This is a genomic window from uncultured Pseudoalteromonas sp. (assembly GCF_963922945.1).
GTDB lineage: Bacteria > Pseudomonadota > Gammaproteobacteria > Enterobacterales > Alteromonadaceae > Pseudoalteromonas.
Genome location: NZ_CAWUKC010000004.1, coordinates 1 through 57,671 on the forward strand (window position 1 = coordinate 1; position 57,671 = coordinate 57,671).

At 41.5% G+C, this 57,671-nt stretch carries 53 protein-coding genes and 1 riboswitch; of the genes, 30 read left to right on the forward strand and 23 right to left on the reverse strand.

The features are described from left to right. A partial coding sequence (locus AABI99_RS01440) for a TIGR00366 family protein (protein ID WP_338362816.1) occupies positions 1-1,256 on the reverse strand: 1,256 nt, incomplete at its 3' end. Between the two features lie 225 nt (positions 1,257-1,481). Here AABI99_RS01440 and AABI99_RS01445 point away from each other — a divergent pair. Together AABI99_RS01445 and AABI99_RS01450 are read left to right on the forward strand one after the other, a co-directional pair. After that, positions 1,482-2,549: a potassium channel family protein gene (locus AABI99_RS01445; RefSeq protein WP_338362817.1), complete on the forward strand. Its 1,068-nt coding sequence runs from the start codon at positions 1,482-1,484 to the stop codon at positions 2,547-2,549. A 19-nt stretch (positions 2,550-2,568) separates the two neighbouring features. After that, a complete protein-coding gene (locus AABI99_RS01450) occupies positions 2,569-2,766 on the forward strand; it encodes a hypothetical protein (protein ID WP_286245813.1) in 198 nt (65 codons plus the stop codon). Position 2,767: 1 nt separating this feature from the next. Here AABI99_RS01450 and AABI99_RS01455 read toward each other — a convergent pair whose 3' ends face one another. Both AABI99_RS01455 and AABI99_RS01460 read right to left on the reverse strand, forming a co-directional pair. Beyond that, entirely contained in the window at positions 2,768-3,799 is a 1,032-nt protein-coding gene (locus AABI99_RS01455; RefSeq protein WP_338362819.1) for a cytosolic protein, read from the reverse strand. Between the two features lie 122 nt (positions 3,800-3,921). Then, positions 3,922-4,380, reverse strand: a complete 459-nt coding sequence (locus AABI99_RS01460; RefSeq protein ID WP_338362820.1) for an EVE domain-containing protein — start codon at positions 4,378-4,380, stop codon at positions 3,922-3,924. 79 nt (positions 4,381-4,459) lie between these two features. On the opposite strand from AABI99_RS01460, the gene tesB reads away from it, so the two are divergent. Beyond that, positions 4,460-5,317, forward strand: coding sequence for an acyl-CoA thioesterase II (gene tesB, locus AABI99_RS01465; RefSeq protein WP_338362821.1), 858 nt, complete (start codon positions 4,460-4,462; stop codon positions 5,315-5,317). 141 nt (positions 5,318-5,458) lie between these two features. On the opposite strand, the gene plsB is transcribed toward tesB, so the two are convergent. Further along, on the reverse strand, positions 5,459-7,897 hold the full coding sequence (gene plsB / locus AABI99_RS01470) for a glycerol-3-phosphate 1-O-acyltransferase PlsB (protein ID WP_338362822.1): 2,439 nt from the start codon (positions 7,895-7,897) through the stop codon (positions 5,459-5,461). 412 nt (positions 7,898-8,309) lie between these two features. Between plsB and rpsJ the strand changes: the two genes are divergently transcribed. From rpsJ to rpsQ, 11 genes are read left to right on the forward strand one after another with little or no spacing between them, the layout of a single operon-like run. Beyond that, entirely contained in the window at positions 8,310-8,621 is a 312-nt protein-coding gene (gene rpsJ, locus AABI99_RS01475) for a 30S ribosomal protein S10 (protein WP_002957900.1), read from the forward strand. Between the two features lie 27 nt (positions 8,622-8,648). Next, positions 8,649-9,284: a 50S ribosomal protein L3 gene (gene rplC, locus AABI99_RS01480; RefSeq protein WP_004588685.1), complete on the forward strand. Its 636-nt coding sequence runs from the start codon at positions 8,649-8,651 to the stop codon at positions 9,282-9,284. 17 nt (positions 9,285-9,301) lie between these two features. Continuing rightward, entirely contained in the window at positions 9,302-9,907 is a 606-nt protein-coding gene (gene rplD / locus AABI99_RS01485) for a 50S ribosomal protein L4 (RefSeq protein ID WP_004588686.1), read from the forward strand. Then, positions 9,904-10,206, forward strand: a complete 303-nt coding sequence (gene rplW, locus AABI99_RS01490; protein ID WP_004588687.1) for a 50S ribosomal protein L23 — start codon at positions 9,904-9,906, stop codon at positions 10,204-10,206. The genes rplD and rplW overlap by 4 nt, the downstream gene beginning before the upstream one ends. A 17-nt stretch (positions 10,207-10,223) precedes the next feature. Next, positions 10,224-11,048, forward strand: a complete 825-nt coding sequence (gene rplB, locus AABI99_RS01495) for a 50S ribosomal protein L2 (RefSeq protein WP_338362843.1) — start codon at positions 10,224-10,226, stop codon at positions 11,046-11,048. 16 nt (positions 11,049-11,064) lie between these two features. After that, the gene (rpsS, locus tag AABI99_RS01500; RefSeq protein ID WP_010376377.1) at positions 11,065-11,343 is read left to right on the forward strand and encodes a 30S ribosomal protein S19; all 279 of its coding nucleotides are present in this window, start codon (positions 11,065-11,067) and stop codon (positions 11,341-11,343) included. A 14-nt stretch (positions 11,344-11,357) separates the two neighbouring features. Further along, on the forward strand, positions 11,358-11,690 hold the full coding sequence (rplV, locus tag AABI99_RS01505) for a 50S ribosomal protein L22 (protein ID WP_055016519.1): 333 nt from the start codon (positions 11,358-11,360) through the stop codon (positions 11,688-11,690). 11 nt (positions 11,691-11,701) lie between these two features. Next, positions 11,702-12,403, forward strand: a complete 702-nt coding sequence (rpsC, locus tag AABI99_RS01510) for a 30S ribosomal protein S3 (protein ID WP_338362861.1) — start codon at positions 11,702-11,704, stop codon at positions 12,401-12,403. Between the two features lie 12 nt (positions 12,404-12,415). Next, on the forward strand, positions 12,416-12,829 hold the full coding sequence (gene rplP, locus AABI99_RS01515) for a 50S ribosomal protein L16 (protein WP_002957890.1): 414 nt from the start codon (positions 12,416-12,418) through the stop codon (positions 12,827-12,829). Beyond that, positions 12,829-13,020 carry a 50S ribosomal protein L29 gene (rpmC, locus tag AABI99_RS01520; protein WP_004588692.1) on the forward strand — a complete coding sequence of 64 codons (192 nt, stop codon included), beginning with the start codon at positions 12,829-12,831 and terminating at the stop codon, positions 13,018-13,020. Before rplP ends, rpmC begins: the two co-directional genes overlap by 1 nt. Continuing rightward, complete coding sequence (rpsQ, locus tag AABI99_RS01525) at positions 13,020-13,277, forward strand: 30S ribosomal protein S17 (protein ID WP_338362865.1); 258 nt, start codon at positions 13,020-13,022, stop codon at positions 13,275-13,277. Before rpmC ends, rpsQ begins: the two co-directional genes overlap by 1 nt. Before the next feature lie 257 nt (positions 13,278-13,534). Here the strand turns inward: rpsQ and AABI99_RS01530 are convergent, their stop codons facing one another. Then, on the reverse strand, positions 13,535-14,080 hold the full coding sequence (locus tag AABI99_RS01530) for a helix-turn-helix transcriptional regulator (protein ID WP_338362867.1): 546 nt from the start codon (positions 14,078-14,080) through the stop codon (positions 13,535-13,537). Positions 14,081-14,261: 181 nt separating this feature from the next. Here AABI99_RS01530 and AABI99_RS01535 point away from each other — a divergent pair, with 181 nt between their 5' ends. Continuing rightward, positions 14,262-14,726, forward strand: a complete 465-nt coding sequence (locus AABI99_RS01535) for a hypothetical protein (protein ID WP_338362869.1) — start codon at positions 14,262-14,264, stop codon at positions 14,724-14,726. A 30-nt stretch (positions 14,727-14,756) separates the two neighbouring features. Here AABI99_RS01535 and AABI99_RS01540 read toward each other — a convergent pair whose 3' ends face one another. Further along, complete coding sequence (locus AABI99_RS01540) at positions 14,757-16,388, reverse strand: endonuclease (RefSeq protein WP_338362871.1); 1,632 nt, start codon at positions 16,386-16,388, stop codon at positions 14,757-14,759. 306 nt (positions 16,389-16,694) lie between these two features. On the opposite strand from AABI99_RS01540, the gene AABI99_RS01545 reads away from it, so the two are divergent. From AABI99_RS01545 to AABI99_RS01560, 4 genes are all read left to right on the forward strand, one after another. Continuing rightward, positions 16,695-18,506: an assimilatory sulfite reductase (NADPH) flavoprotein subunit gene (locus tag AABI99_RS01545; RefSeq protein ID WP_338362872.1), complete on the forward strand. Its 1,812-nt coding sequence runs from the start codon at positions 16,695-16,697 to the stop codon at positions 18,504-18,506. A gap of 60 nt (positions 18,507-18,566) precedes the next feature. Next, positions 18,567-20,264, forward strand: a complete 1,698-nt coding sequence (cysI, locus tag AABI99_RS01550; RefSeq protein ID WP_338362874.1) for an assimilatory sulfite reductase (NADPH) hemoprotein subunit — start codon at positions 18,567-18,569, stop codon at positions 20,262-20,264. A gap of 42 nt (positions 20,265-20,306) precedes the next feature. Next, entirely contained in the window at positions 20,307-21,047 is a 741-nt protein-coding gene (locus AABI99_RS01555) for a phosphoadenylyl-sulfate reductase (RefSeq protein ID WP_338362876.1), read from the forward strand. A 125-nt stretch (positions 21,048-21,172) separates the two neighbouring features. Next, positions 21,173-21,715 carry a DUF4124 domain-containing protein gene (locus AABI99_RS01560; protein WP_338362877.1) on the forward strand — a complete coding sequence of 181 codons (543 nt, stop codon included), beginning with the start codon at positions 21,173-21,175 and terminating at the stop codon, positions 21,713-21,715. 59 nt (positions 21,716-21,774) lie between these two features. Here the strand turns inward: AABI99_RS01560 and acnA are convergent, their stop codons facing one another. From acnA to AABI99_RS01575, 3 genes are all read right to left on the reverse strand, one after another. Then, on the reverse strand, positions 21,775-24,516 hold the full coding sequence (gene acnA, locus AABI99_RS01565) for an aconitate hydratase AcnA (protein WP_338362878.1): 2,742 nt from the start codon (positions 24,514-24,516) through the stop codon (positions 21,775-21,777). A gap of 215 nt (positions 24,517-24,731) precedes the next feature. Then, a complete protein-coding gene (locus tag AABI99_RS01570) occupies positions 24,732-25,160 on the reverse strand; it encodes a hypothetical protein (protein ID WP_338362880.1) in 429 nt (142 codons plus the stop codon). 106 nt (positions 25,161-25,266) lie between these two features. Beyond that, complete coding sequence (locus AABI99_RS01575; RefSeq protein ID WP_338362962.1) at positions 25,267-25,650, reverse strand: RNA-binding S4 domain-containing protein; 384 nt, start codon at positions 25,648-25,650, stop codon at positions 25,267-25,269. Between the two features lie 268 nt (positions 25,651-25,918). Here AABI99_RS01575 and AABI99_RS01580 point away from each other — a divergent pair, with 268 nt between their 5' ends. After that, a complete protein-coding gene (locus AABI99_RS01580) occupies positions 25,919-26,206 on the forward strand; it encodes a hypothetical protein (protein ID WP_338362881.1) in 288 nt (95 codons plus the stop codon). A 55-nt stretch (positions 26,207-26,261) separates the two neighbouring features. Beyond that, entirely contained in the window at positions 26,262-26,927 is a 666-nt protein-coding gene (locus AABI99_RS01585) for a hypothetical protein (protein ID WP_338362883.1), read from the forward strand. A 9-nt stretch (positions 26,928-26,936) separates the two neighbouring features. On the opposite strand, the gene AABI99_RS01590 is transcribed toward AABI99_RS01585, so the two are convergent. From AABI99_RS01590 to glnA, 5 genes are all read right to left on the reverse strand, one after another. Continuing rightward, positions 26,937-27,395 carry a cyclic nucleotide-binding domain-containing protein gene (locus AABI99_RS01590; RefSeq protein ID WP_338362885.1) on the reverse strand — a complete coding sequence of 153 codons (459 nt, stop codon included), beginning with the start codon at positions 27,393-27,395 and terminating at the stop codon, positions 26,937-26,939. Between the two features lie 28 nt (positions 27,396-27,423). After that, entirely contained in the window at positions 27,424-28,809 is a 1,386-nt protein-coding gene (gene ntrC / locus AABI99_RS01595; RefSeq protein WP_338362886.1) for a nitrogen regulation protein NR(I), read from the reverse strand. 15 nt (positions 28,810-28,824) lie between these two features. Continuing rightward, positions 28,825-29,895, reverse strand: a complete 1,071-nt coding sequence (gene glnL, locus AABI99_RS01600) for a nitrogen regulation protein NR(II) (RefSeq protein ID WP_338362887.1) — start codon at positions 29,893-29,895, stop codon at positions 28,825-28,827. An 87-nt stretch (positions 29,896-29,982) separates the two neighbouring features. Then, entirely contained in the window at positions 29,983-30,495 is a 513-nt protein-coding gene (locus AABI99_RS01605; RefSeq protein ID WP_338362889.1) for a DUF4124 domain-containing protein, read from the reverse strand. Between the two features lie 132 nt (positions 30,496-30,627). Further along, positions 30,628-32,034 (reverse strand): glutamate--ammonia ligase, encoded by a 1,407-nt coding sequence (glnA, locus tag AABI99_RS01610; protein WP_338362891.1) that lies wholly within the window; start codon positions 32,032-32,034, stop codon positions 30,628-30,630. 505 nt (positions 32,035-32,539) lie between these two features. On the opposite strand from glnA, the gene typA reads away from it, so the two are divergent. Next, on the forward strand, positions 32,540-34,363 hold the full coding sequence (gene typA / locus AABI99_RS01615; protein ID WP_338362892.1) for a translational GTPase TypA: 1,824 nt from the start codon (positions 32,540-32,542) through the stop codon (positions 34,361-34,363). A 578-nt stretch (positions 34,364-34,941) separates the two neighbouring features. Here the strand turns inward: typA and AABI99_RS01620 are convergent. From AABI99_RS01620 to AABI99_RS01630, 3 genes are all read right to left on the reverse strand, one after another. After that, positions 34,942-35,673 carry a CBM9 family sugar-binding protein gene (locus AABI99_RS01620; protein WP_338362893.1) on the reverse strand — a complete coding sequence of 244 codons (732 nt, stop codon included), beginning with the start codon at positions 35,671-35,673 and terminating at the stop codon, positions 34,942-34,944. Between the two features lie 57 nt (positions 35,674-35,730). Further along, entirely contained in the window at positions 35,731-36,822 is a 1,092-nt protein-coding gene (locus AABI99_RS01625; RefSeq protein WP_338362894.1) for an MBL fold metallo-hydrolase, read from the reverse strand. A gap of 129 nt (positions 36,823-36,951) precedes the next feature. Beyond that, positions 36,952-37,608: a DUF2959 domain-containing protein gene (locus AABI99_RS01630; RefSeq protein ID WP_338362895.1), complete on the reverse strand. Its 657-nt coding sequence runs from the start codon at positions 37,606-37,608 to the stop codon at positions 36,952-36,954. 85 nt (positions 37,609-37,693) lie between these two features. Here AABI99_RS01630 and AABI99_RS01635 point away from each other — a divergent pair, with 85 nt between their 5' ends. Next, positions 37,694-38,596: a virulence factor BrkB family protein gene (locus AABI99_RS01635; protein WP_338362896.1), complete on the forward strand. Its 903-nt coding sequence runs from the start codon at positions 37,694-37,696 to the stop codon at positions 38,594-38,596. Then, positions 38,597-39,034, forward strand: a complete 438-nt coding sequence (dtd, locus tag AABI99_RS01640; protein ID WP_338362897.1) for a D-aminoacyl-tRNA deacylase — start codon at positions 38,597-38,599, stop codon at positions 39,032-39,034. It begins immediately after the preceding gene. Here the strand turns inward: dtd and AABI99_RS01645 are convergent. Then, positions 39,031-39,744 (reverse strand): fused MFS/spermidine synthase, encoded by a 714-nt coding sequence (locus tag AABI99_RS01645; RefSeq protein ID WP_338362899.1) that lies wholly within the window; start codon positions 39,742-39,744, stop codon positions 39,031-39,033. The genes dtd and AABI99_RS01645 overlap by 4 nt on opposite strands. Before the next feature lie 166 nt (positions 39,745-39,910). Here AABI99_RS01645 and AABI99_RS01650 point away from each other — a divergent pair, with 166 nt between their 5' ends. After that, complete coding sequence (locus tag AABI99_RS01650) at positions 39,911-40,804, forward strand: bifunctional GNAT family N-acetyltransferase/hotdog fold thioesterase (protein WP_338362901.1); 894 nt, start codon at positions 39,911-39,913, stop codon at positions 40,802-40,804. A gap of 62 nt (positions 40,805-40,866) precedes the next feature. On the opposite strand, the gene AABI99_RS01655 is transcribed toward AABI99_RS01650, so the two are convergent. From AABI99_RS01655 to dapA, 5 genes are all read right to left on the reverse strand, one after another. Continuing rightward, positions 40,867-41,901: a phospholipase A gene (locus tag AABI99_RS01655; protein WP_338362902.1), complete on the reverse strand. Its 1,035-nt coding sequence runs from the start codon at positions 41,899-41,901 to the stop codon at positions 40,867-40,869. 209 nt (positions 41,902-42,110) lie between these two features. Continuing rightward, on the reverse strand, positions 42,111-43,232 hold the full coding sequence (locus tag AABI99_RS01660; protein ID WP_338362903.1) for a succinylglutamate desuccinylase/aspartoacylase family protein: 1,122 nt from the start codon (positions 43,230-43,232) through the stop codon (positions 42,111-42,113). Between the two features lie 5 nt (positions 43,233-43,237). Beyond that, positions 43,238-44,443: a PLP-dependent decarboxylase gene (locus tag AABI99_RS01665; RefSeq protein WP_338362905.1), complete on the reverse strand. Its 1,206-nt coding sequence runs from the start codon at positions 44,441-44,443 to the stop codon at positions 43,238-43,240. After that, a complete protein-coding gene (locus tag AABI99_RS01670) occupies positions 44,443-45,183 on the reverse strand; it encodes a 2,3,4,5-tetrahydropyridine-2,6-dicarboxylate N-succinyltransferase (RefSeq protein ID WP_338362906.1) in 741 nt (246 codons plus the stop codon). The genes AABI99_RS01665 and AABI99_RS01670 overlap by 1 nt, the downstream gene beginning before the upstream one ends. Before the next feature lie 15 nt (positions 45,184-45,198). Beyond that, positions 45,199-46,083 (reverse strand): 4-hydroxy-tetrahydrodipicolinate synthase, encoded by an 885-nt coding sequence (dapA, locus tag AABI99_RS01675; protein WP_338362908.1) that lies wholly within the window; start codon positions 46,081-46,083, stop codon positions 45,199-45,201. 128 nt (positions 46,084-46,211) lie between these two features. After that, positions 46,212-46,408: riboswitch (Lysine riboswitch) on the reverse strand. A gap of 191 nt (positions 46,409-46,599) precedes the next feature. Here dapA and AABI99_RS01680 point away from each other — a divergent pair. The 5 genes from AABI99_RS01680 to AABI99_RS01700 all read left to right on the forward strand — a co-directional run bounded on the left by AABI99_RS01680 (position 46,600) and on the right by AABI99_RS01700 (position 57,535). Next, positions 46,600-47,304 (forward strand): DNA-3-methyladenine glycosylase I, encoded by a 705-nt coding sequence (locus AABI99_RS01680; protein ID WP_338362909.1) that lies wholly within the window; start codon positions 46,600-46,602, stop codon positions 47,302-47,304. A gap of 2 nt (positions 47,305-47,306) precedes the next feature. Then, on the forward strand, positions 47,307-48,713 hold the full coding sequence (locus AABI99_RS01685; protein ID WP_338362910.1) for a YdiU family protein: 1,407 nt from the start codon (positions 47,307-47,309) through the stop codon (positions 48,711-48,713). A 334-nt stretch (positions 48,714-49,047) separates the two neighbouring features. Beyond that, the gene (locus AABI99_RS01690; protein WP_338362911.1) at positions 49,048-50,106 is read left to right on the forward strand and encodes an OmpA family protein; all 1,059 of its coding nucleotides are present in this window, start codon (positions 49,048-49,050) and stop codon (positions 50,104-50,106) included. A gap of 429 nt (positions 50,107-50,535) precedes the next feature. Continuing rightward, the gene (gene acnB / locus AABI99_RS01695) at positions 50,536-53,133 is read left to right on the forward strand and encodes a bifunctional aconitate hydratase 2/2-methylisocitrate dehydratase (protein ID WP_338362912.1); all 2,598 of its coding nucleotides are present in this window, start codon (positions 50,536-50,538) and stop codon (positions 53,131-53,133) included. Positions 53,134-53,356: 223 nt separating this feature from the next. Next, positions 53,357-57,535 carry a hypothetical protein gene (locus AABI99_RS01700; RefSeq protein WP_338362913.1) on the forward strand — a complete coding sequence of 1,393 codons (4,179 nt, stop codon included), beginning with the start codon at positions 53,357-53,359 and terminating at the stop codon, positions 57,533-57,535. Positions 57,536-57,671 lie beyond the last annotated feature (136 nt).

Sequence of the window (57,671 nt, forward strand, 5' to 3'; positions counted from 1 at the left end):
ACGCAAAACCCCATAATGTCTTTCGCTTTTAGGCCCGCTATAGCCAATACGGGCAGTGCCCAAAAAGGTTGAATTAGATTGGTCCACGCATCGCCCCATGCTACAGCCATAGCAACGCGTGATATATCGGCGCCCAGCTCTTGTGCTGCAGGGATAACAATAGGCGCTTGCACTGCCCATTGTCCGCCACCTGAGGGCACAAATATATTAACTAACCCCGCACTAATAAAACTGTAAAATGGCAAGCTATCGGCATCAGCAACAGCTATAAAACCACGTGATATTTGTTGTGCTAGGCCGCTATCGACCATAACAGCCATAATACCTGCATAAAACGGAAATTGAATAACAATACCCGCACCGCTAGGAATTGCTTGTTGTAGGCTATTTAGTAAATTGTGGGGGGTCTGATGCAGTGTAATGGCTAAAAACAAAAACATCGCAATAACACTATTAAGGTTTAGGCTACCACCTGCAATTACAAAGTAATACGCCAAATAACACAGGCCGAGTAAACCAATTGCGATGCCAAGCAGTTTACTGTGTTCTAAATGTTGAGCTGGGCGGGTTATGTTTTCATTATGTTTGGGGGATTCTTTTATAAGTGCGGGGTCTACATACACGCTGTTTTTATCACTGGGTAGCATGTAGCGGTTAACCAGCGGCATAATAATAAATAAGCCAATCAGAATCGCAATGTTAAAACCTGCGAACAAGGTTTGCTCGGTACTAATTATACCAATGCTACTTTGAGAAAAGTGCCCCTCGGTAGCAATGGTGAGTGGAATTGAGCCTGCTAAACCGCCATGCCATACTACAAAACCCGAGTAGGCACTGGCTACTAACAACCTGTAATCAACCTTTGTTTGCTTAGCAATCGCTTTGGCAAATAAAGCCCCAATCACTAAGCCAAACCCCCAATTAAGCCAGCTGGCTAATAGTGAAATAAGCGTGACTAAAATAATCGATTTTGGCGCAGTGTTGGCAAGCGTAGCTAGTTTTTCTAATAGTTTATTGATAGGCGGTGTACTTGCCAGCATATAGCCGGTGATAAGCACTAACAACATTTGCATGGCAAAGCTTAGTAGGTTCCAAAAACCACTCCCCCATGCGTGTAAAACCTCAATATGAGTTGCCGGGGTAAAAATACTGGCAGAGAGTAAAGTAATTAAGCTCAGCAATATGACAAATATAAAAGGGTCGGGTAAGTAGCGCTCTACTAACTTGGTAAATGGTGTGGCAATTTTATTTAGCATAGTGTGTCTGTGTGTTTTTTATTCTTAATATAATTAATCATGCTATTAGCCGATTAGCAAACCCGCATTTAGTCTTATATTTTAGAACCTGTGTATCTGATGACTTGAACAAACTTTAATCCTAAAAGGGTAACAGGCCTTACTTAAAAGCTTAAACGTTGCTTAAAAGCATGGCTTACAGTAACGTACTGTTTATAGATAATTTACTACCAAAGATTTTGTATTATGCCGGTAATATTTAAGAGGCTAGCGCTACTTGTTCGTGCTCATATCGATCAGCTGAGCTGGCAAGCTGTGGTGCTTGCAATACTTGCTCATATGTTAGTGACTTGGGGGCTACTGTTTATTGCAAACGAGCAAGCGCTTACCGCGTTTACGACCTTTTTTTACTACTACACAGTAACGACCTCAACAGTGGGTTACGGCGATTTTAGCCCAACCAGCGAGCTGGGGCGTTGGGTTGTAGCTTTAATACAAATTCCGTTTGGGTTAGCTTTATTTGGCGTTCTGTTAGGAAAAACAGGGCAAACAGTGACTTACTTAATTAGGCGCGCTATGACTGGTGATAAAAACTTTGCTCACAGTAACAACCACATTATTATTTTTGGTTGGCACGATACCCGCACAAAAAAGATGATTGATTATATTCTTGCTGATACCAAACGTACCGATCGCCGTATTTTATTAGCGGTGACTGAGCAAATGGATCATCCGTTTTTAACTAACGAAAACGTCGATTTTGCTCGCCTAACCAGTTTTACCGATTTAGAAGAGCTTAAGCGTGTAGCTATAAGCCGTGCCGACAAAATTATTATTGATGGCCAAGATGACGACCAAACATTTACAACGGCACTGCGTATTAGCCGTTTAGTTAAAGATGAGTGCCATATTAGTGCGCACTTTTTAGATGAAACCAAGGTCGATATGTTGCTTGAGCATTGTCAAAATGTGGAGTGTAGTAGCGCCAAATCAGCTGAGATATTAGTACGCTCAATGCAAGACCCTGGCTCGAGTCGAGTACAAGAAGAGCTATTATCTACATTGCACGGCGACACGCAGTTTAGCCTAGCTATTCCAAGTGAGTGCGAAGAAATGGAGTTTGGCACTTTGTTTCATCACTTTAAGCATGACTATAATGCTATTTTGTTAGGGGTAGCGCATAATTTAAGTGCACAAAATATGGATTTAAATCCGCCACTTGATTACAAGGTAAATGCGGGCGATATACTGCACTACATTGCCCTTGAGCGTGTACTGACAAGTGAAGTAGATTGGAAAAGCTTGGCAAAATAACCAAAGCCTAGGTTAAATAATGAATGAAGTAGTATTTTTAATAATTATTTTAAGCGCTTATATATTACCCGTAGTGATAGTGGTTAACAGTAAGCGCACCCAAGGCCACGAAAAAAACGGCTGGTTATTAGGTGTCATTATTTTTTCGTGGTTGGGGCTTTTTATGTATTTTACGATTGTGCCCAAGCATGGTCATAAAAAGAAAAAACGTAAGTAGCTTACTCTAGCTGCTTAAGCTTATGCTCAACCAGCGGGTCATCTGGCACTATTTGTTGGGCAACTTCTAATAATTGAATCGCATCATTAGGATGCTCGTCTTGGTGTTTAAGTGCCACGTCTATAAGTGGCTGAATATCTATTTTTGCTTGGTGCTCCTGCACGTGCTCTTCTTTTTCATCTGCTAAGATTTGATGAGCCGTGCTGAGTAGTGCTAAACGGTGCGGCGATTTTGCATTGGCTTTATTGAGGCTTTGATAATACTCCTCTTTTAAGCGCAAGGTTTTAGTTTGCAAACGAAACTGCGCTATATCAATTTGCTGGTGGCGTATAAAATCAACAGCCACTTGTTTGTAAAAACCAAACTTAGTGAGGTAGCTGGCATGAGTGCCGTGACCCATACCAAATACGCGCAAATGGGTAAGCTGTGGGTAACGCTTAGCATGTAAGCGGTCTATTTTATTGGTGGGATCATAAATTATATACCCCTTAGCATGGCCTAAATCAACATCGTTATATTCACTTTGCCAATCAAACTGCTGCGCAAGCTCAGTGCTGGAGCGGGTGTCCCACGGAACTGTTTTGGTGTTTTTGGTGCTAACAGGATGAAAAAATAAAACCTGGTCGAGCTTTAATAGTTTAGCAAATGCACCCACAGCAAAACCACCGCGGCTCAAGCCATAGCCCAAGCGGCGCTCAAATGGAGTGAGCAAGGTTGAGAGCTGTTCTAAAAAGAAAATTAAATCACGGCTTCTAAACCAATTACTTTTACCTAAATGTTGGAACGAAATAACATTTACATTTTGTTTTTGCGCTAAATGAAAACCCCAAGGGGCAAAGTCATCGGTTAGGTCGTGTTCTTGGACGTTGGTGCCTGCGGGGGAAAAAGTAAAAAGCAGGGGCTTATTTAAATCAACAAATTCGTATTTTACATATACATCGCCGAGTAAGTCGCCGCCACACAAGGGCAGTTTAGTTTGTTGTTCATCACGGCAAAGCGTTAACCATTCATCTAACCAATACAGTAGTTTCATTAATCCCCCAATTATAACTCGCGGGGGATCGTATCAAACACGGCCAAATGAGGTCAAACATAGCCAAGCTCTAGCCCGTTAATGATTAGCGACTATTACAGCTTGATATTTGCTTGTTGAGCTTAATTGCTCATGGCTATTATTTGCTCCCATTCGTTTTTTGTGACTGGCATTACCGAAAGGCGGCCTGCTTTTTTTAGAGCTAATTCGGTAATTGCCTCGTTAGCTTTTATGTCCTTTAAGCTCACGCGGTTTTTTAAATGGCTTTTATAGGTTACATCAACTACAAACCAGCGTGGCTTGTCGGGCGTGGCTTTCGCATCGTAATAGTCACTGTGTAAATCAAACTGGGTTGGGTCGGGGTAGGCTTCTTTAGTCACGGTTGCTATACCCACAACGCCCACTTGTTTGCAGCTAGAGTGGTAAATAAAAATAAGGTCACCCAGCTTTATATCGTCACGCATAAAGTTACGTGCCTGATAATTACGCACGCCTTCCCATAGGGTGGTTTGTTGTGGCGCATTTTTTAAATCATCAATCGAAAAAGCATCAGGCTCAGTTTTGAATAGCCAATAATTCATAGCGTTACTCATTTAGTTAGATTTACATAGCGGCATTGTATAGTATCATTAGCTTATCTGGGGATTGAGAGAACAGCAAATGAGCCAAGTATTAGATAATTTATTATCGTTATTGTCACTTGAAGAAATTGAACAAGGTTTATATCGTGGGCAAAGCCAAGATTTAGGGTTTAGAGCGGTATTTGGTGGTCAAGTAATGGGGCAGGCGCTATCTGCTGCAAAAGAAACCCTACCAAAAGGACGTGTTGTTCATTCATTACACTCTTACTTTTTACGCCCCGGCGACGCCGCAAAACCGATAGTTTACGACGTAGAAACCATCCGTGATGGTAAAAGCTTTAGCACCCGCCGAGTAAGCGCTATTCAATACGGTAAACCTATTTTTTATATGACCGCATCGTTTCAAGGGGAAGAAGAGGGTTTATCGCATCAGGCAACTATGCCAAATGTACCGCCCCCTGAAGAACTACGTTCATCACTTGAGTTTTATCAAGAAAATGCTCACCACATACCTGAGGCAATTCGTAATAAATTTATTCGCGAAATGCCCATTGAAATGCGTCCGGTTACGTTTCACAACCCGTTTAAGCCAGAGGTTATTGAGCCCGTAAAACACATTTGGATCAAAGCTAACGGCGATATGCCAGACGATCAACGTATTCATAATTATTTACTGGCGTACGCCTCTGACTTTGAATTTTTACCTACGGCATTACAGCCACATGGTGTATCGTTTATGCAGCCAAATATGCAAGTGGCAACGATTGACCATGCTATGTGGTTTCACCGCCCATTTAGAATGGACGATTGGATTTTATATACCATAGACAGCCCAAGCGCTAGCTCTGGTCGAGGCTTAGTGAGAGGCCAATTTTTTGACCGCCAAGGTAATTTAGTCGCATCAACTATACAAGAAGGGGTGATGCGCCAGCGCTAAGTAAATAACTCTATTTACTATTATTTAAAGTGCTTTGTGAGCGCTTAGATTAAACAGCTAAGCTTACAAAAAAGCCTCAACATGTTAAATGTTGAGGCTTTTTTAATGGTGTTTAATTAGAGCTTAAATTACAGCAACTCGCTAATTACATTGATCTTGCACTATGTCGCTAACCGATTGCCAAATACGAGCCGGTAGCAAGGTTTTTAAATACATGTAGATTTCGCATAGTTGCGTACTACCGTGAATACCATTCTCGCCTTCTGTAATTAGTAGCTCACCGCGTAAATTATCAATAAAGCTTACCAGCACTTTTTTATCAAAAAACTCCGGGGTTTTAATGCCGTGCAAGGTGCCTAAACGGTTTGCCAGTACTTGGCTTTCACGCTCAAGTTCGGCTTTTTCTATTCCGTTACTTGTTTGAATAAAGCCAACAACAATGGCATAACGTTGCAACGTAAAGCTAAGCGCTCTGCCTAGCATTTCAAGTTTAGCTAACGAATCGTTGGTGTGAGTGACACGAATTGTATCACCGTCAAGTTCAATTAAATTTTGGTCGCACAAGTTAGCCAAAATACGGCTGATGTAGTTTTCATCCAGCGGTTTTAAATACCATTCTTTTGCAAACAAAGGATAAAATGCCGAAACAAGTTTTTGGCATTGCTCAACCGTACTATTGTGTTGTTTAAACAAATGTAAAGCAATCAGGCTCGGTACCGCAAATAAATGCAAAATATTATTGCGATAATAGTTAAACAAGGTTTTTTCTTTGTCGTTAATAGCGATAATTTCACCAAATTCGTCGCTAATTACATCAAACTTATTAAGCTTTATTGCATGTGTTAATAGTTGCTCTGGTGTTTCATCAGGAGCTGTTACTTTTTCGCTATAGCTGGCATCGCGTTGCAAACGTAAGTAAAAATCTAGTTGCGCTAATAGCTTAGGTTTACTTAATGCATGCTTGTCGTTAACTAGCAAAATCATAGCGAGTAAGTTAACGGCATTAAGCGCAGCTGCGTTATTAATTTTTACCATTACTTGATCGGCAAGCGCTGCTACTTGAGGACCAAGCCATTGTGGCTTTTGCACATCGGTTGGGTGAACTGCATCCCGCCAGTCAGGCTGATTGTCGTTCAAGTATTGGTTTATAGAAATAGGGTCGCCAAAGTTTAAGTAACCACGGCCATAATTTTTAAGGTTTTTAATGGCTTTAAAAATACCAAGCACCGACTCACCTTTTTTATCTTTACCGGCAAGCTCTTTTAAGTAGGTATTAATTTCCATCACGTGCTCGTAACCAATGTATACCGGTACAATAGAGACTGGGCGGTCTATTCCTCTGAGCATCGCTTGCAGGGTCATGGCGAGCATGCCCGTTTTTGGTGGCAGCAATCGCCCTGTGCGGCTGCGCCCCCCTTCAGTGTAAAATTTAACTGAATAGCCTTTAATAAATAATTGGCTTAAATACTCTTTAAACACGGCTGAATAAAGTTTGTTACCGGCAAACGAGCGGCGGATAAAAAAGGCGCCAGAGCGACGAAAAATACCACCGGCAGGGAAAAAGTTTAAATTAATACCTGCGGCAATATGTGGCGGCACTAGACCTTGATGGTATATAGCATACGTAAGTAACAAGTAATCCATATGGCTGCGATGACACGGCATATAGATTATTTCATGACCTTTATTGGTTAGCTCATGGATTTGCTCTGAATATTTTACATCTATCCCGTTGTAAAGTTTTGTCCAAAGCCAAGTTAACACTCTGTCGCCAACGCGGATCATCGCCTCAGAGTAATTAGCGGCAATTTCATCGAGTAGTTTTAATGCATTTTGACGCGCTTCAGTTTGGCTTATTCCTTTTGATTTAGCTTCATCTTGAATTGCTTTTTTTATTGTGGGTGACGCTAAAAGTGAGTTAAATAGCTGCTCGCGTGACGGTATTTTAGGGCCTGTTGCAGCCAATTTTTGACGTTTAAAGTGCACACGTGCAACGCGTAATAGTTTTTGTGGAAGCTCATTTACATTCGCTTTTTCGTTCACAATAAGCGATAAATCGAGCGGCTGGCTAAAGCGTATAAAGTTATCGCGCCCAGAAAACAGTACAACAAAAAACTTTCTAAACCAGCTTGGCGTAAGGGAATGAGTAATTAAAGTACGTATGCCTGGCTTTTCTTTGCCTGGGTCACGCCCCCATAAAATAGTAACTGGCACTACCTGTACATTCTTTTGGCCGCTATTTAATAAGTGCTCAACGATTTGCTTACCTTGCGATAAAGCCGCGGTTGGTTTTGCGGTATCGCCGAACAACGGCGGTGGATTTTTGATACCTATAAAACGCTCAAGCTCTTGGCTCCCTAGTGTTTGATAGTCGCTAGGGTTAGGTAAGCCATGCTTTTTACATGCATTTGTGAGTGCGGCTAAATCAAAACGCGAATTTAAACGTACTATATAAAAAGTAGGGTGTTCAGGATTAAGACTGTATTGCTCTATTGGGCTTTGGGGGAGAACCTTACTTTTTACCAAAACACGACTTACGCAGCTGGTAAGGAAATTCAAACAATAATTTAATAAACGCATCGACTCACCATATTGAGAGTGTTAAAAGCAAAATTAGCGCATAGGATACCACATTATCCTGAAAATCTTGTATTTTGCTCAGCAGAGCAAATTATAAGCGTAAGACCGGCTTGCTGCTGAGCAGTTCAATTATAGTTATAAATAGTAATTAGGTTTATTTGGGCTACTTACAACATGCAATTAATTTGCAATTAGTTGTTGCATTTATCACCAATATCACTATAATACGCAGGCTTTCAAGATTCCTCTGGAACTTGAAGGGATAAATTAAGCTTGGATTTCAAGCTAATAAACAGGAGTTCCGATTTGGAACTCATCGTAGATATAAATTAACAACCGGCATCTTAATTATTAAGATTGTTTCGGTCGTTTTTTTATGCTCTTTAAATGCTCTTTATATCGAGGTTTAAGAATGTCAAATCAACGCATTCGTATTCGCCTAAAAGCTTTTGACCACCGTTTGATTGACCAATCAACGGCGGAAATCGTGGAAACTGCGAAACGCACAGGCGCACAAGTACGTGGTCCAATCCCACTACCTACACGCTTTGAACGTTTTACTGTACTAACTTCACCGCACGTAAACAAAGATGCGCGTGATCAGTACGAGATCCGCACCCATAAACGTCTGATCGACATCGTAGAACCAACTGACAAGACTGTTGACGCATTAATGCGTTTAGATCTTGCTGCTGGTGTTGATGTTCAAATCAGCCTGGGTTAATCGAAAGATTAGAGAGGTTATAGGAAAATGGCATTAGGTCTAGTCGGTCGTAAAGTGGGTATGACACGTATCTTCACTGAAGATGGTGTATCTATCCCTGTGACAGTTATCGAAGCGACTCCTAACCGTATTGCTCAGATCAAATCTGACGCAACAGACGGTTATAACGCGCTTCAAGTAACCGCAGGCACTAAAAAAGCAAGCCGTGTAAACAAAGCAGCAGCGGGTCATTTCGCTAAAGCTGGTGTTGAAGCGGGTCGCGGTCTGTGGGAATTCCGCCTAAATGGTGGTGAAGGCGATTTTGAAGTAGGCGCTGAGCTTACTGTTGAATTATTCAACGAAATCAATAAAGTTGACGTAACCGGTACTTCTAAAGGTAAAGGTTTCCAAGGTGGTGTTAAGCGCTGGAACTTCAGCATGCAAGACGCAACTCACGGTAACTCTCTATCTCACCGTGCTCCTGGTTCAATCGGTCAAAACCAATCACCTGGTAAGGTGTTTAAAGGTAAGAAAATGGCCGGTCACATGGGTGCTGAGCGTGTAACGACTCAAAACTTAGAACTAGTTCGCGTTGACGCTGAGCGTAACTTGCTTTTAGTTAAAGGTGCAGTACCTGGCGCTATCGGCGGTGACGTTATCGTTAAACCAGCTGTTAAAGCATAAGTCCTGGAGATTTAGTGATGGAATTAGCAATTAAAGACGCTTCTGGCGCTCTTGAAGTTTCTGAAGCTACTTTTGGACGTGAGTTTAACGAAGCATTAGTACACCAAGTAGTTGTTGCATACGCAGCAGGTGCTCGTCAAGGTACTCGTGCTCAGAAGACACGTTCTGAAGTAAGCGGTGGTGGTAAAAAACCATGGGCTCAAAAAGGTACTGGCCGTGCACGTGCTGGTACAATCCGTAGCCCAATTTGGCGTTCAGGTGGCGTTAGCTTCGCAGCTAAACCACAAGACCACAGCCAAAAAGTAAACCGTAAAATGTACCGCGGTGCGATCAAAAGCATCTTATCTGAATTAGTTCGTCAAGAGCGTTTAATCGTTGTTGAAAGCTTTGGTTTAGAAGCACCAAAAACTAAAGAACTAGTTTCTAAGCTTAAAGAACTTGAGCTTAAAGATGTTCTTATCGTGACTGAAGAAGTAGATGAAAATCTTTTCTTATCGGCACGTAACCTGTACAAGGTTGACACGCGTGATGTAGCTGGTATCGATCCTGTAAGCTTAATTGCTTTCGACAAGGTACTTATTACAGCTGCTGCTGTTAAGCAACTTGAGGAGGCGCTAGCATGATCCGTGAAGAACGTCTTTTAAAAGTGATCCTTGCTCCACACATCTCTGAAAAAAGCACAATTGCTGCTGAAGAAAACAACACGATTGTTTTCAAAGTAACAAATGACGCAACTAAAGCTGAAATTAAAGCAGCAGTTGAGAAGCTTTTTGAAGTAGAAGTAACGGGTGTTCGCACACTTAACGTTAAGGGTAAAACAAAACGTACAGGCATGCGTTTCGGTCGTCGTAGCGATTGGAAGAAAGCTTACGTTACTCTTAAAGAAGGTAGCGAGCTAGACTTTGTCGGCGGCGCCGAGTAATAAGGGGAGTTAGAATTATGGCACTTCAAAAGTGTAAACCAACTTCTGCGGGTCGTCGTCACCTAGTTAAAGTGGTTAACCCAGATTTACATAAGGGTAAACCTTACGCTCCACTTTTAGAGAAAAACTCTAAATCAGGTGGTCGTAATAACAACGGTCGTATTACGGTTCGTCACATTGGTGGTGGTCATAAGCATCATTACCGTGTAATCGATTTTAAACGTACTAAAGATGGTATTCCAGCTACAGTTGAGCGTTTAGAATATGATCCAAATCGTAGCGCAAACATCGCTCTAGTATTATATGCAGACGGTGAGCGTCGTTACATTATCGCACCAAAAGGCTTAAAAGCTGGGGATGCAATCCAGTCTGGTGTTGATGCACCAATCAAAGCTGGTAATGCATTACCAATGCGTAATATGCCTGTAGGTTCGACTGTTCACAACGTAGAATTAAAACCAGGTAAAGGTGCTCAAATTGCACGTTCTGCTGGTGCATACGTTCAAATCCTTGCGCGTGATGGTCAATACGTAACATTACGTCTTCGTTCTGGCGAAGTTCGTAAAGTACAAGCTGATTGTCGTGCAACACTAGGTGAAGTAGGCAATGCTGAGCATATGCTTCGTTCACTTGGTAAAGCAGGTGCAAATCGCTGGCGTGGTATCCGTCCGACAGTTCGTGGTGTTGCCATGAACCCGGTAGATCACCCACACGGTGGTGGTGAAGGTCGTACATCTGGTGGTCGTCATCCTGTGTCTCCATGGGGTAAGCCGACTAAAGGTGCTAAGACACGTAAGAACAAGCGTACTGATAAATTCATCGTACGTCGTCGTACTAAATAATAGTTGAGGAATAGCCATGCCACGTTCTCTCAAGAAGGGTCCATTTATAGACCTACACTTGCTGAAGAAGGTAGAGAAAGCGTTGGAAAGCGGTGACAAGAAGCCAATTAAAACTTGGAGCCGTCGTTCAATGATCATACCTAACATGATCGGATTGACCATCGCTGTCCATAATGGTCGTCAGCACGTTCCTGTGTTTATCACAGACGAAATGATCGGTCACAAACTAGGTGAATTTGCACCTACTCGCACTTACCGCGGTCACGCTGCGGATAAGAAAGCGAAGAAACGTTAAGAGGAGAATGATAAATGCAAGCATTAGCTAAACATAAATTCGCCTCTGGTTCGGCGCAAAAAGCACGTCTAGTTGCAGATCAGATCCGCGGATTACCTGTCGATCGCGCTCTAGAAATCCTGGCGTACAGCCCTAAAAAAGCGGCTGTATTAGTTAAAAAAGTACTTGAGTCTGCTATTGCTAACGCAGAGCATAACGAAGGTGCTGACATTGATGAGCTTCGTGTAGCTACGATTTTTGTGGACGATGGTCCTACAATGAAACGTATTATGCCACGTGCTAAAGGACGCGCAGATCGCATCCTTAAGCGTACAAGCCACATCACTGTTGTGGTTTCAGATAGCTAGGAGTATAAGTAATGGGACAAAAAGTTCATCCTACTGGTATTCGCCTAGGTATATCTAAACCTTGGGTTTCTACCTGGTACGCGAGTTCTAAAGATTTCTCTGATCAGCTTTTTGGCGATCACAAAGTACGTGCTTTCCTTACTAAGGAATTAAAAGCCGCTTCTGTGTCTAAAATCGTTATTGAGCGTCCAGCTAAATCTATCCGTGTAACAATTCATACGGCACGTCCGGGTGTTGTTATCGGTAAAAAAGGCGAAGACGTAGAAAAATTACGTCAAGCGGTAACTAAGATTGCTGGTGTACCTGCTCAGATCAATATTTCTGAAGTACGTAAGCCAGAATTAGATGCACAACTAGTTGCAGACGGCATTGCCTCTCAGCTAGAGCGTCGTGTTATGTTCCGTCGCGCTATGAAGCGTTCGGTACAAAATGCAATGCGCATCGGTTCTAAAGGGATCAAAGTTGAAGTTAGCGGTCGTCTTGGCGGCGCAGAAATCGCACGTTCAGAATGGTATCGTGAAGGTCGTGTACCTCTACATACTCTTCGTGCTGATATCGACTACGCAACTTCTGAAGCCTTAACCACTTATGGTATCATTGGTGTTAAAGTTTGGATCTTCAAAGGCGAAGTTATTGGTGGTTTACCACTAGTACAAGAGCAAGAGAAGCCAGCGAAACGCGCACCAAAGAAAGCCAAAAAAAGTGCTAAGTAGAGGTAGCGAGTAATGTTACAGCCAAAACGTACAAAATTCCGTAAAATGCACAAAGGCCGCAACCGCGGTTTAGCGCAAAACGGTAACAAAGTAAGCTTCGGTACTTTCGGTTTGAAAGCTACTGGTCGTGGCCGCATGACTGCTCGTCAAATCGAAGCAGCTCGTCGTGCTATGACGCGTCACGTGAAACGTCAAGGTAAAATCTGGATCCGTGTCTTCCCTGACAAGCCGATCACAGAAAAGCCTCTTGAAGTTCGTATGGGTAAAGGTAAAGGTTCTGTTGAATATTGGGTTGCTGAAATTCAGCCTGGTAAAGTACTTTACGAAATGGAAGGTGTTTCTGAAGAGCTTGCTCGTGAAGCATTTGACCTTGCAGCTCGTAAACTGCCATTCAAAACAACTTTCGTAACTCGGACGGTAATGTGATGAAAGCAAGCGAACTAAAAGACAAAAGCGTAGAAGAGCTTAATGCTGAACTTCTAGGACTTCTTCGTGAGCAGTTCAACCTGCGCATGCAAGCAAGCACTGGTCAGTTAGCTCAGACACACACGCTAAGAACAGTACGTCGCGATATCGCGCGTGTAAAAACAATTATTAACCAGAAGGCAGGTCAATAATGAGCGATAAAATTCGTACTCTTCAAGGCCGTGTAGTAAGCGACAAGATGGAAAAATCTTTCACTATCGCTATCGCACGTTACGTGAAGCACCCAATCTATGGGAAATTCATCAAACGTACTACTAAGCTACACGTACATGACGAAAACAACACAGCAAAAGCGGGTGACGTAGTTACTATCCGTGAATGCGCGCCAATTTCTAAGAGTAAATCTTGGACTTTAGTAGACGTTGTTTCTAGTCCAAAACAAGCTTAATTTTTAAATTAAGTGAGTTTTGTAAAAAGCCCTGGCATTAGCCGGGGCTTTTTGTTTATAAAGAAGCTATAAGCGGTAAGTTTTTAGATGTAAGCTGCTCAAAGTGAATATGAGCATCGCAGTTTGGTTTGCGCCTTGGTCATTTCCTGAATAAAAGAGCCATTAATACGCAATAACCCAAATACCAACCTGCATTAATAGTTAGCTGAATTCAAGGGTGAGCAGCTACTGCTGATGTTAAGATAGCTTATAACGCACTATCGGGGTTTTAAATTAATAAACCTATGCCTTTGCGAGAGCATAGCTGTAACAATAGATATGAATATGCATACGGCAGAGCCTACTACTAAGAAGCGGTTCTCGATTCGACTTACTTGCCTTTCGCCTACAATTTGGTAGGTTACATCCCCTTCAATAAAGCGTTCGCCTTGATATTGCTGAGTAACATTAAATGCTAAAAAATCACCTAGCTTTGCTTGATAGGTAAAGTAAGTTTGTGGATAAAAAATTTCATATGTTGCACATAACCATGCTACCAACCCACACATAAATAAAGTCAGGCTAATAATTAAAGTAATGTTTAAGGGCTTATGTGCAGCTGAGTTTATAGGTAGGCATTTATCAAAACAGGCTTCGCCATAGCAAAGTTTAAGCTTTTCAATTACCTCAGTTGAGGGGATAAACTGTCCATTTTCAAGCTTTGAAAGGTACGACTGCTGAATTCCAATTTCACGCGCTGCATAAGCTTGAGTCCACTTTTTATTTGCTCTAAGGCGCTTTAATTCCATTCCTAACGCTTGCATACCCTCTGCTCTTATTTGATTAGTTAAGCGCTTTATTATCGCTAAAATTTGTATTTATAAATAGCCTTAAAGCGCATATTCATGCTTATTAATATAAAGAATATTATGAATATTAATAGCTTATATTTAATTTAACAAAATATAAGGTATGCTCAATTCGATTTTAATAAGGAGATGTAATATGTCGAATAAATTTACTAGCGCTATTTTAGTGCTTATCAGTTTACTGTTGTTTATTAAGCCCAGTCACGCAGAACCTGTTTTTGCAATTAAAGCAAGTATCTATAAATTTCAGAATGAGATTAACGTAGATAGTAAAATAGAACAGGCTTTAAAAAACTTAAGCCCCACGCATCAGCCTCAGCTACTCACGCTATTAAATAAAAGTGCAATGATAGAAATTGGTGATGATACTCAAATGACGGCGCTTGAAGTAAAGCCAAACGCAGAAGGGACGCACTTTAACGCTAGCTTGAAGTTAAAAGAGCAGGTTGATGGCAAGTGGGAGTCTATTTCTTCCTTTATGCCACAAATCCCAAATGGGCAAACAGTGTATTTAAGTCGCACTTTTACAGATAGCGTATGGGTGATTAAGTTAACGGGGAAACGCTATGAGTCTATTGCGCTTGGTCAGGCGAGTCTTTAATAGCCTCAGCATGAGCTGAGGCTATATTTTTTACCAAATCATTTCTACAAATTCAGGGTGATCGATATACGGGTTACGATTACCTTGAAACTCAAAAGCTGCTTGGTTACGGTCGAGCTCCATTTGGCTAACAGGGTCGGCGTTATGCCAATTAAGTAGCATAGCTACAACCCAGTTTTCGAATACCTGATTGCTCGAACCATTCAGTACTGCATTACTGGCAGTTGTGTTATTTTGCCAAGCGCCAATCACATTTTGGTAGCGGGTTGCCATGTAAAAGTAAGCACGGGCAAAGTCACCTTTAAACTCATCAATGGGCTCAAACACCGTACCTGAGTAATTAATAGAGCTAGCCGCACTACCTAACTTACTGCCGTTTGTTGATGTGAAGGTTGCGCTTGCTACTTCTCCAAATGGGAAGTTACTGCGTTTTGAATTTACATAACCGTCAGTTGCATAAATGTGGTGCACGTCTGAATTCATCGGTTCAACAGTGCCACCAAACCAGCTTTTAGGGAATGAATGCTCACGGTTATAGCAATCGGCTTCACTGTTATACGTACCACACTGATCGCTCACCGCGGTGTAAGTATAACTGTCGTTGCCGTTTGGCTTTTCGCTGTACATATCTAAAATACTATTATCGTTTTCAAAGTACTTATCACGGGCTGAGGAGTCGTAAAAGTTCCAAATAGCCGAATACCCTTGCGAGCTGTGATTTTTAATAATGTTATAAAGCTCAGTTTTTAATGCATAACCAGATAAACCCTGAGTTGTTACGTAGTAACCTGTTGGTGTTGGCTTAGTACCACCGCCAGTATCACCGCCAGAACCATCGCCTAATTCAAAAGTTGTACTCTCTGTGTTATTAAAACTTGCGCCACTGGCAAGTGTGGTGCTGCCTTGAGTGAGCGCATAATTACCATTACCTACGTTACAGCACATACCGTCGCCATAGCTGTCACTTATAACTAGGGTGTATGCGCCATCAGTTAAACATAGTTGCTCATTATATTGAGTGTTAGAGGCATAACCACTACCACTGGCTACGCTGCTACCTTGGCTGTTATTAACTACCCAGCTGGTTTCGCTGCCGTAGTTATCGGTATTAAGTGTTAAAGTAAGGCTATAATCGTTACAGCTGCCTGAAGCGCCGCCGTCTGTATTGGGTAAAAAGTTATCTACGTGAACGATTTCATTGCCATCAAAGCCGCTCATATCGTAAAAACGTAAACCTACATTAATTGTTTTATTACTGCTTGGCGTATAGCTATGGCTAATTGTTTGCCATTGATTTGTTAGTGTTTGATTTGAGTAGCCTTGATAGCCATCTACATACAGGCGGGCTCTTATATTTCCTTCAGTGTGATATACATCCACTGAAAAATCATATGTTTTGCCAGCCTCTACACTCACTTGTTGTAGTAAATCAGTATTGCTTTGCGAGCCTGTTGTTACATTAACAGCTGCTGCGCTACTTCCTACTTTAACAGTGTTGGTTGAACGCGCTACGCTAATGCCGCTATCAATTGTTGTCCACGCGCTAGGGGTATTCCCTGTCCACTGCTCAAAGCCACCATTAGTAACACTGGCCATTGCAGGAGCAGCGGCAATCAGTAATGCTGTGCTAAGTAACTTATTTTTGTATGTCCCGTGTGACATGATTGTTCCTATTTTTATAGTTGAGTAAATAACATACACTATCTGTATAAAGTTACAAATTTGTTAAATACAAAATTAATAAAATAGCAATAATAAGCCTTTAAGCTGTTTTTGAAGGTCTTAATATAAATTAATAACTAAATGGAATAACAAAGCAGATTCTATTCTTTTTTTATCACTGCATAGCCCGCTATCCTGCACACTAATAAAACCTCAAGCAGAGTTACTCTGGGTGAGGTAAAACTCATTTTGAACAGCACTTAATGTTGGCTGTCAGTAATTTTCAGGGTTATGGGGAACAAATTCATGTTGTTAGGTCAACTTAACGCAGCGGCAAGCCCGCTATCGCAAGAGCAAGTACAAAAGCTGCAAGGCTTAGTGGCAGAACTTAATCCAATTCAGCAAGCGTGGGTAAGTGGTTACTTAGCTGCAAATGCAAACGCGTCAGCTCTTGGTGGACAAGCTCCCACTGCGGCTGCAAGCGATGCTGCGCCACTAACTATTTTGTATGGTTCGCAAACCGGTAATGCAAAAGGTGTGGCAACTAAGCTTAAAGAACAAGCTGAATCGCGCGGTTTAGCTGTAAAACTTGTGAGCATGGCTGACTACAAACCTACAGCACTGAAAAAAGAAAAGTTTTTAACCGTTGTTGTCTCTACCTATGGTGAGGGTGAACCCCCTGAAGATGCTGAAACACTGTATGAATTTTTAACCACCAAAAAAGCGCCTAAGCTCGATGGCGTTAAAGTAGCAGTATTAGGCTTAGGCGACTCTAGTTATGAGTTTTTCTGTCAAACAGCAAAAGACTTTGAAGAGCGTTTAAACAAGCTTGGCGCAGAAACCATTTTCCAGCGTGCCGACCTAGACGTTGATTACGATGATGAAGCAGCTACATGGATCGCCGGTGCGCTTGATGCATTTGAACCTGATTTAAAAGCCCAGCAAGATGCTGCGGGCGGTCAAGTTGTATCCATGCCATTTGGCGCGCCAACAGCTGCAGCAAGCCAATACACTAAGCAAAACCCATTTGCGGCGGAGCTTGTTACCGTACAAAAAATTACAGGGCGCGATTCTACAAAAGATGTACGCCATGTTGAGATTTCGCTTGAAGGCTCAGACATCACCTACTTACCGGGTGATTCACTAGGCGTGTACTTTTTAAATGATGAAGTGCGCGTAGATGAGTTACTAACACACACACAAATCGATGCTAGTACACAGGTTAAAGTGGGCGATGAGTCTGTGACTGTTCGCGATGCATTAATTGAAAAATTAGAGCTTACTCAGTCATACCCAGGCTTTGTAGAAAAATATGCAGTTGCAACGGGTACGCCAGAGCTACTTAAGCTTGTAGAAGATAAAGCAGCTATGCGTGAGTACATTGAACCTCGTCAAATCTTTGATGTAGTGGCACAAAATCCTGCAAAAATAGAGGCACAAACTTTAGTAGATTGCTTACGTAAACTACAAGCGCGCTTATACTCAATCGCTTCAAGCCAAAGCGAGGTTGAAGAAGAGGTGCACTTAACGGTAGGGTTAGTTGAGTTTGACGCCTTTGGCAGCGAACATTTAGGTGGCTGCTCTGGTTATTTAGCACGCCGTGCCGAAGAAGGGTGTAAAGTTAAAGTATTCAGTGAGCACAACGATAACTTCCGTTTACCTAGCGATGATAATACCCCCATTATTATGGTTGGCCCAGGTACCGGTATTGCGCCATTCCGTGCATTTTTACAAGAGCGTGATTCGCGAGAAGCACAAGGCAAAAATTGGCTGTTTTTCGGTAACCCACACTTTACACAAGACTTCTTGTACCAAGTAGAAATTCAAGGTTATTTAAAATCAGGCCTATTAAGCAAAGTGGACGTTGCATTTAGCCGTGACCAAGCCGAAAAAGTATACGTACAAGACAAACTACGCAAAAACTCAAAAGAAATTTTTGAGTGGCTAGAAGCCGGTGCGCATTTTTATGTATGTGGTGATGCAAACCGCATGGCAAAAGATGTACACAATGCTTTAGTTGATATCATCAGCGAAAACACTGGTAAGAGCTTTGAGGACGCCGAGCAATATTTAAAAGACTTACGTAGCGCTAACCGCTATCAGAAAGACGTGTATTAATCACGTTTCTTATTTTATTAACAGCTAGCAGCCGTCACTGTAACAAATTTAGGATTTAAAATGAGCGAACAAGATAAAAACGTAAAACTTTCTGATAACGAACGTTTGAAAAGAGAAAGTAACTTTTTACGTGGCACCATAGAGCAAGACTTAAAAGATGAAATTACCGGTGGTTTTACGGCCGATAACTTCCAACTTATACGTTTTCACGGTATGTACCAGCAAGATGACCGCGATATACGCCCAGAGCGTGCCAAGCAAAAGCTAGAGCCGCTGCACAATGTAATGCTACGTGCACGTATGCCTGGCGGTATTATCAAGCCAGAGCAATGGCTAGCAATAGATAAATTTGCCGATGAAAAAACAAGCTACGGCAGTATTCGTTTAACAACACGTCAAACGTTTCAATTTCATGGTGTATTAAAGCCAAATATTAAAGGCATGCACCAAATGCTTAATAGCGTTGGTATTGACTCTATTGCCACCGCAGGCGATGTAAACCGTAACGTACTATGTACAACTAACCCTGTTGAGTCAGAGCTGCACCAAGAAGCGTACGAGTGGGCTGCAAAAATTTCTGAGCATTTACTGCCAAAAACAAAGGCGTACGCTGAGATTTGGTTAAATGGCGAAAAGGCAGAAACCACGCAAGAGCCAATTTTAGGCTCTACTTACTTACCGCGTAAGTTTAAAACCACGGTCACTATTCCGCCTAACAACGAAGTTGATGTGCACGCAAATGACTTAAACTTTGTGGCTATTGCTGAAGATGGCAAGCTTGTTGGCTTTAACGTACTTGTAGGTGGTGGCCTTGCTATGACCCACGGTGATACAGCAACGTATCCGCGTAAAGCTGATGATTTTGGCTTTATACCACTTGAGCACACATTGAAAATTGCTGAGCACGTTGTATCAGTGCAGCGCGATTGGGGTAACCGCTCTAACCGTAAAAATGCAAAAACTAAATACACATTAGACCGTGTTGGCTCTGACGTATTTAAAGCCGAAGTAGAAAAACGTGCCGGGGTAAGCTTTGCGCCAAGTCGCCCTTATGAGTTTACTCACCGTGGCGACCGTATCGGTTGGGTAGAAGGCATTGATGGCAAGCACCACTTAACGCTATTTATACAAAGTGGTCGTATTTTAGACTACCCAGATAAGCCATTAAAAACGGGTTGTCGTAAAATCGCAGAGGTGCACCAAGGTGATATGCGCATGACGGCTAACCAAAACTTAATTATTGCCGGCGTACCTGCCGATCAAAAAGCGGTTATTGAAGAGATTGCCCGCAACCACGGCCTAATTGATGACAAAGACACTGAGCAACGTAAAAACTCGATGGCGTGTGTAGCACTGCCAACGTGTCCGCTTGCTATGGCTGAGGCTGAGCGTTACTTACCAAGCTTAATTGAAAAAACCGAAGCACTACTTGCTAAGCATGGCATACCTGATGACAGCATTATTATGCGTGTTGTGGGTTGTCCTAACGGTTGTGGCCGCGCAATGCTTGCAGAAGCTGGTTTAGTCGGTAAAGGCCCTGGTAAATACAACGTTTACCTAGGCGGTAATTTAGAAGGTACACGTATTCCTAAACTGTACCTAGAAAACGTAGGTGAAGATGTTTACCTAGACGCGTTTGATAAGCTAATTGGCCAGTGGGCAAGTGAGCGAAACGACGGTGAATGTTTTGGTGACTTTGTAATTCGCAAAGGCATCGTTGCTGAAGTAAAAGTTTCAGTAACCGATTTTCACGCTTAATTAAATACCCACGCTAAGCGTGGGTGAGGTTTAAAATTGACCATGAGTGAATTTAAAAACATATTACAGCTTGATAAGCAAAGCCAAGCGGCATTACTTGCAGATGCAAACGGCATACTTGCACCTATGAGTGCAGAGCAGCGTGTTGCATGGGCACTAGAGAACTTACCGGATACCGCTTTTTTATCATCGAGCTTTGGTATTCAAGCGGCGGTAATGCTGCATTTAGTAACATCTCAGCGTCCTGATATTCCTGTGGTATTAACCGATACGGGTTATTTATTTCCAGAAACGTATCAGTTTATTGAGCAAATGACAGCGCGCTTATCACTTAACTTGCAGGTGTATAAAGCTGAGCTAAGCCCCGCATGGCAAGAAGCTAAATACGGTAAATTATGGGAACAAGGCGAGGACGGTATTAAGCAATATAATCAGCTTAATAAAGTTGAGCCAATGACCCGCGCATTAAAAGAAATTGGTGCTGGTACTTGGTTTAGTGGCCTACGTCGCGATCAATCATCGAGCCGCGCAGACAAACAGTTTATTGAAATAAGCCGAGGTACGGTAAAAGTGTATCCGATTATTGAATGGACAAACCGTGATGTATATCAATACCTTACCAAGCATGATTTACCTTACCACCCATTATGGGAGCAAGGTTATGTGTCGATGGGCGATGTACATACTACACGTAAACTTGAGCCAGGTATGAGCGAAGAAGAAACGCGCTTTTTCGGTTTAAACCGAGAATGCGGGCTGCATATTGACGGCGATGGTATTTAAAAAGCGAATGCTAAACAATGTTTTAAACGCAACTTAGGTTGCGTTTTTTATTGCAAATAAATTGCCTGATTCAGTATTTTTTATTAGACTTGTTTTTAAAGGATTCATTTTTAAGCAGGAACGCTATGAAATACTTCAGCTATTTAGCAATATCAGTCATGATTATTGCTGTTATCTCCTTGTTTTATCTTAAAAGACCAGATGGTCAAACGTGGCTCTCTAGTGCATCAATCAGTGCCGGATCACAAAACATTAAAGAAAAAATGGTCGCGTTATCTACTGATACGCTTAATCAGGCTGTGCAAGGTGTAAAGCAAGCGGGCGATAAGATTGCGCAGAGTGTAGACCGTGATGCAGCAACCATTAAACCAGGTAGCAAAATTTATAAGTGGCAAGATAAAAATGGTCAATGGCATTTTTCAGATACGCCCAGTGCTGACGGTAAAAGTATTGAAGTAAAACTTGATGCCCGTGATGTAACCGTGGTAGCCGCCGAAGACACTTCAATTTTAAGTAGCAGTGCTAGCACCTCAAAAAAGAGTATACAGCCACCTACACCGACTGTTTACAACGCTGAATCTATCCAAAAGCTGTTTGAAGATGCCGAAAAGGCAAAGCAGAAATTAGAGCAGCGCAGTAAAGAGCTGCAAAGTATAGGTGGGTACTAAATTTTATTGTCCATAAAAAAGCCTAGCAATTGCTAGGCTTTTTAGTTTTAAATGTTTGATTAATCAAGCATATTACGTAAAACGTATTGCAAGATACCGCCGTGTTTGTAGTAATCCCACTCTTTAGGGGTATCTATACGTACATCAGCACTAAAGCTAACTTTTTTACCTTCAGCGTTGGTGGCAATGATGCTTACTTCATTGGTTTTGTCATACAAACCTTCAATATCAAATTGCTCTTGGCCAGTTAAACCTAGTGATTCATGGCTTTCACTTTCTTTAAACTGTAGGGGTAATACACCCATACCAATGAGGTTAGAGCGGTGAATACGCTCATAACTTTGTGCAACAACAGCTTTTACACCTAGTAAAAGCGAGCCTTTAGCCGCCCAGTCGCGCGATGAACCAGTACCGTATTCTTTACCCGCTAACACAATGAGTGGTATATTACTCTTTTCATACTCCATTGCCGCATCATAAATACTAGCGAGCTTGTCATCAGGTTGAGTGCGCGTAACACCGCCTTCTGTACCTGGTGCGAGTAAGTTTTTAAGCCTAACGTTCGCAAATGTGCCTCGCATCATTACCTCATGGTTACCGCGACGTGAGCCGTATGAGTTAAATTGCGCTTTTTCGACGCCTTTATCCTGTAAGTAAATACCGGCTGGCGCGTCGGCTTTAATAGCCCCAGCAGGAGAAATATGGTCAGTAGTTACCGAATCCCCAAGTTTAGCTAAACAACGTGCGCCTTCAATTGTAGGAACACCCGGTGGTTCAACGCTCATACCATCAAAAAATGGTGCTTTTTTAATGTAGGTTGACTCATCGTCCCAATCGTAAAGCTTACCATCAGGAATTTGAATTTTTTGCCAACGGCTGTCGCCTTCGTATACGTTGGCATAGCTTTTTTCGAACATTTCTTTGGTTACCGTTTTTTGTACTAGTTCATTGACTTCGCTCACGCTTGGCCAAATATTTTTTAGGTAAATATCGTTACCATTTTCATCTTGCGCTAGCGGCTCGTTGTAAACATCTATATCTGTACGTCCTGCAATGGCATATGCAACCACAAGTGGAGGCGAGGCTAAAAAGTTCATTTTAACGTCTTGGTGTATGCGCCCTTCAAAATTACGGTTGCCCGATAAAATAGAGCTAACTACTAGTTTATGTTTTTGAATGGCTTCGCTAATTTCATCTGCTAAAGGCCCTGAATTACCTATACAGGTTGTACAGCCATAACCAACTAAATTAAATCCTAAGCTCTCTAAATCATCCATCAAATCTGCTTTTTCTAGGTAGTCGGTGACCACTTGCGAACCCGGTGCAAGTGAGGTTTTAACCCACGGTTTAACATTAATACCAAGTTGTTTGGCTTTTTTAGCGACTAAACCTGCAGCTAAAATAACACTCGGATTAGAGGTATTTGTACAGCTTGTAATAGCGGCAATAACACAGGCGCCATCATTGAGCTCAAATTCTTGGCCTTTAAACTTCACTTTAGCTGCGCCCATAAACTGCGCTTCGTCTACCGGTTCATCTGGGTTGGTGGTTGGGCCTTCACTTTCAATGCGTGCTTGCTCAATATCGCTTTTATCACGGCGCGCCATACGCTCATCTTGGAAACCTTTTAGGTGCTGGCCTATCACGTCACCCGCTTTATCAAGGGTAATTCTATCTTGTGGACGTTTAGGGCCTGCAAGGCTAGGTACCACGTCGTCTAATTTAAGCTCAAGGGTGTCTGTGTAGTGCGCTTCGTCGCCTTCATGGCGCCATAAGCCTTGGTGTTTTGCATAGTCTTCAATTAATTTAAGCTGGTCTTCATCACGGTTTGTTAATCGCAGGTAGTTAATGGTTTCATCATCAATTGGGAAAATACCGCAGGTTGCACCGTACTCTGGCGCCATGTTGGCAATGGTGGCTCTATCGGCTAGCGGTAAATCAGCTAGGCCATCACCATAAAATTCAACAAACTTACCTACTACCCCGTGATTACGTAGCATTTCAGTTACGGTAAGCACTAAATCGGTAGCAGTGGTGCCCTCGGGTAGGCGGCCATTAAGTTTAAAGCCGACTACTTGAGGAATAAGTAAACTAATGGGTTGTCCAAGCATAGCGGCTTCTGCTTCAATGCCACCAACACCCCAGCCTAGCACGCCTAGACCATTGATCATGGTGGTATGCGAATCGGTCCCTACCAGGGTGTCTGGGTAAGCAATAGATTTTCCGTTTTTAGAGTCATTAAAGACAACGCGCGCTAAAAATTCTAAATTTACTTGGTGCACAATGCCTGTAGCAGGTGGCACTACTTTTAAATTATCGAAAGCGGTTTGCCCCCAGCGTAAAAATTCGTAACGTTCTTTATTTCGCTCGTACTCAAGCTTGGCATTTAAATCAAATGCACCGTCGTCACCGTAGCCATCTACTTGTACTGAGTGGTCAATGACAAGTTCAGCAGGAGAAAGCGGATTTATTTTTGCAGGATCGCCACCTAGCTTTTCCATTGCGTCACGCATAGCCGCTAAATCAACAATAGCAGGCACACCTGTAAAGTCTTGCATTACAACTCGTGCCGGTGTGAAGGCTACCTCAGCCGAGGGTTTTGCTTTAGGATCCCAATCAAGAAGGGCTTGAATGTCTTGCTCTTTAATATTTACGCCATCTTCATTACGTAGCAAGTTTTCTAATAATACTTTAAGAGAAAAGGGCAATCGCTTTGCTTTATCGCCTAATCCTTTAAGTGAGTGAATATGGTATTGCTCGCCATTAATCGTTAATTGTTGTTGGGTGTCGAAACTATTCATTTTTTGCCCCTTTGATAGTTAGGATTTTTTCCTTGAAAAAATAACGTGTTTATTATCACTGCGGTGCAAAGTGCGTACCAGTGCTAATTAATATGACTAACCAAGCTAAAATGCAGGTTTTGTAATGTGTAATATTTAGACATTTTTAAGTATAGAAGTGCTACCTAAAGTTGTCTTTTTAAGTAGCAAAATGAAGGGGGTAAAAAAGGGTAGGGTTAGCTTAACCAACCATGTTGTTTGCTTTTTATACTTAAATATAAAAGTAAAAACGCAACAACAATCACTAAAATAGGCATAAACACAGCGCTTACCCCCAGTAATTTAATGCTATTTATAACAATGAAATTATAAAACTGCTGAATAAAAATCGCGAGCAACGAAAGGGCTAGTGTAGGAATTGCAAGCGTATTTTTAGCAAGTAACAATATGCAACCCAAGGTGCCACCAAGCACCGCTACTGCAAATGCCATGGTCGACCACAAAGGTACGTTTGAGTAGGCAGCTTGTTGATCTAGCGGAAGTTTACTTATCATTTCGGGGGTCATCATAAGGTGCATTATAAATGCAAATACACCTAATAAATTCCAGATAAGCGCGGCCCACAGAGCCGGTTTAAACCAATTGGGTGTGGCTGAGGTTGTCATATTATTACCTTGTTTTTATTGTATTTTATGAGGTAATTAAAGAGCATAAAGGCTCACTGTTCAAGCAAGCCTATTCATATAACAAAAATGCTAAAAGCGCTAATAGCTAGCCAAATGAGATAGGGCGGCGTCCAGTATTTTCATCAACCTTTGGTTTTTTAGTGCGTTTTCTTTTATTTTTTGCAGGCTTTTGAGTTGATTTATTAGGTGCTTTTTCTGGTTGTGGTTGGGTTGTTACCGCTGGGCGTTCAACAGGGATTGCATCTTCACTTAAAGTAAGCTGAAACATTTCGCCATCAAATTCAAGTACATCGCCACTGTATAATTTTTTCCGTTTTATTGTACATATTTCATGGTTAACGCCAACATAACCTCCAGCGATAAGGTTTTTAGCTTGGCCGCCACCTTCTACTAAATCGAGTACTTTTAGTAATTTACAAAGCTCTATAGGCTCTTCTTCAAGTTCAATTTCTATATATTCTTCTGACATGTTTTTCTCTGTAGGTGGCGTATAGGCATTAAGTATAAAGGCTTGCCATGATTTTTGCACCTAGCAAGCAGTTCCTTAGCAGATAAACACGCGCCAGTTACGCAACGCATCGCTAGCTTTAAAAAAACTGCAGTATTTAGTGGGTATGATTTAGCAAAAATTTGGTCTGCTATTTGCTATTGCTTTGGCAACTAAAAACTCGTACCTAAAACATGGTAGTTATTTCACCGCTTTAATTGTTTAGGCCTGCATATAATTGGAGCAGTAAATGGGCATAAGATTAGCAATGAAAAAAGAGCTAATGGGCTTAGATAATTCAGATATGCTGACAGCAGATGATGTAAGAGCTCACTTAGCTAACTCGGTAAAAACACAAAAAGAGCAAGATGAACGCGGCTTTTCGGTTATTTCTAAGTTTAACGATACGCACAGTCGACTAATTAGTGGCGAACCACTTAAAAAATCAAAGTTGGAGTTTGAGCGCCATCGTTTATTTAATGAAGTTTTATATACGCGACAAAGCGTTGATGCATGGCTAGATAGCCAAACACGTTAAATTGCTATCAATGGTTACTTCTACTAGACTACATTTGTAATCATTAGGAGTAACTATGAAAAATGGCATTTTAATCTGTATGTGGGCACTTTTATTAACTGCGTGCCAACAACCAACGGTTTATGTTTTTAGCGAAAACTTGCAAGAGGAGCAGCGCAAACAGTTAGATGCCGCACTAAGTGCACAACCGCTTCCTTATGAATATGTTGAGCTTGCGATCCCATCGGATTTTGGTGAAGCCACATTGCTTTTATCGAGCGATAAAATCTACCAAAAAGAGACAGAGCAACTAGCTACTATTATGCAGGGGCTAGGTTACGAGCCACAGGTTAACTATACAACGCGATCAAATCATTTTTATGGTGATGGCAATATAGGCTTTTATTTAAAAAATGCAGATAGCAATAGCCAATTTGATATGCCTAAGCAGCTAAGAACTACCCAATGCAGCGACGATAAATACAATGATTTAGTGGTCAAATTTGTAAATGAGCATGTTGATTTTAGGCTACCCAGTGGTGCAGTGGTAAGACTGAAGTGGGAGTATTTATATGGTTATGTTGTTATTTATTATAAATCCTATTCGCAAACATACAGCCACTCACAGCCATTGGTAAATACACCCTTTGGGGCTAAACCATCCGATACTTACACATTTACGGCACACGTAAATAATCCCGGTTGGCTTGATTGCTCATTGCAAGTCGTTTATATGGACTGAGTGATAGAGCTAACCGTGTGTTTCTATGTGCTCACTAAGCTTGGCAATGCGCAGGCTCATACCTTCTATGATTTTATCCTTAATTTTTTCGCGTATTACGTTAGGTAAGCGAGTCAGTGCTTCTGGTGTAATAGCAAGCACGATGGTATCGGTTCTAGCACGAGCGCTGGTACTACGCTCGCGGTTATTAATAAATGCGCCTTCGCCAATAAACTCACCGGGTTCTATGGTGCCAAGCTCAAGTAAGTGATTATGCTTAAAAACAAGTAGCGCACCGCTTAATACAATATAAAGGCGCTTGTCGTTATCGTATTGTTTAAATAAAAATTGATGCTGGTTTACTAAATAAAGCAACCCAAACGATTCTAACAATACTTGGCGTTCAGCTAGGGTGAAATCTTTAAAAAAATGCAGTCTATTCACTATTTCCAATTGTTTAAATAATGGAATGTGTTCTATTAATTTCATCCTAAAGCCAACAAGTAGTAATTTAACACTAGCTAATATTGCGCTCTTTTAGTTTGCGGGTCAACGTGTTGCGCCCCCAGCCAATTTTTATTGCTGCATCTTGTTTATGGCCAGAACAATTAGCCAATGCTGTTTTTATTAAGCGTGTTTCAAGCTGGGCTTGTATATCGGGCCAAATATTTTCTTTTCCCTGCTTGAGCTCTTGATTAAGCCATTGCTGAAACGCATCGAGCCAGTCACCTTCTTGCTGAACAGGCGCCGCATCAATGATCTCAGGTGGGAGATCTTGTTCGCTAACCAACTCTCCGGGCGCCATAACGGTTAACCAGCGGCAAGTGTTTTCAAGCTGACGCACATTACCTGGCCAGTTAAATAACCTAAGCTGTTCGGTGGCCTTAGGGCTGAGCACTTTACTTTCTACCTGTAGGTCTTTTGCACTTTTATGCAAAAAGTGCTGCGCTAAGCGTTCAATGTCTTCGGTACGTTCGCGTAGAGCCGGTAAACGAAGACGCACAACGTTTAAGCGATGAAATAAATCATCCCTAAATTTGCCCTGTTTTACTAAATCCTCTAAATTTTGGTGGGTTGCAGCAATAATCCGTACATCAACCTTGATACTTTGATGCCCACCTACGCGGTAAAATTCACCATCGGCAAGTACGCGTAACAAACGTGTTTGTACATCTAATGGCATATCACCAATTTCATCTAAAAACAGCGTGCCGCCATTAGCTTGCTCAAAACGGCCTTTACGTACGCTATCAGCGCCGGTAAATGCTCCTTTTTCGTGACCGAATAGCTCAGACTCCACTAACTCTTTTGGAATGGCGGCCATGTTTAACGCAATAAACTGGTTTTCTTTACGTGGGCTGTGATTATGTAAAGCGCTGGCTACAAGCTCTTTACCGGTACCCGACTCACCATTAATGAGTACGCTCATACTAGAGGCTGATAGTTTCCCTATGGCTCTAAAAACCTCCTGCATAGCAGGGGCTTCACCAATAATGTGGGCGCTTTTTGGTGGGGTTTGCTTACGCTTAGTTTTTTTAGTGGAATTAGCTCTACAGGCACTTTCTATTAATGCAACGGCTTCATTTAAGTCAAATGGTTTGGCTAAATACTCAAACGCGCCTTTTTGAAATGCGTTAACTGCAGAGTCTAAGTCTGAATGGGCTGTCATTATGATCACTGGCAGTCCAGGGTTTTGCTCTGCTATGAGCTCAAGTAACGCCATCCCGTCCATGCCAGGCATTCTCACATCAGAGACCAATACCGTTGGCTGGCTAAATTTTAGTGCGCTTAATACATCTTGTGCATTTGCAAAGCTTTCGGCTTCGAACCCTGCGCGTGTGAGTGCTTTTTCTAATACAAAACGAATTGATGCGTCATCATCTACAAGCCAAACTGTTTTCATGGCAACTCCAAAACATTAATCTGCAAAAGGCAGATAGATATTAAATTCAGTATGGCCAGGCCAGCTATCGCAGTCTATGTAACCATCGTGCTGATCTATGAGCGTTTGTGCAATCGAAAGTCCTAAGCCTGAGCCACCTTCTTTGTTAGTGATCATCGGGTAAAACAATGTTTCGCGAACGCTTGGGTCTATGCCTGGTCCATTATCAGAAACCTGAATCAACAAGGCTTTTTTAGGGGCTTTTCCGGGGCGTCTATACTGATGGTTTATTCGGGTTTTAATTTTTATTTCACCGCCTTCAACCAACGCCTGCTGAGCATTGCGTACAATATTAAGTACCACTTGCTGAACTTTGCCTTGGTCAATAAACACATCAGGAATACTTGGGTCGTAATCTTTTACTAAGCGAATATTTTTACAATTATCTAAAGTGCTTAATTTAACTACTGACTCAAGTGTTTGGTGAATATTGCCATATGATTTTTGCGGAAGCTGATTTGGCCCAAGCAGCCTATCAACTAATTCGCGTAACCGGTCCGCTTGCTCGATTATGAGCTCTGCGCATTCATCCCTTTCTTGTTGATCAACCTCATATTGCAATAACTGCGCCGCTCCGCGTATTCCCCCTAAAGGATTTTTAATTTCGTGTGCAAGACCTCTAATTAAGTTACGCGCAGCTTGGTATTGATGCATTTGGTTTGATGCTTTGTCGTGCTTTATTTCTTCATCCGTTTTACGACATTCTAATAAAATATATCGTTCGTTTTTAAACTTAACTTGGCGTGAAGTAACCGCTATTTTGGCATGGCGAGAATCGATGAAAACCACGTCAGCTCTGTGCTGGCTGCAATCTATACCATCAATTAGTGAGTACTGCGCTATGCGTTCTAAATCGACAGAGTGATAATTAAATAAATTATTAAAAGGTTGTCCGATGATACGTTTTTTGCCTAAACCTAACAGCTCACTGGTGCTGGTATTGGCATAAACAAGGGTAAAACTTTTATCAAGTAACATCACAGATGTTGCTTGATTTTGCCATATGGCGCTTAGTAATTCGGGGCTAAAATTTTGTTCGTTTGACATCTTTGCACCACTTTAGTGCGTTAATATTTGCAGGCAGGTTTATCAGTTAATACTGCTGCGCTATTCTTTATTACTACATATATGTATTTAGTTCACGGTTTTTCTTTGCATCACAAAAGTACTAGGTTTACTGATAGCAATGGCTTGATTTTGTTTATTATAAAGTTTGAGGTACAGAGTATGCACGCCGCTTTCTACATCCCTAATAGCAAATGTAGATAAATCGCTGGTGGTGCCATAAGGTGCGCCATTTAAAAATAGCTGTATCGTAAAGCCTGCCTCAAAGCGCGGCGTTATTCGGCTTGTTACATAGACTGAGCCGGTGTTCTCTTGAATTGTTTGGTTGTGAATAGGTGACGATATCATTATCTGAAAGCGATTAAGTTGCGTAGGTTGTGCAGAGTTCGGGGTGTGCTTATTGGCATCTGAAAGGGAAATACTCTGATTGCTCAAGTTTATTTCGTGCGCACCGTTTCGTGGTGTATCAGAGAACACTAAAACACCATTTCTGTCTTTCCAAGCATAAATTTTCTTTTCGCCTGCATAACTATAAATGCTTAATCCTAAAGCAAAAAATAGTAATAATATCCTGTAAATCACATTGCTACCCTGCATATTTTGTAATTACATAACTTTAGTGGAGATAACCTAAATTTACCATAAAAAAAAGCCCGCTAAGCGGGCTTGAGAACACACATTTATTATCTTATCGATAATTTACTCTACAGCGTATTAAACGCTGTAGTACATTTCAAACTCAACTGGGTGAGTTGTCATGTTAAGCTTTTCAACTTCTTGAGATTTAAGTGCAATGTAAGCATCGATTAAATCATCAGTGAACACGCCACCTTGCGTTAAGAATTCACGGTCAGCACTTAGTGCTTCTAGCGCTTCGTCTAGTGAAGAGGCAACTTGTGGAATTTCTGCCGCTTCTTCTGCTGGTAAGTCGTATAAATCCTTATCCATAGCATCGCCAGGGTGGATCTTGTTTTTAATACCATCAAGGCCAGCCATAAGCATTGCAGAGAAAGCAAGGTATGGGTTAGCAGTTGGATCTGGGAAGCGTACTTCGATACGACGTGCTTTTTCAGATGGTACAACTGGAATACGGATTGATGCAGAGCGGTTACGTGCAGAGTATGCAAGCATTACCGGCGCCTCAAAGCCTGGTACTAAACGTTTGTATGAGTTAGTTGAAGCATTTGCAAATGCGTTGATTGCTTTTGCGTGCTTAATAATACCGCCAATGTAGTAAAGAGCATCTTCAGAAAGACCGCCGTACTTGTCGCCTGCAAAAAGGTTAACGCCGTCTTTTGCTAACGATTGGTGACAGTGCATACCTGAACCATTATCGCCTACAACAGGCTTAGGCATGAAGGTAGCTGTTTTTCCATAAAGGTGAGCCATGTTATGGATAACATATTTCATCTCTTGGATTTCATCCGCTTTTAATACCATTGTATTGAAGCGAGTTGCGATTTCGTTTTGACCCGCTGTAGCAACTTCGTGGTGATGTGCTTCTACTACTTGGCCTAGTTCTTCAAGTACTAGACACGTCGCTGAGCGCCAATCTTGTGAAGAGTCAACAGGTGAACAGGGAAAGTAGCCGCCTTTAACACCAGGACGATGACCCGTGTTGCCACCTTCGTAGTCTTTATCTGAGTTCCATGCTGCTTCAACAGCATCAATTTTGTACATAGAACCTGACATATCTGATTTGTATTTAACGTCATCAAATAAGAAAAACTCTGGCTCAGGGCCAAATAAAACGGTATCTGCAATACCAGTCGATCTCATGTACTCTTCAGCGCGCTTTGCAACTGAACGAGGGTCACGCTCGTAACCTTGTAGTGTAGATGGCTCTACAACGTCACAACGCACAATCAGTGTCGCTTCTTCTGTGAATGGGTCTAATTTTACAGAATCAGCTACTGGCATAAGTACCATGTCTGATTCGTTAATGCCTTTCCAACCTGCAATTGAAGAACCGTCAAACATTTTGCCGTCTTCAAAAAAATCTTCATCTACTTGGTGATGAGGAATAGAAACATGTTGCTCTTTACCCTTGGTATCTGTGAAGCGTAAATCAATGAACTTAACGTCATTTTCTTTGATAAAATCTAAAACCGATTGTGACATGTGTCCTCCAACTGTTGGGTTTTATTATTGCTGCATTAAATGCTTTGGCTACTAGTAAGCCGATTTTATGCCATTATTCTAAGTTTATGTTTATTAATGTAAAAAATATATTCGCACAGAAATGGACACAGCCTTTGCACCTTGTTGGTGCGTAAAATATCCATAATGGTGCATAATTTTCACACCTGTTCTGCTCGTATTTTAATCGTCTGATTCAGCTTAACTTATATAGTAAATAGTGCCAAAGCATTCATCAAATTGGCTAAAAATTACTGTTTTAAAGAATTTTACAAAATTTATTTCATATAATTGTCATATAAAAAACAGATACTTAGTAAAAGTATTAAGAAAGTTTTTAAAATTGTATTGGATAAACTTTCATCCATGTCATTAATGAGGGATAATATGCGCCCTTTTAAATCCTATGCTGGGACATCTGGTGAAAACGCAGATGAGTGCGTAGATCTTGCAGGATCAATGAGAATAAACTTCTCTGAGTAAAAATATGAGCATCGAACAGTTAAGAAATATAGCGATTATCGCGCACGTTGACCACGGTAAAACAACGTTGGTTGACAAACTACTTGAGCAATCAGGTACATTAGAAACACGCGGCGGTAACGAAGAGCGCGTGATGGACTCAAACGACATTGAGAAAGAGCGTGGTATTACCATTTTGGCTAAAAATACAGCCATTTCTTGGAAAGATTACCATATCAATATCGTAGATACCCCGGGACACGCCGATTTTGGTGGTGAAGTTGAACGCGTACTTTCGATGGCTGACTCAGTATTGTTACTTGTTGATGCTCAAGAAGGTCCAATGCCACAAACGCGTTTCGTAACGCAAAAAGCATTTGCGCAAGGCTTAAAGCCAATTGTAGTTATCAATAAGATTGATAAGCCAGGTGCACGTCCTGATTGGGTTATGGATCAAATCTTTGATTTATTCGATAACCTTGGCGCAACTGACGAACAGTTAGACTTTAAAGTAATCTACGCTTCAGCAATCAATGGTTGGGCTACATTAGATTTAGATGAGCCGTCTGACAACATGGAACCTATGTTCCAAATGATCGTTGACGAAGTATCACCACCAGAAGCTGATCCTGAGGGTGACTTCCAAATGCAAATCTCTCAGCTTGATTACAACTCTTATAAAGGTGTAATCGGTGTTGGTCGTATTAAGCGTGGTTCTGTTGCTCCTAACCAACAAGTGACTATTATCAGCGCTGATGGTTCTACGCGTAACGGTAAAATCGGTTCAGTACAAAGTTATTTAGGTCTTGAGCGTATCGAAACAGACCGTGGTTACGCAGGTAATATCGTAACTGTAACAGGTATTGGTGAGCTGAAAATATCAGACACAGTATGTGCGCCTAACAATGTTGAAGCACTACCTCCACTAAGTGTTGATGAGCCTACTGTAACAATGACTTTCTCTGTAAACACATCACCATTTGCAGGTAAAGAAGGTAAGTTTGTAACGTCGCGTAACATCCTTGAGCGTTTACAAAACGAGCTTGTACATAACGTTGCACTTCGTGTAGAAGAGACAGATAACCCAGATAGCTTCCGCGTATCGGGCCGTGGTGAATTACACCTTGGTATCTTAATCGAAAACATGCGTCGTGAAGGTTACGAGCTAGCTGTATCACGTCCAGAAGTAATTTTGCGTGAAGTAGACGGTGTATTAGAAGAACCGTACGAAACAGTAACAATTGACTGTGAAGAAGATCACCAAGGTTCTATTATGGAGCAAATTGGTCTTCGTAAGGGTGAGCTTACTGATATGTCTCCAGATGGTAAAGGCCGTATGCGTATGGACTTTATGATCCCAAGCCGTGGTTTAATCGGTTTCCAAACTGATTTCATGACGCTTACTTCTGGTTCTGGCCTTATGTACCACACATTCGATCATTACGGCCCTCATAAAGGCGGTACTATTGGTGCACGTAAGAACGGTGTAATGATTGCAAATGCAACAGGTAAAGCACTTACTAACGCATTATTCAACTTACAAGAGCGTGGTAAATTATTCATCGGTCACGGTGTTGAAGTTTACGAAGGTATGGTTATCGGTATTCATAGCCGTGATAACGACCTTACAGTTAACGCACTTAAAGGTAAGCAGCTTACTAACGTTCGTGCATCTGGTACAGATGAAGCACAAACACTTACGCCACCATTGAACTACACACTTGAGCAAGCGCTTGAGTTCATCGATGATGACGAGTTAGTAGAAGTAACACCTGAGAACATTCGTATTCGTAAACGTCACTTAACTGAAAGTGAGCGTAAGCGTGCGGGTCGTGCTGCTAAAGCTTAATAGTTTTTAGAATAAGCATAATAAAAGCCGCTGTATTGCAAAATACAGCGGCTTTTTTGTTTTTAAAGTAGAGAAGCTTGCAGTTTTTAGTTGTTAGTATAGCGCTCTAAAAGCGCAGCGCCTCTCCTCTTTATGAACAACTCACTTAAGAAATATTTGCACAAAGAGAAGGGAGCGAGCAGTAAAAGAGTTAGTGCTAAAACAATCGATAACCAAAGTACCTGTAATTCTTGGTAGAGTGTTTTTCGTTGGGTTTCGCTGCGCTCAACCCAACCTACGTCTCAACTATTTATTAGTGGTTATTTTTTGTCGGTAGAGTGCTTTTTTCAAATACGTCAGTGTTTATTGTCCGTTCTATAGTGAAACTGGCACAATGTATTTACCTCTAAAAGCGCAGCGCCTCTTCTCCTCTTTGTGAATAATTCACTTAAAAATATTTTCACAAAGAGAAGGGAGTGAGCAGTAAAAGAGTCAGTGCTAAAACAATCGATAACCAAAGTACCTGTAATTGTTGCTAGGATATTTTTTATTGGATTTCGCTGTGCTCGACCCAACCTTTTCAATTATGGTATTAATGGTTAATTACTTTTAGGCAGCAGGGTGATTTTGCCAAATACGTCTGCATCTATAAACCCACGGTTTCTGTCGCCATTAACTGGTTTTACTTCGTGAGAGCCCATAAAGTGCTCGCGTGTTTCGCTGCCATCGTTATCACAATACGCGAGCATAAAACCAATCACTTTTTTTTCGCTAAGTGTAATAGGTATGTTTACCGCGCCTTCTTTATAATCGTTAGGGTAGAGCTTTATGGCAACCTCCCAGGTGATATTATATGGCGCTTGGGTATTACGCTTCCAGTTACTGATTAGGTGGTCGGTGTATAAATGGGCTTTTTTATCAGGACCGTAATCGGCGGCTTGGTTATCAAGGCCAATGTGATATGCCAACGCGGTATGGTTAAACTGGTGAATACCGCCAGAGGCGTCGCTGTCGATAAAAACTTCCAGCGCGTCGTCATCCCAATATTTTACGGTGGGATCTGGGTGTGTATCTATCAGTACATCGTCAGTTATATCCGCTTGTAAATATAGGTAGTTTTTATCCCATAGCAGGCGGTAGCGGCCTTTAAAGTCGGCATCTGATGACGGCAATGTGCCATCCATTAAGTGAGGCATGTCATGCCACGTTACTTTATCCCATGCGCTTTCAGATACGCCATCAATGGTAATAGGGGCCGATGTGTGCTCTACATCAATGGCCATTACTGGGGCGCTTAATAAACAGCTCAATGCTAAAACATGTTTTTTCATGCGTTTCTCAAAACTTTTATTGATATAACAATCATCCTAAAGCAGTTAAGCAATGAGTTACAGTGAAATACTTTCGCCTTCGTTGAGAATATAAAGTGGCGTTTGCGTGTTCATTTCATCAGCCATATGCAATAAGCGCAGTAAGGCGGAATGGCTAGAATGGTCGCCCATTTTCCAACTTGAATTACCATAACCCCAAGGGATCATTACTTTGCAATTAAGATCTTGCGACGCGTTCAGTGCATCCTCTGGTGTGGTGTGCACATAACGATACCATTTAGGGTTCTCTTCACTGTAATACGACGCTATGGGTAATAAACATATGTCTATATCGCCATATTGTTGTTGAATGTCGCTAAAGTGCTTTGAATAACCGGTGTCGCCTGCAAAAAATAAGGTATTGCCGTTTTGCTCAAGTAGCCAGCCATTCCATAGGTCTTTATCGTTATCTTCATAAATAAACGGCACCAATACGCGGCTACTAAAGTGATGCGCTGGTAAGGCATGAACTGTTAAATCATCAAATTGTGTTTTTGCGTACCAAGCCATTTCGCTAATGTTGAATCCGCCAGTAGGGAAGTTGTCGGCCATACCAAGGGGTGCTAAATAGCGAGGTTTATTACCAAGCTTTGCAATGTCGGCTTTATTAAAGTGATCGTAATGAATATGCGAGTATATTACGGCATCTAAATTTTTAAGCTCGTTTTGTGTTAGCCAATCGCCGGGTTGTCTGTAAAACCCTGAGGCTAACCTAAAGGCTAAATCAACAGGAGAGTCAAATTGATCTTTAACAGGGTCAAACACCACATGTTGCCCACTCGGTGTGCGAACCATAAACCCAGCGTGCCCCAGCCAGCGTACAGTAAAGCCCGTATTTAAATTAATGGGGTTTTGCTCAGCAATAAATTGGCAGCTTTCGCTGTCTTTTTCGCACTGTAATTTAGGGCTAGGCGGGTAGCAGTCGGTTTCGCAGGTGGTTGGGTAGGTTTTTTTTCCAGGGTAAAGGTTATGAAAGCGCCCTTTGCGATCGCCATCTTGATGTAGCGGGGTAATGGTATTTTCCCCTGCAATCACCTCAATGTTGTTAGCTGTTTGGCAAGCGCTGAGTAATCCACATAGGAATATAAGAGCAATAGGGTTTAGTTTCATTATTGTGATCTATTATTATTTTTCTAAGAGTATAGCAACCTCCGTAGGCTAACGAGTAGTTCAAAGGTAACAAAACGTTACAACAAAAAGCCTGCAATTTAGCAGGCTTAGTAAACGGCTTTAGATTAATTAACCAGTGCTATTCATTTGCTCAATAAACTTATTTGAATCGGCAATTGATTTATTCATGTCATTCATCAGTACTTGAATGTCGCGTTTAAGGTTAGTGAACTCACCTTTAATAGCGGCAACTGCTTGTGCGTTTAAGTTATGCTTTAAGTACAGTACGTTATCTTGTAGTGATGATAATACAGGCTCCATCTTGCTCTCGGCGCTGCGCATAGAGCGCAGTAACTGACTAAATTGGCGTTGTGTGGCAGTTAATTTTTTACTGCTTTCACGCTTTAATGAGGCGCTTTTGTATTGCTCAAGCTCATCGCTCCACTCATCAAAAAGAGCTTCTGCTACGTCTTCAACTTTATTTATATTGCTCGAGACTTCATTAGCTGCCGCTAAACTCGACTCGTAATCGTCGTTAAGCTGGCTGTAGGCATCTTGTAACTCGCCGCCATCAAAATTAATCAAGGTTGTTAGGCGCTCAAGCGCTGATTGAAATTCTTCTTGCGACTCTTGTTGTGAATCTTTGGTTTCTTCTACGCGGTCAATAAGAATATCGCGCTTATGTACACCTACTTTTTCCATTGCAGAATAATAAGCTGACTGACAGCCCGATAAGGTAAGCGTAATGGCCAAAACCGAGGCGCTTAGTAAAGTTTGTTTTTTCATTTGGATCCCTATTTACCAGTAAGTGCTGTAAATTATGGTGCTGATTGTTATCATAATCAAAATTCGATTAGCACAAGTCAATTGTATGAATGATAAGCTCTCCCTTTATAAACAGCAAGCTATCTACTTTCTAAGGCAACAGCCAGGCTGGTGGATGCAGTACGTTAACCGCTGTATTGACGATCAAATTACCGTAAATGCGGGTTACCTTGCCTATGTTACTTTGCTTTCGTTAGTACCTTTAATAGCGGTGGGTGTGGCAATCTTTTCGGCCTTTCCGGGGTTTGATTCGACCCGTGTAGCCATAGAAAGCTTTTTGTTTACCAACTTTGTACCTACGTCATCTGATGTTATTAAAGAGCATATTAGCTCCTTTGCTGGCAATGCAAATCAAATGACAGCAGTAGGGATTGGCTTTTTGGCGGCAATAGCACTGCTGCTGATACGTAATGTTGATGCCACACTTAATCGCATTTGGCGTATCAAAAAAAAACGCCCGATGATGATCTCATTTGCGGTCTATTGGATGGTATTGAGTTTAGGGCCGGTACTACTGGGTGCAAGTATTGGTGTTACTTCGTATATCGTATCGCTGGTATCGTTCGCCGATCAGGGCATTCCTGGGTTTAGTGGTTTTTTATTAAAATTAGTACCTTATGGCTTTTCGATGATCGGCTTTTTAATGCTGTACACTTTGGTACCTAATACACCAGTGTCGATTAGAGCGGCATTACCGGGTGCACTTTTTGCTGCAGTGCTATTTGAGCTGACTAAGAAAGGCTTTGCGCTGTATATTAGCCACTTTCCGTCATACGAAGTAATTTATGGCGCTGTTGCCACCATCCCTATTTTATTTGTATGGGTATACTTGTCGTGGGTGGTGGTGTTATTAGGTGCTGAATTTACAGCCTGTATAAGCCCTAATCACGTACCGCAAACCCCCGAAATTGACATAGACGATGAGCCAAAAGTAAAGGAAACCAATTAAATGCAAGGCTTAATACAACGTGTAAAACACGCAAAAGTAGAAGTTAATAATCAAGTTATAGGCCAAATAGAGCAAGGTATTTTATTATTACTCGGTGTCGAAAAACCAGATGATGAGCAAGCGGCCGACAAACTTTTGCATAAGGTAAGTAATTACCGAATTTTTACCGATGAAAACGATAAAATGAACTTAAGCCTAAAAGATATAGGTGGTGAGTTACTCGTGGTGTCACAATTTACATTAGCGGCTGATACCAAAAAAGGCATGCGACCGAGTTTTTCATCAGCTGCGACACCTAGCCAAGCCAACGCGCTTTATGAGTATTTTGTTGCACAAGCTAAGACGTTGGGAATACGTGTGGCAACAGGAGAGTTTGGCGCTGATATGCAAGTAAGTTTGTGTAACGATGGGCCTGTTACCTTTAACTTATCGGTTTAACTGCCAGCTTTAGTCACAATAATAATATGATTAACAAAGCCCGCGACTTTATGCGGGCTTACTTTTACCTCAAATACAGCTAATAGTAGTTGTTGCAACTGAACTAACTGCGACTCATGTTGCGATAAAAAGTTAATAAATAGCGTACCGCCTGTATTTAGCGCATCGTATATTTTTTGATAAAAAGCCCGTTCGAATAAAAACCGCGGTGCGTCTATTTGGCTAAATAAATCAAGAATAATCCAGTCATTGTTATGTGCTTTGCTAAGTACATTTTGCGCATCATCACACTGCACATTATTGTGTTTTTTTAGCGCAAAAAAATCCCTATAGCAGGCAATTATATCGGCATTTTTTTCCACCGATGTTATGTGAGCTTGTGGGTAGGTGTGTTGCAAATAATTGCGTATAGCACCACCGCCAAGACCAAGTTCTAATACCTGATTTGGTGGTGCTAAGGTGCACCATTGCTTAGCCAAATAAGTTAAATGCGGAAATAATAGGCGCTGTGGATTGTTGAGCTCTATCACCGACTGCAACGTGTCGTTAATCAGTAGCCAGCGAAGCTGCCTTGCTTGGCGAACCTGTATGTGATCACCTGCATATTTATGCCAGTAAACAAGTTGTCCAATATCTTGGCTATGGCTAATAAAGTGGCTAGTAACTACACCCGTTAAAGGGTTTATAAAATCGCTCATGATACTAAGCATAAACCAGTAGGAGGGATGGGTAAAATAGTATTGTTGCGTTTGCTTACCAAAGTCGTATTGGCAGTGTTTAAAAGATGGAGTATGGTAATTGCCATAATAATGCCCGTGTTAAATCACTTTCGTGCCGTAGCCTTTATTATTTACGGCAAAAACAACAGGAGTATCTATGTTTCAAGTAACTACACCACAAAGCAGCGAAGACTGGCAAGCGTATTATCAATTACGTTGGGAGGTGTTACGTGCACCTTGGAATGAACCTCGTGGATCTGAGCAAGACGATATGGAACAAGACTCAGAGCATCGCTTTATAAAAAATAACGACGGTGATGTGCTTGGTGTAGCCCGTTTGCATTTTAACAACCATGAACAAGCTCAGGTACGCTATATGGCTGTTGCTGAAGGCAATCGTAATCAGCATATTGGTAGCCGCTTATTGCATGAGCTTGAAAAAATAGCCTGGACTCAAAACGCAGGTGAACTGGTATTATTTGCTCGAGAACGTGCACTTGAGTTTTATAAGCGCCACGGCTACGAGCTAAAAGAAAAAGCCCACTTAGCGTATGGCGATGTACAGCACTTTAAAATGGTTAAGCAAAAGCCAAGTGAGCCGGGCTGGTTTCGCCACCCAGATTGGACGCAAGTGCTGCAAAACATTTGGCGCGAATCTATCCCCATTAGTGATGCTATGGGAATAAAAGTAGAAAGCTATACAGATTGGCAATTTACTACTCGTGCTGATTTAGACGCAAATTTAAATCTACATAACACTATGTTTGCAGGCTCTATTTATAGTTTAGCAACGCTTACTGGATGGGGAGCAACCTATTTAGCGCTTAAAGAAGAAGGGCTTGAGGGTAATATTGTATTAGCCGATGCCAGTATCAAATACTTAAAACCACTTAATACCGAACCACGTGGTTGTGTTGATGTGCAAATATGTAAAGGTAAGCTCAGTGAGCTGGAGTCAAAAGGCAAGGTGAGTTACGTAGTACCTGTGACGATATTTGATGGCAACGACGTGGTTGCTGAGTTTGAGGGAGTGTTTGCCGTTAAAAAATAACGGCTAACATATCAATAAAAAGCCAAGCACTTGTAAAAGCGCTTGGCTTTTTAAATCGTTAATTAGAGTAAATCGGTTAGCAGAATACCCACACCAACACGCTGTATATCGGCGTTGTAATCAATTAAGCTTTCACCGTAGCCGTTAAAATACTGAGCATAACCACGTAATCGCCCCCAAAGCGGGAATGACCAATCGAGTTGGATTGCACCACGGTTATCTGAATTTAAATTATTGCGAGCCATAAAGCTAAACTCGTGGTCGTGATAACGGTAGGCGCCACCAAATTCAAAGTATCCCATGTACTTGTAAATATCTGGGTTGTCATCGCCATCGGCCTCAAGTGGATTTTCTTTTTCATCTTCAGCAATTCGATACCAAGGCTTAAAGCTAAATACAAAGCCGTTATTTTCCCAAATAAAATCGGCATAAATACGGTTCCATGAACGAGAGTTCGGTTGGCTACGGCCATTAGACTGATGCGAAATACCCACCGCAATGGCCATTTCATCGCCCCAAAGTACGTTTTCTTGGTCTAGGTAGTTTACCCAAAAAATTTCTGGCTCGTAGTTAGTTTCACGAAACGGCGATGAAATCTCTGAATTATATATTTGCCAGTATGACTGCAGTGTAAAGCCAAAAAAGATGGCTTGGTCGTCATCTGCAAAATCATCGTACAGCGGCACTTTAATAGAAAGCTGATATTTAGCTTCAAGATTATCGAGCGGCTCGCCATCTTGCTCATCGGTGAGCTCGTCAAAGCCATCAAACGGTCGATCGTTAGGGTGCGATACATACGACAGTGGTAAAATGTAGTTGCGTTTATGTGGCGTAATTACATTACGATTTTTTTTGCTTACCTCTTCGCGAGCTTTGCGTTTATCAAGTGCGGTAAGTTGTTTGTTTTCCTCAAGTGCTGAACACTTTTTTCGCAGCTCATCTAAGGTTTGCTTGCCGTCACCACCAATGACTTCGTTTAAAATACATTGTTTAACTAGTTCAATGTCATCATCTTGTTCATTTTCTTTAACTTCTTGTTGAGCAAAAGAGGGTGTGCTTAGTAAAGCCGTGAGTGCAATCCAATAACGCCAGCGCATTGTGTATTCCTTTGAGAGTAAGGTAGATTTATAAATTATAACGTGTTTTTACATATGTAACGGTGAACTTTCACTGAATTTTCACTTATTCGATTACTTTACGTTTACACCGTTATCACAGATCAAAAAAAGCGGCATATAGCCGCTTATAGTGTAAGTTAGTTAACTTACTCTCACGCAATGAGAAGGGAGAGTAATAGCGCAGTGCGCTATAACTCAAATACGTTGGTAAAAAACTTATAAAGCTCAGTACCTTGGTTTACGCTTGCCGAGGCAAAATGCAAAATAGCAATTGCATCGCAATCAAGGGTTAATGTTTGTAATGGTTGCTCACTCAAGTAGCGCTCCATACGCAAAATATGGGCAATTGGCTCGCCTGCTTTGATATGCCCACCTAGCGGGGCTACATATTCAACCATGCCGCCAATAGGCGCGTAGTAAGCAAAGTAGTCATCTAAATGACACGCATAACGGGTCATCTGCTTAGGCATGTGTGGTGCGTCTATCAATACATTTTTATGATTTAAGTAGCTTAAAATGCTGTTTGCATCGTTAAATGCTTCTTTTAAATCTATTTTTTCTTGGCTACCAAGCTCAACTGTAAAGGCCTCTACCTGTACGTTGAAGTCTCTACCTTGCGCATCAAGTGCATCACTTAGGTGCCACCATGGGCAAAAGCTGGCTTCATCCATGGCGCCATCAAAGTCGCTAGGAATAAGCAGTACGTGTTCAATATTAAAATAGCGAGCGCTGTTAGTTGCATACCTTGGGCAATATAAGTGCTTGCTTGAAATAGGCCCTGTGTGTAAATCAAGGACTATATCGGCTTGGTGCGCAAGCTTTTGCAGGTTAAGCGCAATGCGCTTACCCGTATTGAGCATATACGCTGGGCCATTGAGTTTAGTGTCTATTTCATCAATCAGGGCTTGTTTAAAGCTACTTTTTAAAGCTGCATCATCGTATTGGCTATGATCGTGTGCAAACTGGGTGACTAAATCACTGTTGTAGTGATACATGCGGTTCCAGTTAGTGCCTGTAATTGGGTCGAATCGGCCAAGCGTAAACTCACCAGACTTTTGATTACAGCCAATAGGGTTTGCATAAGGGACTAAGGTAATATCGCCTTTTAAATTAAGCTGTTTTAATTGCTCTAATAGCTGAAAAATAACCGCGTTACCTTGCACTTCAGCACCGTGCATATTGGCTTGAATATACACGCTTGGACCTGTGCCATCACCTTTTAAGCGATATACAGGAATGGTTAGCGGTAAGCCGTTTGCGACTTCCCCGACGACAATGTTATCTTGGCTGATGGGTGTTGTTATGCTCATGTTTATTACCTTAAATAGTGGCTGGCATCTTCAGCTTGGCGTATACACGTGAGCTCACCATTTTGTAAAACGTATTCAGCTGCTAGCTCATGGCATAAAAAATACGGCATGCTTTCGGTAAAACCATAGGCGCCACATTGGCTAAATACCAGCCAGTCTTGCTCGTTTAAATCGCTTGGTAGGACATGCTCGCCTAAGCAATCAAGTGCTGTACATAATGGGCCATATAAGCTCATTGCTTGTTCAGGCGCGGTTGATTCGCGTAGTAACGCCGCAGGAAAATCTTGGCTTGTAACTGCTGGGCGCAATAAGTGGTTAATGCCACCGGTTAAAATAACTTGCTGTTGACCATAGTTTTGTTTGCACTCAACGACTGGGTTGGCATAGTGGCCGCATTCGCCCACAGCATAGCGGCCAAGCTCCATCCAAAGCTCATCTACACTCGCCTCTTTTTTAATTTTAGCAAGCGCGGCTATAAGGTCATCCCACTCAAGTGTTGCATCGTTTGGTGTATATGGAATACCTAAACCGCCCCCTAAGTCTAAAATTTTCAGGTTTATATTTAAGTTATTTGCAAGGGTGGTAAGCGGTGCAATCATTTGCGACCACAGCTCGCTTAGCTTTTGTGTGCTAAGCATGTTGCCCCACTGAAAAATATGCAGGCCATCAAAATTAAGTGCTGGATAATCGCCAGTATTTAGCGCTTGCCATTCATCGCAGCCAAGCCCAAACGGAGTAAGGCTGTCGCCACCTAGTGGGTTTTTTTCACCTTCTGGCCAGCGTAATTGCACACGCAGTAATACTTGCAGCTGCGTATTTTGCAGCTGCGCTTGTTGGTTTAACCAACGCACTTGATTGAGGCTTTCGGCAACAAAAATACGCACGCCGCGCTCAATAAAGTGTTTAATTTGTTTAGGGCTCTTTGCAGGTCCTGTATTGAGCACGCGCTGCGAACTAATACCTTGTGCAAGTACTTGTTCAAGTTCACCTTTACTGGCTACGTCAAAGTTAAATCCGGCGCTATCTAAGCTTTGAATTACCTTAGAGAGCGGATTGGCTTTTACCGCATACCAAAGTTTTACATCGGTTTGCGCAACTAAACGAGCAAGGTGTGCGTTTAATTTGTCTAAGTCGTAAACAAAAAAAGGGGTATCAAGTTGCTGAGTAAGTGTATTTACGGCGGCCTTGATAGGCGTGCTCAAAAAGCTCATTATCGTAAAACCTCTTCTAGCAATAATGATGCATCGCTTTGTTCGTCACGGTATTTAACAATTAACGCACACGACATGCTCAAACCTTGCTCACGAGCCCATTCATTAGACGCTGGGCGAGAGCCTGGTATTACAATTGCGTACTCCGGAATTGGCTCGCCTTTATCAAGCTGACGCTCATTAACACAGTCGTAGACCGGAATGGTTGCAGATAAACGTACGCCTGGCGCCAGTACTGCACCTTTTTTAACAACTACGCCTTCAACAATGACACACCCCGCGCCAATAAAGGCATCGTCTTCAACTACGACTGGGCTTGCACCAATAGGCTCAAGTACACCGCCAAGTTGCACTGCGGCACTTAAATGCACATTTTTACCAACTTGAGCACACGAGCCTACTAATGCGTGGCTATCAACCATTGTACCTTCGTCGATGTATGCACCAATGTTTACGTACGCTGGGGGCATAATAATGGTGCCTTTAGCTACGTATGCACCACGGCGAACACTGGTGCCACCTGGTACCATACGTACGCCATCTTCCGCGCTAAACTCTTGCGGTGCAAGGTTGTGTTTATCTACAAAACCACCTGCAAACTCAGTGTTTGTGCCATTTTTAAAGGCTTCTAAAATGCCTTGTTTTACTTCTACGTTAGCTTCCCATTGGCCGCTTTCGTTTTGTGATGCTGCGCGAACAGCGCCCGATTCTAAATTATTTAGTAGTTCTAACCAGCTCATTATAAAAACCTGTATTTAATGCCAAGATAAAATGGTGTCGTTTGCAGTGGTAATGCAATCGGTTTGCGTTAACTCATGATGCGTTAAAGGAGGACGCAACAGTGGGCTACTTAAGCGGCCTTGCTGGTGCATTAATACTTTAACGGGAATAGGGTTTGCTACAGCAAATAGGCTATTAATAGCGCTTGTCCACTGAGCAAATAAATTGGGGTGTTGACCGCTTAGGCTGCGCTTTACAAATTCGTGTGTTTGCAAGGGCCACGCGTTTGCTGCAACCGAGACTAAGCCTTTTGCACCAGCTTGGGCAAAGTAGGGCATCAGTGCATCATCGCCGCTATATAGCGCTAAATTAGGCGCGGCTTGTCGGTATGCTTCAAATTGGGTTATGTTGCCACTGGCTTCTTTTAAGGCCCACAGTTTTGGGTGCGCTTTTAAGTTTTCAATGGCTTCGATAGGAATACTTACACCGCTGCGCCCAGGTACGTTGTACAACATACACGGATGCGCGCTTTCGTTTAATAAGCTTTCGTACCAATGTGTTTGACCTACAGCCCCTGGCTTAGCATAAAGCGGCGAGCCTAATAAATAGCTGTGAATAGGTAATTGGTTACAGTAGCTAACCCATTCTTTTTGTTGGGCTAAATTACTACCGCCCACGGCAACCATCAGTGGTACACTGGGTTTTAATTGGCACACGTGCTCAACAATGCCTTGCTGCTCTTTAAGTGTTAGCGCTAAGCCTTCACCTGTGCTACCGAGCAATAAAATACCGTTGTGCGCTGCTTCTTGTTCGCTAACAAGAGCGGTGAGCGTGTCGTAGTCAACATTACCTTGTTGATCAAACGGCGTAACAAGCGCTGTCCACAGTGCGTAGTCGTCTAAATTGAAGTTGTTGATCATCTCTTACGAACCTATAAGGTGTTCGAGATATTAAGGAGGCTTTATGATGTGAGCCGCATTAACGTCGTTCGAACAGTATTCGAAGAGCGAATGGGCTTAAAATAATAGGGCGCACGGCCTTATTATTTAAGACCAGAAGCTCTCCACCAAACTAATAAGCTGTTTTAAAACAGCTATTGGTGACAGTCGCTAGGATTCAACCTAGTCGCCCGAAGTAATTGCCTCGCAAAAGCGTTTACCTCTCGGCGGTATTCCCCTCACGTATGCTCATTGGAGTTTGCGCTCCTAACATACGCTACCTGAATAACGCACCTCTTCTAGCCCTTTGTATTTCATGTAAACGCAAGAGGTTTAACAAAATACAATTTAAATAGGGTAATTGCGGCGATTAAAACATTTTAGCCGTCTAGGTGTCAAGCTGCTAAATATTGATTAGCTCATCGAAAATGTGGGTGGTTACGTATTGGCTGCTTTTCTCGTACACTAACCCTATGAGCAGCGAGGTATTTAATAAGTATGGAAAAATTTAGCGATATTTATCAGCGAGCGGTAGAGCGAAAAGGCTCTGAAAAAATGCTTAAGTTATTACTCGCAAAACCCTTATCTAAAAAAGCATTAAACACATTAAGTGACGACGACTGGCTTGAAGAATTTACCCGAAAAGTTTTTCAAAGTGGCTTTTATTGGTCGGTAATAAACAGCAAATGGCCTGGCTTTAGAGAGGTTTTTTGGCAGTTTAGTGTTGATAAATTATTAATGATGCCACCTGATATGCTAGAGCAAAAAGCAACCGATGAGCGCATTATTCGTAATTATAAAAAAGTAAAAACGATTCCTGAAAATGCTTACATGATCCACGAAGTGGCCCAAGAGCATGGCAGTTTTAGCAAATTTATTGCTGACTGGCCAAGCGATGACATTATTGGCTTATGGGCGTATTTAAAAAAGCACGGTGCTCGTTTAGGGGGCAATACTGGCCCGTATGCTTTAAGAGCGCTGGGTAAAGATACATTTTTGCTTTCGCGAGATGTAGAAAGTTACCTTCGAGCGCATAAAGTTATAGATGGCGGCCTGCAAACTAAAAAATCACTCACTGCGGCACAAGCATTTTTTAACGAAATGCAAAAGCAAAGTGGTTTAAGCCTGCAAGAGCTGAGTTTAATTGTGGCTTACAGTGTAGGTGAGAACCGTGTAGGCATAAGCCAACAGACAGAGGACTAACCATGAAACTAGTGCCAAGATACACAAACATAGCAGATAACTTCGCGATAGAAGATCAACCATCAAGCGTAGCTGCCCCGCAATTATTTTTGTGGAACGAAGCGTTGGCACAGCAGTTTAATCTAGATGTTGAGCCACAGCTGCGCGCCAGTACCTTTGCAGGCAACGAACCACAACCAGTAAATGCTGTAGCGCTTGGATATTCTGGACACCAGTTCGGGCATTTTTCGCCACGCTTAGGTGACGGGCGAGCGCACTTACTGGGTGCTATCAGCGATGGTAAAAATCAGCTGTGGGATATTCAGTTAAAAGGCTCAGGCGCTACCCCGTTTTCTAGAGGTGGTGATGGCCGATGCGCGCTCGGCCCCGCTATTCGCGAGTATATTATGAGCGAGGCTATGCACGGCTTAGGAGTTAAAACTACGCGTTGTTTGGCTGTGGTAGGCACTGGCGAAGTTGTTTATCGTAATCCGCCGCAACCTGGCGCAATTGTTACCCGTTTAGCAAGTAGCCATATTCGGGTTGGCTCGTTTCAATATTTAGCAACTCAAGGTGAAATAGAGGGGTTAAAAAAGTTAGCTGATATGGCTATTGAGCGTCATTACCCAAGTATTCAATCAACAGGCGCACAACGTTATTTAGACTTTTTAGCAGCCGTTATAAATAGTCAGCTAGCGCTGGTTATTAGCTGGATGCGTGTGGGTTTTATTCATGGCGTTATGAATACTGATAATACCTTAATAAGCGGCGAAACTATCGACTACGGCCCGTGTGCAATGATGAATAGCTTTGATTTTGATACTGTGTTTAGCTCAATTGATAAGCAAGGTCGTTATGCTTATGGTAATCAACCTAACATAGCGAGCTGGAACTGCGCACGATTAGCTGAGAGCCTAATACCGCTTATTAATGATGACGACGAGCAAGCTGTAAGCTTAATGACGCCGCTAATTAATCAGTTTTCGTCGTTATTTAACGAGCGGTACAATCAAATGTGGGCGCAAAAACTGGGCTTAGCAGGTCATAACGAAGATGATGTTGAACTTGTAAGTAAGTTATTATTGTTATTTCAAGAGCACAAGCTCGATTACACCAACACCTTTGATGCCCTAACTGAGTCACTAAATGGTGGCAAAGTGCCTGATGAATTAATGCAATGGGCCCAGTTATGGCAAAAAAGATGTGATGAAAACAGCTATAACCTAATGAGAGCGGCTAACCCAAGGGTTATACCGCGTAATCACATCGTCGAAGAAATACTTGCGCAATACAATCAACATGGCGAGAGCGAGCTGTTGAGTGACTTCTTAACAGTGATGAGCAACCCATATGATAAAACAGCTAATTTAGCCCGCTTTCAAGAGACAGGTGAAGATGACAAGAGCTACCAAACTTTTTGCGGTACTTAAGTATTGTAATTAATTGTAAGTTTTTGATTATAAATAGTCATTTTTACATAATCCAGTGTACAATGATTGAGCAGTTATACACTCGGTGGTATTGTGCACGTTCATAAAAAGTAACTATTTATAAAATACTATTATTTATTGATTGTAGATTAGGTAAAAATTTTTACTTAACCTACAATTGGTGGTTGGAATGCCTGTAGATCGTTGAAAAAATTTATAAACTTTATTTTTCGTTAAGTATCGATTAACAAAAGCTCGGGTAGTGTGTACAAAACTGGTTGAGCTAGTACTGATTAGCTACAATTTTCTAAGTTGTTAAAATGGGAAGAAAACAATGAAATTAAAATCACTTACAATTGCAATTGCGTTAGCTGCAACTAGCGCGTCTACATTCGCTGCCGATAAAGAAGAAGGTTTCTACATTGGTGCATTTGGTGACTACTATGATGCGTCGTGGGAAAACATGCGCGCTCAAGCTGGCCTTGATGTAAATGAATCTACTGGCTGGGGTGTAGAAGCAGGCTACCGTTTTAGCGATTACTGGAGCGCACGCCTTGAGTATGCTGACATGGACTTTAATGCTTTCGATAAAGCTGCGGGCAACCGAAATAATATCGACGGCGAGCGTTACGGTATTGATGCGCTTTACCACTTAGATGGCGGTCCTTTCTACGGCTTGTTCGGTATTAAAGAAATGGACGTAGTAGATGACAATACATTTTTAAACGCAGGTGTGGGTTACCAACACTTTATTACCGATGGCTTTTTTGTAAACGCTGAAACTGCGGTATATCAAGGTCTTGATAAAGGTTACACAGATGTAGGTGCTAAAATTGGTATCAACTATTTATTTGGCCAAAACTCTATGCCAGCACAGCCTGTAGAGCCGGCTCCTACAACCGTTGTAGAAGTACCGGTAGAACCTAAAGATAGCGATAACGACAATATCTTAGATAAAGATGACAAGTGTCCTAACACACCGATGACTGATGCAGTTGACGGTGACGGTTGTACTTTATACGAAGATCGTGAAGTAACAACAAGCCTTTTAGTTACTTTCCCGCATGACTCAGCAGAAGTTGGCCAACGTTACTTTGATGACATTGCATCTGTTTCTGCGTTCTTAAAAGAGCATGAAGACACTACTGTACTACTTGAAGGTCATGCCTCAGCGGTAGGTAATGCTAACTACAACAAGATGCTTTCTAAAAAGCGTGCAGATGACGTTGCTAAAGAGCTAATTAAAGATGGTATCGCTGAAGATCGCATTACGACTGTCGGTTTAGGTGAAGAACGCCTTAAAAACCCAGCTAACACGAAAGAAGCTCACGCTGAAAACCGTCGTGTAGAAGCACATGTAAAATCTATTGAACGTGTAAAAGTTAAGCGTTAATAGTTACTTACTTTATTTTAAAAAACCCAGCTTAGAGCTGGGTTTTTTTATGCCTTTAGAACAGCATGCGCAGTATTATACCAATAAGCAATAATACTTAATTTGCAAGGCTAAATGAGCCGCTACCGGCGTTAAATAACATCAATTCAACAGCGAATTTAATAAAGCAAGTTGGTATAAACTCGTATTAGTAGGTAAACGGGTTTAAACAAGAATGATTATTACTTAACAAACATTCACGAAAATAGAATTTGCGCTTACCACTATTCATAATATTTATAGTCGGTATAATCAGTTGCTTAGCTGGATGGATTTTCATCTATACATAAAAGCTTTATAATCCCGCGTTAGAATACTATAAGTATTGGGTTACTTTTTTTGCGCATGAGGCGCTACCGAATACTTTCACGTCACCAAGAGGGCAATATTGTGCTACAAGAATATCGTAAACACGTAGAAGAACGTGCCGCGTTAGGTATCGTACCAGCGCCATTAGATGCTCAGCAAACGGCTGATCTTATTGAGCTAATTAAAACTCCACCGGCAGGTGAAGAAGAGTTCATTTTAGATTTATTAATCAACCGTGTACCACCAGGTGTTGATGATGCAGCATACATCAAAGCAGGATTTTTAGCGGCAGTTGCTAAAGGCGAAGCAGACTCTCCATTAGTATCTAAAGAAAAAGCAGCAGAATTATTAGGTACAATGTTAGGTGGTTACAATATCGCTCCGATGATTGAGCTACTTGATGACGAAGCGCTTGCACCGATCGCTGTAAAAGGTTTATCAAATACACTATTAATGTTTGATGCATTCTACGATGTAGAAGAAAAAGCTAAAGCGGGTAATGAGCACGCAAAAAAAATCATTCAATCTTGGGCTGATGCAGAATGGTTTATTAATAAGCCAGCGGTTGCTGAAAAAATCTCTGTTACAGTATTCAAAGTAACCGGTGAGACAAATACCGATGATTTATCACCTGCACCAGATGCATGGTCACGTCCTGATATTCCACTTCATGCTTTAGCAATGCTAAAAAATGAGCGTGATGGTATCAATCCTGAAAAGCCAGGTGAAGTTGGTCCAATTTCACAGTTAGAAGAACTAAAAACAAAAGGCTTACCACTTGCGTATGTAGGTGATGTTGTAGGTACAGGTTCTTCTCGTAAATCAGCGACTAACTCTGTGCTTTGGTTTATGGGTGAAGATATTCCATACGTACCTAATAAGCGCGTTGGTGGTGTATGTTTAGGTAACAAAATTGCGCCTATTTTCTTCAATACAATGGAAGACTCAGGTGCATTACCAATCGAATTAAATGTTGATGAATTCAACATGGGTGATCAAATTGATATTTACCCATACGAAGGTGTAGTTAAGCGCCACGGCACTGATGAAGTTATTTCTACTTTTGAACTTAAATCAGACGTTATTTTAGATGAAGTACGTGCTGGTGGCCGTATTCCTCTAATCATTGGCCGTGGTTTAACAGACAAAGCTCGTACCTCTTTAGGCTTAGGCGCTACTGACGTATTTAAAGTACCAGCAGTAACTGAAGTGTCTGATAAAGGCTTCACACTAGCTCAAAAAATGGTTGGTAAAGCATGTAACGTAGCAGGTATTCGCCCTGGCCAATACTGTGAGCCAAAAATGACCACTGTAGGTTCGCAAGATACTACAGGTCCTATGACACGTGATGAGCTTAAAGACTTAGCCTGTTTAGGTTTCTCTGCAGATTTAACAATGCAGTCATTCTGTCATACCTCTGCTTACCCTAAACCAATTGACGTAAACACACACCATACGCTTCCTGATTTCATAATGAACCGTGGCGGTGTTTCACTTCGCCCAGGTGACGGTGTAATTCACTCTTGGTTAAACCGTATGTTATTACCAGATACAGTAGGTACTGGTGGTGATTCACATACACGTTTCCCATTAGGTATTTCGTTCCCAGCGGGTTCAGGTGCAGTAGCGTTTGCAGCGGCTACAGGTGTTATGCCACTTGATATGCCTGAATCAATTTTGGTTCGCTTTAAAGGTGAAATGCAACCGGGTATCACTTTACGTGACCTAGTACACGCAATCCCTTACTACGGTATTAAGCAAGGCTTATTAACAGTAGAGAAAAAAGGTAAAATCAACGAATTCTCTGGTCGTATACTAGAAATTGAAGGTGTTGAGCACTTAACGGTTGAGCAAGCATTTGAATTATCAGATGCATCAGCAGAGCGATCAGCTGCAGGTTGTACTGTTAAGCTTTCTAAAGAGTCTATCAGCGAGTACCTTGAGTCTAACATTGTTATGCTTAAGTGGATGATCTCTGAAGGTTACGGCGATGTACGTACAATTGAACGTCGTATTAATGCAATGCAAGAGTGGTTAGCTAATCCAGAGCTTATGGAAGCAGACGCTGACGCAGAGTACAAGCACGTTGTAGAAATCGACTTAGCAGAAATTAAAGAGCCAATCCTTTGTGCTCCAAATGACCCAGACGATGCGCGTTTACTTTCTGATGTAACAGGCGAGAAAATCGATGAAGTATTCATCGGTTCTTGTATGACTAACATCGGTCACTTCCGTGCAGCAGGTAAGCTACTTGATGGCTTTACAGGCCGTATCCCAACGCAGCTTTGGGTAGCTCCACCAACTAAGATGGATAAAGACCAACTTACTGACGAAGGCTACTACGGTATCTTTGGTCGTGTTGGTGCGCGTATCGAAACGCCAGGGTGTTCACTGTGTATGGGTAACCAAGCACGTGTTGCAGATAAAGCAACAGTTGTTTCTACCTCAACACGTAACTTCCCTAACCGTTTAGGTACAGGTGCAAATGTATTCTTAGCATCAGCAGAACTTGCTGCAGTAGCGGCAATTTTAGGTAAACTACCAACACCTGCTGAGTACCAAGAATACGCAGAGAAAATCAATGCAACGGCTGCAGATACATACCGTTACTTGAATTTCCACCGTATGCCTCAGTACACTAAAAAAGCAGACAACGTAATTATTCAGCAAGCTGTATAATTTAAATCTGTTTTAAAAAACCCGCTTAGGCGGGTTTTTTATGCTTCCAACAAACTTTAATATTTTCAATAGTTAAAGCCTTAAAAATAGCAGGCTCGAAGAATAATCAATCAATAAGGTTGAAAATTAACAAAAAATGAACAATGATAACAATTGTTAATGATTGAGGGAGCAATCAATAAGCATTTTCTTGCTCCGTATTTAATAACTATCGGAGCACAAAATGGAAAATAAAAGTAACTGCCGATCAAAACTATTAGCGAGCTCACTAGGCGCATGCTTATTAGTAACAGGGTGTAGTTTTGATAAAGACGAGGAGAGCGATAAAACTGTTAACTTAGCTCCCTCTGTAACCATTTCTGGTGATGACAAAGTACAGGAAAAAGCTAGCTTTTCGCTTACTGCTAGCGCATCAGACCAAGATGGACATATAGTAAATTATTATTGGCAGCATGACTCTACTTTAAATCTCAGCGCACAAAACCCAAACTCAAATGAAGTAACTTACCTTTCTCCCGATATTACAGAAGATGTAACCGTAAACTTTACAGTAACAGCTGAAGATGATGACGGAGCCACAACGAGTGCTACTCAGCAAGTATTAATTAAACGTAACTCAACAGCAGTGACGCTCAATGGCTTAATCACTGACGATACAATTAGTTTTGCAAGTGTAGAAGTAACCATAGGTGATGAAGTTTATTCAGCTACAGCCGATGAAAATGGTGTTTACACGATAGTATTAGATGTTGATGAAGCTTTAGAGCAAACACTAGTAAAAGTTAAAGCTAAGGGACGAGATGACTTAAACCCTGGTGTTGAATTTATCTCTCAGCTTAGCTCTGTCAAGAAGTTGGCTACCCAGGCTGGTGATGATGGCATTTTAGACAGTGATGAGAACTTTGGCGTTAACACAACTAATGTGACAACAGCTGAGTATGCACTGATTGTCAGAAACGGTGATGAACCGACAAGTGAAGATGAGCTAGATAATGCACTTTTAAATGTTGATGCTGATGAAAAAGTACAACTTGCAAGCCTGATTAAAATTATTGTAGATAACCCTGATTATGAGCTACCAGAGGGTGTAGAGAGTACTCTTGACTTAGTCACCGATGAAGAAGCTGCAGATCAGTTTGAAGAGGATGTTAATGAGCAAGACCCCGACCTAATTGAGCAAACTAAAGCCGAAATTAAAGAAGACGAAGACCTAGTTACAGGTTCAAAAGAGATGCTTATAGGTGAGTATATAATCAATTCTCCGCGCTACTATGCAAACTCAGCCAGTCACTTAACTTTAAATGAAAACGGCACTGGTCAGTATCATGCAGTTACGGGTAGCTCACTAACATGGCAAGAAGTGAGTGGAAAAATAGTAGTAACCTTAGAGTCTCCTGTACTTATTAATAAATATGCCCAAATCGAAGACGATGTTGAAACTGTTTCTGAGGAGTATTTAAAATCATTTTCGCTACAGGTACTCGGTGAAAACGATGTTTTTAAAACAATAGATATTAAAAGTGATATTACGGTTTACGAAAACAGCGTTGAGGTACAAAACAAGCAAGAGACACAAACCACTAACCTTATTCTAAAAAGTAAAACCTTAAATTTGACCGTTGCAGATATCATTGGCGAGTGGGAAATGCAGCGCTCTGAAAGTCGCGACTTTACAAGCCACCTAGAAACTATTGCCTTTTATGAAGATGGTACAGGAGCGGTTTTAAGTGATAACTCAGCACCGTTTGAGTGGGAGCTGGCTAATAATAAATTACAAGTAACCTATGATGAAGACGGTAGCGTTGGTACAACTCATTTTTGGTTTACCAAAAATTTAAAAGCAGGCTATCAGCTAGTTTCATTAGATACTTCATCAGTAGAACCGGCAGACAGCCAATATGGCCTGATGATAAAAAGAGAAGCGGTGTCTTTATCAAATGATGACTTAGTTGGGCGCTGGCAGGGTTTTGTTGGTACGGCACAACTTTATGATATGAACGTATTTGCTGATGGCACAATAATGTTAGGTCTAGGGACGACGTTTTTCCAAGGGGTTCTTGAAGATGGCAATCTAATTAGACGCCGCTATGAGTATGAAGGTTACACCGTTAGCAGTTGTGAAGGGTTCAATGAAACCTGTTACTTAAGCGCAGAAGTAACCCATGACATCATTGCAGTAGAAGATAGCCATTATTACTTATTAAGAGAGTTTAAATGGTTCTCTCCAGAAGGGGACATGTACGACATTCAGAGAAGTTTACTTATTTACCAATTTAGTAAAGAGCTGAGCTATTCAGAGTTTACACCTAACTTATTACAAAGCAGTTTTAATCTTTATAAAAGTGCTGGTGAGCAAGTAATAGAAGATCGAATCAGAGTTAATTACGATGACGGCTCATTTACGATAACAATCGATGGCATAGAGTACGAAGCGCAGTTAAATGAAGGTGTAATCGAATATCAAAAAAATGCGCAAACATGGCTATTTGAAATTGTTAGTGGTGATGGTGAAACATACACTATTTGTAATTACCAACAAGGTAGTAGCTGTACACAGAGCGATAAAACAGTCTATCAATCTAAAAACCCACGAGTCACTTTAACAGCTCTATCTAATGAATTTGGTCAACTACAGCCAGCAGTGCAAGAGGTGCCTTTTGCTCAGCTGGTTGGTTTTAATATAGTGCCAAATGAAGGTTATGAAGTTGATTCAATAGAGGGCTGCGAAGGTTATATTGAGGGCGAATATTATATTGCCTTTAGTGGACACAGAGACTGTGAGATTAATGCAACATTTGTGGAAAAACCAAAAACACTATCAGGGCAGTTTTTAATTAATAATCCCGATTATTTTACCTCTAACTCTTTCAAATTAGAGCTTAACGAAAATGAAGAGGGCACTTTTACTGGCAATAACCAAGTTGCGATCACTTGGTATAAATATTTTGACGAAATTAGAGCTTATTTTTCTGATGAGTATGTATTAAATGAAAGTGTGGCGTATGAAGTTGAAAATGGCACTCAAGTAGAAGTTAGACGTAAAGATGTAATGACCAGTATTGTACTAAAGGAACGTTTCGATTTAGGTAACGACTGGTACCAAATGACGCAAAGTGTAAGTAAGTTTCGTAACGAGGAACTAGTTTCAGAGTGGCACAGTGATAGCCATGTTAAGTTATTTGATTCAGTAGCACCTCAAATTGATTTAACCTCAAGCGATTTGGTTGGTCGTTGGTCGTTAGATATCCCATCTGAAGATACCGTTAAGGAATTACTGCTAAATGATGATGGCACGGGCAGTGTTGTCGATACGCTTGATGAAGCGCAGATAGAGGACTTTACTTGGCATCAAACATCAGTGGGGCTTCAAATTACGACCTCTGAAGGCGTTGAAGATATTTATGTTACTAAGAATATAGGCCTTGGTTATCAAGTAATAATGCAAAGCCAGTATGAAGATCAAAAACAAGTAAGTGTTGCTGTTATGATAAGGTTAGAAGAGCAAGCAATTACCCCGAGTAACTTTGCTGGGCGTCACTTATTTAAAGAAGGCCATGGCTTAGAGAACATCTGGGATGAGATACAAATATATGACGATGGTCAGGTGTTCTTCACTTATTCTACAAGTTCCATTCAAGGTGAGTTTAAAGAGGGAAGCTTTAGCCGCAGCAGAAAATATGATCAACTAACAGACACATACGGCTCCGATTGTGATTTGACTTTAGAGACGTGTTTTAATGACTATACAATGGATTATAGGCTTATTAATCGCAATGATGACTACCAAGTAGTTGAGCGTGTATCTAGAGCTTTTGATACAAATACGGGAGAAGAAAGTTTTTCTTACGCATCACTTTACTTTGAAAACTATATTGAAAATACAAGTACTGATAAGTTTCATGAGCATGAAATCCCTTTTGAAATTTACGAGCACAGTGGTGAGAGCTTCGTAAAATGGGGAGTTTACTATGTGGATGGGTACGAGCTTTGGAAAAATGATATTAAAGCTGCATCACTTGAATTGGTCGAAGGTAAGTTTACCTACGAGCAAAACGGTCAAAGCAAGGTGATTGAGTTTATTTCAAATGATCGCGATGAGATAGTGCTTTGTGAGTATTTACAAGGTACTGCATGTCAAAATCAAGAAAAGATGACCTTTACGATTTTTGAGCCAAGGTATGATGTTACAGTCTATTCAGATGGTAATGGTGTGGTAAATAACGGGGTTGAAAACTACACAAGTTTTCATGGCGATACATTAACCTTTAATATTTTTGCAAATGCAGGGTATAAACTTGAGTCTATAAGTGGGTGTGATGGCGTGTTAGAAGAAAATATTTACACGGTTCATTATTTATCACAAAGCTGCGATATTAATATTGCATTTGAACTTTTAGAATGATGGGCTTCCCTAGGCCCGCGTTATAATCATCAGCGATGATTGAGTTTAATAAATTGGCTACACTGTGTAGCCAATTTTTTGAATTAAATTTTCAATAAAGTATAAATTAAGATCTTAAAATTTAACTTTTTATCTT

Bases quoted from the DNA above. Each gene is read 5' to 3' on its own strand.
- AABI99_RS01620 (WP_338362893.1), bottom strand. From the start codon at position 35,673: ATGAAAAAACATGTTTTAGCATTGAGCTGTTTATTAAGCGCCCCAGTA.
- rplD (WP_004588686.1), top strand. From the start codon at position 9,302: ATGGAATTAGCAATTAAAGACGCTTCTGGCGCTCTTGAAGTTTCTGAA.
- AABI99_RS01530 (WP_338362867.1), bottom strand. From the start codon at position 14,080: ATGCAAGCGTTAGGAATGGAATTAAAGCGCCTTAGAGCAAATAAAAAG.
- AABI99_RS01625 (WP_338362894.1), bottom strand. From the start codon at position 36,822: ATGAAACTAAACCCTATTGCTCTTATATTCCTATGTGGATTACTCAGC.
- rpsQ (WP_338362865.1), top strand. From the start codon at position 13,020: ATGAGCGATAAAATTCGTACTCTTCAAGGCCGTGTAGTAAGCGACAAG.
- rpsS (WP_010376377.1), top strand. From the start codon at position 11,065: ATGCCACGTTCTCTCAAGAAGGGTCCATTTATAGACCTACACTTGCTG.
- rplW (WP_004588687.1), top strand. From the start codon at position 9,904: ATGATCCGTGAAGAACGTCTTTTAAAAGTGATCCTTGCTCCACACATC.
- AABI99_RS01450 (WP_286245813.1), top strand. From the start codon at position 2,569: ATGAATGAAGTAGTATTTTTAATAATTATTTTAAGCGCTTATATATTA.
- rpmC (WP_004588692.1), top strand. From the start codon at position 12,829: ATGAAAGCAAGCGAACTAAAAGACAAAAGCGTAGAAGAGCTTAATGCT.
- AABI99_RS01645 (WP_338362899.1), bottom strand. From the start codon at position 39,744: ATGCTTAGTATCATGAGCGATTTTATAAACCCTTTAACGGGTGTAGTT.
- cysI (WP_338362874.1), top strand. From the start codon at position 18,567: ATGAGCGAACAAGATAAAAACGTAAAACTTTCTGATAACGAACGTTTG.
- AABI99_RS01535 (WP_338362869.1), top strand. From the start codon at position 14,262: ATGTCGAATAAATTTACTAGCGCTATTTTAGTGCTTATCAGTTTACTG.
- rpsC (WP_338362861.1), top strand. From the start codon at position 11,702: ATGGGACAAAAAGTTCATCCTACTGGTATTCGCCTAGGTATATCTAAA.
- AABI99_RS01660 (WP_338362903.1), bottom strand. From the start codon at position 43,232: ATGAGCATAACAACACCCATCAGCCAAGATAACATTGTCGTCGGGGAA.
- dapA (WP_338362908.1), bottom strand. From the start codon at position 46,083: ATGATCAACAACTTCAATTTAGACGACTACGCACTGTGGACAGCGCTT.
- AABI99_RS01575 (WP_338362962.1), bottom strand. From the start codon at position 25,650: ATGTCAGAAGAATATATAGAAATTGAACTTGAAGAAGAGCCTATAGAG.
- AABI99_RS01655 (WP_338362902.1), bottom strand. From the start codon at position 41,901: ATGCGCTGGCGTTATTGGATTGCACTCACGGCTTTACTAAGCACACCC.
- AABI99_RS01650 (WP_338362901.1), top strand. From the start codon at position 39,911: ATGTTTCAAGTAACTACACCACAAAGCAGCGAAGACTGGCAAGCGTAT.
- AABI99_RS01545 (WP_338362872.1), top strand. From the start codon at position 16,695: ATGTTGTTAGGTCAACTTAACGCAGCGGCAAGCCCGCTATCGCAAGAG.
- AABI99_RS01670 (WP_338362906.1), bottom strand. From the start codon at position 45,183: ATGAGCTGGTTAGAACTACTAAATAATTTAGAATCGGGCGCTGTTCGC.
- AABI99_RS01585 (WP_338362883.1), top strand. From the start codon at position 26,262: ATGAAAAATGGCATTTTAATCTGTATGTGGGCACTTTTATTAACTGCG.
- AABI99_RS01555 (WP_338362876.1), top strand. From the start codon at position 20,307: ATGAGTGAATTTAAAAACATATTACAGCTTGATAAGCAAAGCCAAGCG.
- rpsJ (WP_002957900.1), top strand. From the start codon at position 8,310: ATGTCAAATCAACGCATTCGTATTCGCCTAAAAGCTTTTGACCACCGT.
- AABI99_RS01685 (WP_338362910.1), top strand. From the start codon at position 47,307: ATGAAACTAGTGCCAAGATACACAAACATAGCAGATAACTTCGCGATA.
- tesB (WP_338362821.1), top strand. From the start codon at position 4,460: ATGAGCCAAGTATTAGATAATTTATTATCGTTATTGTCACTTGAAGAA.
- AABI99_RS01630 (WP_338362895.1), bottom strand. From the start codon at position 37,608: ATGAAAAAACAAACTTTACTAAGCGCCTCGGTTTTGGCCATTACGCTT.
- AABI99_RS01560 (WP_338362877.1), top strand. From the start codon at position 21,173: ATGAAATACTTCAGCTATTTAGCAATATCAGTCATGATTATTGCTGTT.
- AABI99_RS01690 (WP_338362911.1), top strand. From the start codon at position 49,048: ATGAAATTAAAATCACTTACAATTGCAATTGCGTTAGCTGCAACTAGC.
- glnL (WP_338362887.1), bottom strand. From the start codon at position 29,895: ATGTCAAACGAACAAAATTTTAGCCCCGAATTACTAAGCGCCATATGG.
- plsB (WP_338362822.1), bottom strand. From the start codon at position 7,897: ATGCGTTTATTAAATTATTGTTTGAATTTCCTTACCAGCTGCGTAAGT.
- rplC (WP_004588685.1), top strand. From the start codon at position 8,649: ATGGCATTAGGTCTAGTCGGTCGTAAAGTGGGTATGACACGTATCTTC.
- acnA (WP_338362878.1), bottom strand. From the start codon at position 24,516: ATGAATAGTTTCGACACCCAACAACAATTAACGATTAATGGCGAGCAA.
- AABI99_RS01680 (WP_338362909.1), top strand. From the start codon at position 46,600: ATGGAAAAATTTAGCGATATTTATCAGCGAGCGGTAGAGCGAAAAGGC.
- rplB (WP_338362843.1), top strand. From the start codon at position 10,224: ATGGCACTTCAAAAGTGTAAACCAACTTCTGCGGGTCGTCGTCACCTA.
- ntrC (WP_338362886.1), bottom strand. From the start codon at position 28,809: ATGAAAACAGTTTGGCTTGTAGATGATGACGCATCAATTCGTTTTGTA.
- AABI99_RS01570 (WP_338362880.1), bottom strand. From the start codon at position 25,160: ATGACAACCTCAGCCACACCCAATTGGTTTAAACCGGCTCTGTGGGCC.
- AABI99_RS01455 (WP_338362819.1), bottom strand. From the start codon at position 3,799: ATGAAACTACTGTATTGGTTAGATGAATGGTTAACGCTTTGCCGTGAT.
- dtd (WP_338362897.1), top strand. From the start codon at position 38,597: ATGCAAGGCTTAATACAACGTGTAAAACACGCAAAAGTAGAAGTTAAT.
- AABI99_RS01580 (WP_338362881.1), top strand. From the start codon at position 25,919: ATGGGCATAAGATTAGCAATGAAAAAAGAGCTAATGGGCTTAGATAAT.
- AABI99_RS01590 (WP_338362885.1), bottom strand. From the start codon at position 27,395: ATGAAATTAATAGAACACATTCCATTATTTAAACAATTGGAAATAGTG.
- AABI99_RS01665 (WP_338362905.1), bottom strand. From the start codon at position 44,443: ATGAGCTTTTTGAGCACGCCTATCAAGGCCGCCGTAAATACACTTACT.
- AABI99_RS01445 (WP_338362817.1), top strand. From the start codon at position 1,482: ATGCCGGTAATATTTAAGAGGCTAGCGCTACTTGTTCGTGCTCATATC.
- AABI99_RS01540 (WP_338362871.1), bottom strand. From the start codon at position 16,388: ATGTCACACGGGACATACAAAAATAAGTTACTTAGCACAGCATTACTG.
- rplV (WP_055016519.1), top strand. From the start codon at position 11,358: ATGCAAGCATTAGCTAAACATAAATTCGCCTCTGGTTCGGCGCAAAAA.
- AABI99_RS01700 (WP_338362913.1), top strand. From the start codon at position 53,357: ATGGAAAATAAAAGTAACTGCCGATCAAAACTATTAGCGAGCTCACTA.
- AABI99_RS01635 (WP_338362896.1), top strand. From the start codon at position 37,694: ATGAATGATAAGCTCTCCCTTTATAAACAGCAAGCTATCTACTTTCTA.
- AABI99_RS01460 (WP_338362820.1), bottom strand. From the start codon at position 4,380: ATGAATTATTGGCTATTCAAAACTGAGCCTGATGCTTTTTCGATTGAT.
- typA (WP_338362892.1), top strand. From the start codon at position 32,540: ATGAGCATCGAACAGTTAAGAAATATAGCGATTATCGCGCACGTTGAC.
- rplP (WP_002957890.1), top strand. From the start codon at position 12,416: ATGTTACAGCCAAAACGTACAAAATTCCGTAAAATGCACAAAGGCCGC.
- glnA (WP_338362891.1), bottom strand. From the start codon at position 32,034: ATGTCACAATCGGTTTTAGATTTTATCAAAGAAAATGACGTTAAGTTC.